Source organism: Micromonospora sp. M61, from assembly GCF_018070245.1.
Classification (GTDB): domain Bacteria; phylum Actinomycetota; class Actinomycetes; order Mycobacteriales; family Micromonosporaceae; genus Micromonospora; species Micromonospora zamorensis.
This window is the reverse complement of sequence record NZ_JAGPYA010000030.1, coordinates 1-56,477: the sequence shown is the minus strand read 5'-3', so window position 1 is coordinate 56,477 and position 56,477 is coordinate 1. Positions and strand designations below refer to the sequence as shown.

At 72.4% G+C, this 56,477-nt stretch carries 55 protein-coding genes and 3 pseudogenes (1 of these 58 running past the window's edge); 13 read left to right on the top strand and 45 right to left on the bottom strand.

From position 1 onward, the window contains the following. The 3 genes and pseudogenes from KBX34_RS18750 to KBX34_RS34290 form a co-directional block, all read right to left on the bottom strand. On the bottom strand, positions 1–482 hold the 5' end (the start) of the coding sequence (locus KBX34_RS18750) for an anthranilate synthase component I (protein ID WP_088949338.1). The gene continues 1,072 nt to the left of window position 1, outside the view; the window shows 482 of its 1,554 coding nt (coding positions 1–482); its start codon is at positions 480–482; its stop codon lies beyond the left edge, outside the window. A 49-nt stretch (positions 483–531) separates the two neighbouring features. Beyond that, the gene (gene hisI, locus KBX34_RS33695) at positions 532–963 is read right to left on the bottom strand and encodes a phosphoribosyl-AMP cyclohydrolase (protein ID WP_307871430.1); all 432 of its coding nucleotides are present in this window, start codon (positions 961–963) and stop codon (positions 532–534) included. A 180-nt stretch (positions 964–1,143) separates the two neighbouring features. Next, positions 1,144–1,467, bottom strand: a pseudogene (locus KBX34_RS34290) (phosphoribosyl-AMP cyclohydrolase); the annotation flags it as partial. A gap of 558 nt (positions 1,468–2,025) precedes the next feature. On the opposite strand from KBX34_RS34290, the gene KBX34_RS18740 reads away from it, so the two are divergent. The 4 genes from KBX34_RS18740 (at position 2,026) to KBX34_RS18725 (ending at position 4,703) form a co-directional block, all read left to right on the top strand. Continuing rightward, positions 2,026–2,781 carry an ABC transporter ATP-binding protein gene (locus tag KBX34_RS18740; protein ID WP_210793897.1) on the top strand — a complete coding sequence of 252 codons (756 nt, stop codon included), beginning with the start codon at positions 2,026–2,028 and terminating at the stop codon, positions 2,779–2,781. Then, positions 2,778–3,533 (top strand): ABC transporter permease, encoded by a 756-nt coding sequence (locus KBX34_RS18735; RefSeq protein WP_088949340.1) that lies wholly within the window; start codon positions 2,778–2,780, stop codon positions 3,531–3,533. The genes KBX34_RS18740 and KBX34_RS18735 overlap by 4 nt, the downstream gene beginning before the upstream one ends. A 62-nt stretch (positions 3,534–3,595) precedes the next feature. Further along, positions 3,596–4,192 carry a TetR family transcriptional regulator gene (locus KBX34_RS18730; protein ID WP_210793896.1) on the top strand — a complete coding sequence of 199 codons (597 nt, stop codon included), beginning with the start codon at positions 3,596–3,598 and terminating at the stop codon, positions 4,190–4,192. A gap of 103 nt (positions 4,193–4,295) precedes the next feature. Further along, positions 4,296–4,703, top strand: a complete 408-nt coding sequence (locus KBX34_RS18725) for a hypothetical protein (RefSeq protein WP_088949342.1) — start codon at positions 4,296–4,298, stop codon at positions 4,701–4,703. 45 nt (positions 4,704–4,748) lie between these two features. On the opposite strand, the gene KBX34_RS18720 is transcribed toward KBX34_RS18725, so the two are convergent. From KBX34_RS18720 to KBX34_RS18710, 3 genes are all read right to left on the bottom strand, one after another. Then, on the bottom strand, positions 4,749–5,498 hold the full coding sequence (locus KBX34_RS18720; protein WP_088949343.1) for a DUF2470 domain-containing protein: 750 nt from the start codon (positions 5,496–5,498) through the stop codon (positions 4,749–4,751). A gap of 87 nt (positions 5,499–5,585) precedes the next feature. Beyond that, the gene (locus tag KBX34_RS18715) at positions 5,586–7,355 is read right to left on the bottom strand and encodes an ABC transporter ATP-binding protein (RefSeq protein ID WP_210793950.1); all 1,770 of its coding nucleotides are present in this window, start codon (positions 7,353–7,355) and stop codon (positions 5,586–5,588) included. Between the two features lie 5 nt (positions 7,356–7,360). Continuing rightward, a complete protein-coding gene (locus KBX34_RS18710; RefSeq protein WP_210793895.1) occupies positions 7,361–9,244 on the bottom strand; it encodes an ABC transporter ATP-binding protein in 1,884 nt (627 codons plus the stop codon). A gap of 173 nt (positions 9,245–9,417) precedes the next feature. Between KBX34_RS18710 and KBX34_RS18705 the strand changes: the two genes are divergently transcribed. From KBX34_RS18705 to KBX34_RS18695, 3 genes are all read left to right on the top strand, one after another. After that, entirely contained in the window at positions 9,418–10,047 is a 630-nt protein-coding gene (locus KBX34_RS18705; RefSeq protein WP_210926049.1) for a TIGR03085 family metal-binding protein, read from the top strand. Positions 10,048–10,174: 127 nt separating this feature from the next. After that, a complete protein-coding gene (locus KBX34_RS18700; RefSeq protein WP_210926047.1) occupies positions 10,175–11,125 on the top strand; it encodes a terpene synthase in 951 nt (316 codons plus the stop codon). 138 nt (positions 11,126–11,263) lie between these two features. Next, positions 11,264–13,090: a long-chain fatty acid--CoA ligase gene (locus KBX34_RS18695; RefSeq protein WP_210926045.1), complete on the top strand. Its 1,827-nt coding sequence runs from the start codon at positions 11,264–11,266 to the stop codon at positions 13,088–13,090. A 45-nt stretch (positions 13,091–13,135) separates the two neighbouring features. Here the strand turns inward: KBX34_RS18695 and KBX34_RS18690 are convergent, their stop codons facing one another. Beyond that, on the bottom strand, positions 13,136–14,440 hold the full coding sequence (locus KBX34_RS18690; protein ID WP_210926043.1) for a low temperature requirement protein A: 1,305 nt from the start codon (positions 14,438–14,440) through the stop codon (positions 13,136–13,138). 107 nt (positions 14,441–14,547) lie between these two features. Then, complete coding sequence (locus KBX34_RS18685; RefSeq protein WP_099855988.1) at positions 14,548–15,999, bottom strand: PLP-dependent aminotransferase family protein; 1,452 nt, start codon at positions 15,997–15,999, stop codon at positions 14,548–14,550. A gap of 59 nt (positions 16,000–16,058) precedes the next feature. Between KBX34_RS18685 and KBX34_RS18680 the strand changes: the two are divergent. Continuing rightward, positions 16,059–16,707, top strand: a pseudogene (locus KBX34_RS18680) (YitT family protein); the annotation flags it as partial. 193 nt (positions 16,708–16,900) lie between these two features. Continuing rightward, positions 16,901–17,362, top strand: a complete 462-nt coding sequence (locus tag KBX34_RS18675; RefSeq protein WP_210926041.1) for a hypothetical protein — start codon at positions 16,901–16,903, stop codon at positions 17,360–17,362. A gap of 5 nt (positions 17,363–17,367) precedes the next feature. Here KBX34_RS18675 and hisF read toward each other — a convergent pair whose 3' ends face one another. From hisF to hisD, 12 genes are all read right to left on the bottom strand, one after another. Beyond that, positions 17,368–18,135 carry an imidazole glycerol phosphate synthase subunit HisF gene (gene hisF, locus KBX34_RS18670; RefSeq protein WP_210793890.1) on the bottom strand — a complete coding sequence of 256 codons (768 nt, stop codon included), beginning with the start codon at positions 18,133–18,135 and terminating at the stop codon, positions 17,368–17,370. 73 nt (positions 18,136–18,208) lie between these two features. Continuing rightward, positions 18,209–19,207, bottom strand: a complete 999-nt coding sequence (locus tag KBX34_RS18665; RefSeq protein ID WP_210926039.1) for an NADP-dependent oxidoreductase — start codon at positions 19,205–19,207, stop codon at positions 18,209–18,211. 46 nt (positions 19,208–19,253) lie between these two features. Then, positions 19,254–19,685, bottom strand: a complete 432-nt coding sequence (locus tag KBX34_RS18660; protein WP_088949353.1) for an organic hydroperoxide resistance protein — start codon at positions 19,683–19,685, stop codon at positions 19,254–19,256. 5 nt (positions 19,686–19,690) lie between these two features. Beyond that, complete coding sequence (locus tag KBX34_RS18655) at positions 19,691–20,137, bottom strand: MarR family winged helix-turn-helix transcriptional regulator (protein ID WP_088951911.1); 447 nt, start codon at positions 20,135–20,137, stop codon at positions 19,691–19,693. A gap of 79 nt (positions 20,138–20,216) precedes the next feature. Continuing rightward, positions 20,217–20,606 (bottom strand): RidA family protein, encoded by a 390-nt coding sequence (locus KBX34_RS18650; protein ID WP_088949354.1) that lies wholly within the window; start codon positions 20,604–20,606, stop codon positions 20,217–20,219. Then, positions 20,603–21,328, bottom strand: coding sequence for a bifunctional 1-(5-phosphoribosyl)-5-((5-phosphoribosylamino)methylideneamino)imidazole-4-carboxamide isomerase/phosphoribosylanthranilate isomerase PriA (gene priA, locus KBX34_RS18645; RefSeq protein WP_088949355.1), 726 nt, complete (start codon positions 21,326–21,328; stop codon positions 20,603–20,605). The genes KBX34_RS18650 and priA overlap by 4 nt, the downstream gene beginning before the upstream one ends. Before the next feature lie 14 nt (positions 21,329–21,342). Continuing rightward, entirely contained in the window at positions 21,343–21,666 is a 324-nt protein-coding gene (locus KBX34_RS18640) for a hypothetical protein (protein ID WP_088949356.1), read from the bottom strand. 36 nt (positions 21,667–21,702) lie between these two features. Next, on the bottom strand, positions 21,703–22,335 hold the full coding sequence (hisH, locus tag KBX34_RS18635) for an imidazole glycerol phosphate synthase subunit HisH (RefSeq protein WP_210926037.1): 633 nt from the start codon (positions 22,333–22,335) through the stop codon (positions 21,703–21,705). A gap of 13 nt (positions 22,336–22,348) precedes the next feature. After that, positions 22,349–22,519, bottom strand: coding sequence for a hypothetical protein (locus KBX34_RS18630; RefSeq protein WP_210926035.1), 171 nt, complete (start codon positions 22,517–22,519; stop codon positions 22,349–22,351). Positions 22,520–22,577: 58 nt separating this feature from the next. After that, a complete protein-coding gene (hisB, locus tag KBX34_RS18625; protein WP_088949358.1) occupies positions 22,578–23,189 on the bottom strand; it encodes an imidazoleglycerol-phosphate dehydratase HisB in 612 nt (203 codons plus the stop codon). Continuing rightward, a complete protein-coding gene (locus KBX34_RS18620) occupies positions 23,189–24,259 on the bottom strand; it encodes a histidinol-phosphate transaminase (RefSeq protein WP_088949359.1) in 1,071 nt (356 codons plus the stop codon). Before KBX34_RS18620 ends, hisB begins: the two co-directional genes overlap by 1 nt. Positions 24,260–24,335: 76 nt before the next feature. Continuing rightward, positions 24,336–25,658 carry a histidinol dehydrogenase gene (gene hisD, locus KBX34_RS18615; protein ID WP_210926034.1) on the bottom strand — a complete coding sequence of 441 codons (1,323 nt, stop codon included), beginning with the start codon at positions 25,656–25,658 and terminating at the stop codon, positions 24,336–24,338. Positions 25,659–25,764: 106 nt separating this feature from the next. Between hisD and KBX34_RS18610 the strand changes: the two genes are divergently transcribed. After that, positions 25,765–26,472: an LON peptidase substrate-binding domain-containing protein gene (locus KBX34_RS18610; protein ID WP_088949361.1), complete on the top strand. Its 708-nt coding sequence runs from the start codon at positions 25,765–25,767 to the stop codon at positions 26,470–26,472. Here the strand turns inward: KBX34_RS18610 and KBX34_RS18605 are convergent. From KBX34_RS18605 to mraZ, 25 genes and pseudogenes are all read right to left on the bottom strand, one after another. Continuing rightward, positions 26,384–27,214, bottom strand: coding sequence for a DUF2567 domain-containing protein (locus KBX34_RS18605; RefSeq protein WP_210926032.1), 831 nt, complete (start codon positions 27,212–27,214; stop codon positions 26,384–26,386). The genes KBX34_RS18610 and KBX34_RS18605 overlap by 89 nt on opposite strands. Before the next feature lie 56 nt (positions 27,215–27,270). Next, positions 27,271–28,998, bottom strand: a complete 1,728-nt coding sequence (locus KBX34_RS18600; RefSeq protein WP_247671966.1) for an AAA family ATPase — start codon at positions 28,996–28,998, stop codon at positions 27,271–27,273. Between the two features lie 74 nt (positions 28,999–29,072). Continuing rightward, positions 29,073–30,101 (bottom strand): hypothetical protein, encoded by a 1,029-nt coding sequence (locus KBX34_RS18595; protein WP_210926030.1) that lies wholly within the window; start codon positions 30,099–30,101, stop codon positions 29,073–29,075. Between the two features lie 42 nt (positions 30,102–30,143). Next, entirely contained in the window at positions 30,144–31,088 is a 945-nt protein-coding gene (locus tag KBX34_RS18590) for an RluA family pseudouridine synthase (RefSeq protein ID WP_088949365.1), read from the bottom strand. Then, on the bottom strand, positions 31,085–31,699 hold the full coding sequence (gene lspA / locus KBX34_RS18585) for a signal peptidase II (protein WP_088949366.1): 615 nt from the start codon (positions 31,697–31,699) through the stop codon (positions 31,085–31,087). The genes KBX34_RS18590 and lspA overlap by 4 nt, the downstream gene beginning before the upstream one ends. Positions 31,700–31,763: 64 nt before the next feature. Next, positions 31,764–32,183, bottom strand: a complete 420-nt coding sequence (locus KBX34_RS18580) for a TraR/DksA C4-type zinc finger protein (protein ID WP_088949367.1) — start codon at positions 32,181–32,183, stop codon at positions 31,764–31,766. A gap of 228 nt (positions 32,184–32,411) precedes the next feature. Further along, on the bottom strand, positions 32,412–33,911 hold the full coding sequence (locus KBX34_RS18575; protein ID WP_088949368.1) for a potassium/proton antiporter: 1,500 nt from the start codon (positions 33,909–33,911) through the stop codon (positions 32,412–32,414). Positions 33,912–33,933: 22 nt separating this feature from the next. Next, on the bottom strand, positions 33,934–34,239 hold the full coding sequence (locus KBX34_RS18570) for a DUF167 domain-containing protein (protein ID WP_088949369.1): 306 nt from the start codon (positions 34,237–34,239) through the stop codon (positions 33,934–33,936). A 10-nt stretch (positions 34,240–34,249) separates the two neighbouring features. Next, positions 34,250–34,933, bottom strand: coding sequence for a hypothetical protein (locus tag KBX34_RS18565; protein ID WP_247671970.1), 684 nt, complete (start codon positions 34,931–34,933; stop codon positions 34,250–34,252). 158 nt (positions 34,934–35,091) lie between these two features. Continuing rightward, positions 35,092–35,904: a DivIVA domain-containing protein gene (locus tag KBX34_RS18560; RefSeq protein WP_088949371.1), complete on the bottom strand. Its 813-nt coding sequence runs from the start codon at positions 35,902–35,904 to the stop codon at positions 35,092–35,094. A gap of 44 nt (positions 35,905–35,948) precedes the next feature. Beyond that, entirely contained in the window at positions 35,949–36,254 is a 306-nt protein-coding gene (locus KBX34_RS18555) for a YggT family protein (protein ID WP_088949372.1), read from the bottom strand. A 30-nt stretch (positions 36,255–36,284) separates the two neighbouring features. Beyond that, positions 36,285–36,977 (bottom strand): cell division protein SepF, encoded by a 693-nt coding sequence (locus KBX34_RS18550; protein ID WP_141910526.1) that lies wholly within the window; start codon positions 36,975–36,977, stop codon positions 36,285–36,287. Between the two features lie 190 nt (positions 36,978–37,167). Then, entirely contained in the window at positions 37,168–37,911 is a 744-nt protein-coding gene (locus KBX34_RS18545) for a YggS family pyridoxal phosphate-dependent enzyme (RefSeq protein WP_210926027.1), read from the bottom strand. Positions 37,912–37,920: 9 nt separating this feature from the next. After that, complete coding sequence (gene ftsZ / locus KBX34_RS18540) at positions 37,921–39,036, bottom strand: cell division protein FtsZ (RefSeq protein ID WP_088949375.1); 1,116 nt, start codon at positions 39,034–39,036, stop codon at positions 37,921–37,923. A gap of 246 nt (positions 39,037–39,282) precedes the next feature. Further along, positions 39,283–40,101: a cell division protein FtsQ/DivIB gene (locus KBX34_RS18535; protein ID WP_210926025.1), complete on the bottom strand. Its 819-nt coding sequence runs from the start codon at positions 40,099–40,101 to the stop codon at positions 39,283–39,285. Next, positions 40,098–41,663 (bottom strand): UDP-N-acetylmuramate--L-alanine ligase, encoded by a 1,566-nt coding sequence (gene murC / locus KBX34_RS18530; protein ID WP_210926022.1) that lies wholly within the window; start codon positions 41,661–41,663, stop codon positions 40,098–40,100. Before murC ends, KBX34_RS18535 begins: the two co-directional genes overlap by 4 nt. Further along, positions 41,660–42,766, bottom strand: coding sequence for an undecaprenyldiphospho-muramoylpentapeptide beta-N-acetylglucosaminyltransferase (gene murG, locus KBX34_RS18525; RefSeq protein ID WP_099856017.1), 1,107 nt, complete (start codon positions 42,764–42,766; stop codon positions 41,660–41,662). Before murG ends, murC begins: the two co-directional genes overlap by 4 nt. Further along, positions 42,766–44,196 carry an FtsW/RodA/SpoVE family cell cycle protein gene (locus tag KBX34_RS18520; protein WP_374223699.1) on the bottom strand — a complete coding sequence of 477 codons (1,431 nt, stop codon included), beginning with the start codon at positions 44,194–44,196 and terminating at the stop codon, positions 42,766–42,768. The genes murG and KBX34_RS18520 overlap by 1 nt, the downstream gene beginning before the upstream one ends. A gap of 327 nt (positions 44,197–44,523) precedes the next feature. Continuing rightward, on the bottom strand, positions 44,524–45,648 hold the full coding sequence (gene mraY / locus KBX34_RS18515; RefSeq protein ID WP_088949380.1) for a phospho-N-acetylmuramoyl-pentapeptide-transferase: 1,125 nt from the start codon (positions 45,646–45,648) through the stop codon (positions 44,524–44,526). Beyond that, positions 45,645–47,042: a UDP-N-acetylmuramoyl-tripeptide--D-alanyl-D-alanine ligase gene (murF, locus tag KBX34_RS18510; RefSeq protein WP_210793877.1), complete on the bottom strand. Its 1,398-nt coding sequence runs from the start codon at positions 47,040–47,042 to the stop codon at positions 45,645–45,647. Before murF ends, mraY begins: the two co-directional genes overlap by 4 nt. Then, on the bottom strand, positions 47,039–48,601 hold the full coding sequence (locus tag KBX34_RS18505; protein ID WP_210926020.1) for a UDP-N-acetylmuramoyl-L-alanyl-D-glutamate--2,6-diaminopimelate ligase: 1,563 nt from the start codon (positions 48,599–48,601) through the stop codon (positions 47,039–47,041). Before KBX34_RS18505 ends, murF begins: the two co-directional genes overlap by 4 nt. Before the next feature lie 52 nt (positions 48,602–48,653). Next, complete coding sequence (locus tag KBX34_RS18500; protein ID WP_210926018.1) at positions 48,654–50,861, bottom strand: penicillin-binding protein 2; 2,208 nt, start codon at positions 50,859–50,861, stop codon at positions 48,654–48,656. 3 nt (positions 50,862–50,864) lie between these two features. Beyond that, a complete protein-coding gene (locus KBX34_RS18495) occupies positions 50,865–51,470 on the bottom strand; it encodes a hypothetical protein (RefSeq protein WP_141910533.1) in 606 nt (201 codons plus the stop codon). Next, positions 51,460–52,569 (bottom strand): annotated as a pseudogene (gene rsmH / locus KBX34_RS18490) (16S rRNA (cytosine(1402)-N(4))-methyltransferase RsmH). The gene KBX34_RS18495 and the pseudogene rsmH overlap by 11 nt, the downstream one beginning before the upstream one ends. A 205-nt stretch (positions 52,570–52,774) precedes the next feature. Next, positions 52,775–53,206 (bottom strand): division/cell wall cluster transcriptional repressor MraZ, encoded by a 432-nt coding sequence (gene mraZ / locus KBX34_RS18485; RefSeq protein ID WP_088949385.1) that lies wholly within the window; start codon positions 53,204–53,206, stop codon positions 52,775–52,777. 355 nt (positions 53,207–53,561) lie between these two features. On the opposite strand from mraZ, the gene KBX34_RS18480 reads away from it, so the two are divergent. The 3 genes from KBX34_RS18480 to KBX34_RS18470 are packed head-to-tail and all read left to right on the top strand — an operon-like array spanning position 53,562 to position 56,201. Further along, positions 53,562–54,809: a MurT ligase domain-containing protein gene (locus KBX34_RS18480; protein ID WP_088949386.1), complete on the top strand. Its 1,248-nt coding sequence runs from the start codon at positions 53,562–53,564 to the stop codon at positions 54,807–54,809. Beyond that, complete coding sequence (locus KBX34_RS18475; protein ID WP_088949387.1) at positions 54,799–55,518, top strand: type 1 glutamine amidotransferase; 720 nt, start codon at positions 54,799–54,801, stop codon at positions 55,516–55,518. The genes KBX34_RS18480 and KBX34_RS18475 overlap by 11 nt, the downstream gene beginning before the upstream one ends. Continuing rightward, complete coding sequence (locus KBX34_RS18470) at positions 55,515–56,201, top strand: TVP38/TMEM64 family protein (RefSeq protein WP_210926016.1); 687 nt, start codon at positions 55,515–55,517, stop codon at positions 56,199–56,201. The genes KBX34_RS18475 and KBX34_RS18470 overlap by 4 nt, the downstream gene beginning before the upstream one ends. Positions 56,202–56,477: the final 276 nt, after the last annotated feature.

Here is a 56,477-nt window from a genome sequence, read left to right as displayed (position 1 = left end):
CCCAGCTCCGGCACGCCCAGGTCGTTCTCGGTCAGCTCCGGCAACCGCTCGAAACGGCGGACCAGGTCGTAACCCAGGTAGCCGACCATGCCCCCGGTCAACGGCGGCAGGCCGTCGGACGGGTCCCCCACCGGGCCGGCCAGCGCCGCCACCGTCTCCCGCAGCACCCGCATCGGGTCACCCTCGGTGGGCAGTCCGGCCGGTGGCTGGCCGAGCCAGGTCGCGACGCCGTCCCGCTCGACGAGGGTGGCGCTGCTGCGTACGCCGATGAACGAATACCGCGACCAGGCCATGCCGGCGGACCCGACGCCCTGCTCGGCTGATTCCAACAGGAACGTGCCCGGCCCGCCGGCCAGCTTCCGGTAGACCCCGACCGGGGTCTCCGCGTCGGCCAGCAACCGCCGGGTGACCGGCACCACCCGCCAGCCGGTGGCCAGCTCGGTGAAGGCGGCCAGGTCGGGGCTGACGATGCCGTCGGTCATGGCTGGGTCTGCCTTTCGTTCACGGCCGTGGGGCTCGGCCACGCCGCGCTCACCGTGCCTCCGGCGTGGTGACGGGCAGCTCGGTGAAGAAGCAGGTCCGGTGGCCGGTGTGGCAGGCCGCTCCGACCTGGTCCACGCTCACCAGCAGCGCGTCCCCGTCGCAGTCCAGCGCGACCGAGCGGACGTACTGGTGGTGCCCGGAGGTGGCGCCCTTGACCCAGTATTCGCGTCGGCTGCGTGACCAGTAGGTGGCACGGCCGGTGGTGAGGGTGCGGTGCAGCGCCTCGTCGTCCATCCAGGCGACCATCAGCACCTCGCCGGAGTCGTGCGCGCGGACCACGGCGGCCACCAGGCCGTCGGCGGAGCGGCGCAGCTGGGCCGCGATGGCCGGGTCGAGCCGGGACGGGCGAACCGGCTCGGACACCACCGGGTCGCTCGGATCGCTGGGAACGCCGGTCACCGGCGGGTCAGGTACGGGCACAGTGATGAATTGTCCCGCACGCGGTGCGGGTACCGGCGACCGCTCCCGCTCGGGCTGCGGCGCAGACCCGGCGGGCCGGGCCAGCTGGGCCACGTAGCGGTCCAGCCGACCGTCGACCAGGGCGGCGGCCAGGTCCGCGCCGGCCGTGTCGGCGATCTCCTCGGCGTACGGCCGGATGAGCGGCAGGGTGCCGGCGACCAGCCGTACAGCGGCGGCCCACAGCTGGCTGGTGGCGCCCGGACGCAGCCCGAGGCAGAGCAGCATGTCCGACCGGTAGCCGGGTGGGGCGACCGGCAGTTCCAGGGCCGCCGCGAAGGCCGCCCGACGGGAGTGGACCCGCACCGACGGGTTGGCCGGGCGCAGCACCGACGGGCAGAGTCGGGCGAGGTCGGCGACGGCGAGCCGGACCCCCACGCGGTCGTTGGCGACGCGGGCGGCGGCGGCCTTACCGAGCGTGGCGATCAGCTCCTCCAGCCGGGGTGGCTCGGCGGGCTGACAGAGCACCGGCAGATCGATCCGGGGCCGCCAGTGCGGGTCGGCCCAGAGCAGTCGCGCCGGTGTGGTGACCGGCAGCCCGAACGCCCAGTCGGCCGGTTCGCCGAGTCGGTGCACCCAGGAGCGGACGTCACGGGCGGCCACCGAGACGTGGGTGACCCGGCCTGCGGATTCGGCCAGGTACGCCTGTCGAGCGGCGTACGGGGCACCGCCGACCAGCACGTCGAGGTCGACGTCGCTGTGTGCGGTGGCGGCGCGGCGGGCGTGACTGCCGCGCAGCAGGATGCCGACGACCGGCCGCTCGGCGCCCTGTCGCAACCGCGCGGCCCAGTCCTCAAGAAAACCGCTGTCCGGTAACGGAGCGTGACCCACCGCGCCATCGTGCCGTACGTCCGATCAGCGCGCAATGCCCGTTGGCGGACTCGGTGTCCGGTCCGGAGCCTACTGCCCGTTCTCACGCTGTACGCGACGGCGGGCAGTCGGACACCGGCCTCGACCGTTGCGCCCGGATCGGTATTTCATCTAGCGTTGAGTTCAACAGATGATGAGTTTCTTTGGAGGTGCGCGATGGACGACGCCATAGCCGTCCGCGACCTGGTCGTCGACCGAGGCGGGCGGCGGGTGCTGGACGGCATCAGTTGCCGCGTCCCGCGCGGGGCGGTCACCGGCCTGCTCGGCCCCAGCGGCAGCGGCAAGACCACGTTCATGCGGGCGGTGGTCGGCGTGCAGGTGGTCGGCGGCGGGGAGATCACCGTCCTGGGCCAACCTGCGGGCACCCCGGCACTGCGCCACCGGGTGGGCTACCTGACCCAGGCGCCGAGCGTCTACGCCGACCTGACCGTTCGGGAGAACGCCCGCTACTTCGCCGCCCTGTATGGACGGGGGCGGGTCGAGGCCGACCGCGCGGTCAGCGATGTCGGGCTGGCCGATGCGGCGGGCCAACTGGTCGCCACCCTCTCCGGCGGCCAACGCAGCCGGGCCTCCCTGGCCTGTGCGCTGGTCGGCGAGCCGGAACTGGTCATCCTCGACGAGCCGACCGTCGGCCAGGACCCGGTGCTGCGGGCCGACCTCTGGGCCCGGTTCCACGCGATGGCCGCCGCCGGCACCACCCTGCTGGTGTCCAGTCACGTCATGGACGAGGCGGCCCGCTGCGACCGGCTCCTGCTGATCCGCCAGGGGCGGCTGATCGCCGACGACAGCCCCGCCGCCATCCGCACCGCCGCCGGTGTCGACGACCTCGACGAGGCGTTCCTGCGCCTGATCCGGGCCGGCGAGGCGGGCCCGACCACCACCGCCACGACAGCCGGACAGGAGCAGTCATGAACCCGCGGATCCTGGCGGCCACCACCGGCCGCATCCTGCGCCAGCTCCGGCACGACCGGCGGACCATCGCGCTGCTCGTGGTGGTGCCGGCCGTCCTGCTCACCCTGGTCTACTTCATGTACGCCGACCAGCCCACCCCGCCCGGCCAGCCGACGACGTTCGACCGGGTCGCGTTGGTGATGCTCGGCATCTTCCCCTTCGTGATCATGTTCCTGGTGACCAGCATCGCCATGCTGCGCGAACGCACCTCCGGCACCCTGGAGCGGCTGCTCACCACACCGCTGGGCAAGCTCGACCTGCTCTTCGGGTACGGCATCGCGTTCGGGCTGGCCGCCGCCGTGCAGGCCGCGGTCGCCGCCGGTGTGGCGTACTGGATCTTCGGCCTGGAGACCGCCGGCAGCATCGGTCTGGTGATCGGGATCGCCGTCGTCGACGCCGTGCTCGGTGTCGCCCTCGGGCTGCTGTGCAGCGCCTTCGCGCGCACCGAGTTCCAAGCAGTACAGTTCCTGCCAGTCGTGGTGATCCCCCAGCTGCTGCTCTGCGGGCTGTTCGTGGCCCGCGACCAGATGGCCGGCTGGCTCCAGGCGCTCAGTGACGCCTTCCCCCTGTCGTACGCCATCGAGGCGTTGCAGGAGGTCGGTGCCCACGCCGAGCCGACCGGCAGAATGTGGCGGGACGTGGCGGTGGTGCTCGGGGCGGTGGTGCTCGCGCTCGTGCTCGCGGCGGCCACCCTGCGTCGACGCAGCGGGTGAGGCTGCGGCAGCCGTGGGCGGACCGGCCCACGGCTGCCCAGGTGGACGAACGAAGGGCGGCGATGACGCGGCGGACCGGCCGGCGACCCGGCAACCCGGACACCCGGGAGGCGATCCTCGACGCGGCGCGCACGGCGTTCGCCGAGCGTGGCTTCGACTCCGCCTCGATCCGCGCCATCGCCGGCACGGCAGGCGTCGACCCGGCGTTGGTGCACCACTACTTCGGCAGCAAGGACCAGCTCTTCCTCACCGCGATGAACTTCCCGGTCGACCCTGGTGAGCTGGTGCCGAAGGTGATCGCCGGCGACCCGGACGGCGCCGGTGAGCGACTGGTGCGCACCTTCCTCGGCGTCTGGGACTCACCGGCCGGCAGCGCCGCCCAGGCACTGCTGCGCTCCGCTGTGAGCAACGAGTGGACCGCTCGACTGCTGCGGGAGTTCGTCACCACCCAGGTCCTGCGGCGGGTGCTCGAACAGCTCGACGTCGATCCGGCCCAACTGCCGCTGCGCGGTTCCCTGGTGGCCACCCAGATGATCGGCCTGGCCATGATGCGGCACGTGGTGCGTCTGGAGCCGGTCGCCTCGGCGGACCCGGAAACCCTGGTCGCCGCGATCGGCCCGACGATCCAGCGCTACCTCACCGGCCCCCTGCCGACCTAGGGGCGGTCGCGGCGGGCCGGCTCTCGAGTTCGCAGGGTTGAACGGTGCGGAATCGGAGATGGTAGGGGAAGTCCGTCTTCGACAGAGCCCCAGGAACAGGATCATGAGCCAACCGACGAAACCCGTTCTGCAGGCCATCGGTCAGGCCTCCCTCGGCGCTGTCCTGCTGAGCACCGGCGTTGGTCACCTGACGACGAAGCGGCAGGAGTTCCGGGCACAGGTGCCGTCCTGGCTGCCGGTCGACGTCGACAAAGTCGTGGTCGTGTCCGGTCTCGCTGAGGTCGCGCTGGGATCGGCGTTGCTCGCGACGTGGCGCCAGCCCGCCCGCCGGTTGCTCGGCCGGGCCGTCGCCGGCTTCTTCGTCGGGGTCTTCCCCGGCAACATCGCCCAGTTCGTCGAACGCCGGAACGGCTTCGGGCTGGACACCGACCGCAAGCGGGCGCTACGCCTGCTCGGTCAGCCTGCGCTGGTGGCGTGGGCGCTGGCCGCGACCCGCGATCGGTCCCGCTGACGGCGTGCAGCCGGGCAGGTGGTGCCAGCGGCGTGCCTACCGGGCTCAGTACGGCGGATGGGCCTCGGCCGGGCGGCGCAACGTCGGGAGCAACCAGCCCAGTTCGTCGGCGTCGGCCAGCGGATCCGGGAAGGCCAGCCGGATCCGACGCCGCGCGCCCGGTCGACCGAGGGCGACCACCAGCCCGTAACGATCGATGCGCACCACCCGGGGTGGCCCGTCCGGGGTCTGCTCGGTCAACCCGAGCTGCCGGCGCAGATACTCGGTGACCTGCGCGCCGTCGCACTCCGCGAGGTCGGCCAGCAGACGCGCCTCGACCGGGTGCACCGGGTCCGGCTCGGCCTCGGCGTACTCCACCGGGTCGACCCGGTGCACGGCGCCGGCCCGCTCCCAGCGGACCTCGACCACCTCGAAGCGGAACAGTCGGAACCGCGTGCCCAGGTCGAGCAGGTCGCCGGTCGGCTCCACCGCGGCGAAGTCGACAGCCGCGTGGCGGGCCTCGTCGCCGTGCAGCTCGGCAGCCCACCCGGAGACCCAGGCGCGACCCAGACCGGGCGCACCGGCGGCGGGCGGCAGGTCGAGCACGTCGAGCACCACCGCCACGTCGCTGCCCCCGGCCACCGGTTGCAGCGCGGCGGCCAGGTGGCTGGCCACCGGCACCAGCAGCAGCACCCGCCCGTCCGGGTCGGTCACGTGCCGGGCGTGGTGCGGGCCGGGCCGGTGGGCCAGGTGGACGAGACCGGGCAGGCGCCCGGCGACGAGGGTACGAACGATCTCGGCGGGGTTGGGCCGCATGGGCGCGACCTCCTTCGAAGGTTAGGCTTACCTAAGCCGGAGCCTAGAGCACCTGACCTTCGACGTCCACCACACCGGCGCATCGCGTCACCGGGTCTGCTCCAGCCAGGACGCGTAGAGCAGGCCGTAGACCGAGTCCGCGTCGCGGACCAGCTCGTCGTGCGGCCCCCGCTGCACCACCCGACCCCGGTCCACCACGATCACCTCGTCGGCCGCCTGCGCCGTGGAGAGCCGGTGGGCGATCGCGAGGGTCGTCCGGCCCCTGGTGACCGCGTCCAGGGTGCGTTGCAACCGCACCTCGGTCGCCGGGTCCACCGCGCTGGTCGCTTCGTCCAGCACCAGCAGGTCCGGATCCGCCACGTACGCGCGGGCCAACGCGACCAACTGCCGCTCACCGACGCTGAGCGCCTCGCCGCGCTCGCCGACCGGAGTGTCCAGCCCCGCCGGCAGGCCATCCAACCAGTCCGACAGACCCAGCTCGGTGAAGGCGGCGCTCAACTGCTCGTCGGTCAGCTCCGGCCGGGCGAACCGGACGTTGTCCCCCACCGTCGCGTCGAAGAGGAACCCGTCCTGCGGCACCATCACCACCCGGGAGCGCAGCGAGTCGAACCGGACGTCCGCCAACGGCACCCCGGACAGCAGCACCGCGCCCGCCGACGGGTCCATCAGACGGGTCAGCAGCTTCGCGAAGGTCGTCTTGCCACTGCCGGTCTCGCCGACCACCGCCACCCGGCTCTTCGCCGGAATCTCCAGGTCGATGTCGTGCAACACCGGCGGACCGCCCGGGTACGCGAACCGCACCCCCGCGAACCGGATGTCCAACGGCCCGCTCGGCAGGTCCCGTCCCTGCTCCCCCGGGTCAGCCACGTCCGGGGCGACGTCCAGCACGTCCAGCACCCGACGCCAGCCCGCGATCGCGTTCTGCGCCTCGTTGAGCACCTCGGTGGCGATCTGCACCGGCTGGATGAAGAGCGTCACCAGGAACAGGAACGCGGTCAGCTGGCCGATCGACAGCGTGCCGTCCACACCCAGCGTCACCCCCAGCACCACCACGCCGGCCAGCGCCAGCCCCGCGGCCAACTCACCGACCGAGCTGCCCACGATGCTGATCCGGATCGCCCGCTGCTGCGCCAGCCGCTGCCCGTCGATGGCCTCGTCCAGCCGCCGCTCGGTGCGCCCCGCGATGCCGTACGCCCGGATCACCGGCGCGCCCACCACGCTCTCGCCGATCGCGCCGAGCAGCGTGCCGGTGCGCTGCCGCACCGTCGCGTACGCCGAACCCAGGCGCTGCTGCAACTGCCGGATGACGAACACGGCCGGCAGGAACGCGGCCAGCACCACCAGGGTCAACTGCCAGGAGTACGCCAGCATGACGGCGGTGGTGACCACCAGCTGACCGAGGTTGACCAGCAGGATCACCCCGCCCCACTGGAGGAACTGGGTGATCTGGTCGACGTCGCTGGTCACCCGCGAGACCAGCGAGCCGCGCCGCTCCGACTGCTGGTGCAACATCGACAGGTCGTGCACGTGCCGGAACGCCCGCGTCCGCACGTTGGCCAACGCCGTCTCGCTGACCGTGAACAGCCGGCGCATCATCAGATAACCGCAGGCCGTCGTGATCACCAGGATCGCCGTGGTGATCGCCACCACCGTCCAGACCACGTCGAGGTTCAGACCACCGACGAGGCCGCGGTCGATGCCCTGCTGCACGGCGACCGGCACGGCCACCCGACCGACCATGTAGACCAACGCCAGGGCCAGCGTGCCGGCCAGACCGGTCCGCAGCTCCGGCGACAGCGCCAGACCCCGGCGCAGGGTCTGCCAGGTCGTCTCCTCCCGCTTGTCACCCATGCCCATCGTGCTCACCGGTCCACCTCGATTTCCAGGCCCGAGGGCAGCGGCGCGACATCGTCGCCGTACGAACTTTCCTGCGCGCGGTCGACCTCGGCCTGCTCGTAGGCGGTGACGAGGTCGACGTAGCCGGGCACGGTGGCCAGCAGCTCGGTGTGGGTGCCCCGGGCAATCACCCGCCCCTGCTCCACGTAGATGACCTCGTCGGCGAGCGCGATGGTGGCCCGCCGGTATGCCACCACCAGGATCGACGCGACCGGCACCCCCGGCTCGGCCGTCGACGACCGCAGCCCGGCCAGGATGGCCGCCTCCACGCGGGGGTCCACGGCGCTGGTCGCGTCGTCGAGCACCAGCAGGCGCGGCCGGCCGGCCAACGCGCGGGCCAGGGTGAGCCGCTGCCGCTGCCCGCCGGAGAGCGAGGTGCCCCGCTCACCGACCATGGTGTCCAGGCCGTCGGGGAGCGCGGCGACGAACCCGTCCGCCTCGGCGAGTCGAAGCGCCGCCCAGACGGCCTCGTCGTCGATGCCCTGCCGGTCGAGGGCGATGTTGGCGCGAACCGTGTCGTCGAAGACGAACGGCACCTGCGCGACCAGCGCCACAGTGCCGGCCAGTGACGCGGCGGTCAGCTCGCGCACGTCCACCCCGTCCAGGCTGACGGTGCCGGAGTCCGGGTCGACGAGGCGCACCGCCAGCGAGGCGATGGTGGACTTACCGGCGCCGGTCGGCCCGACCAGGGCCACCGTCCGACCGGCCGGCACGGTGAAGCCGACCTCACCGAGGACCTGCGCCCCGGTCTGGTGCGCCTCGGCCGGTGGGTAGGAGAAGTGCACGTCACTGAAGGTGAGAGTGGCCGGGCCGGCGCCGGCCGCGTCGAGCACGCGCTGCCCGTACGGCATCTCGCCGGTGGCGTCGAGCACCCGGCGGACCCGGTCCCAGCCGGCGACGCTGCGCGGCAGCTCGGCCAGGACCCAACCGATGGCCCGCACCGGGAAGGCCAGCACGGTGAAGAGGAAGGCCACGCTGACCAGCTCGGTCACGCTGATCGCGCCCTGGCGCAGCCGGAACGCCCCGACCACCAGCACGGCCAGGGTGCCGAGGCTCGGCAGGGTCTCCAACAGCGGGTCGAAGATGCCGCGCAGCCGGCCGACCGCGATCAAGGAATCGCGCAGCTCACCGGCGCGGCCCGCGAACCGGGCGGTCTCCTGGGCCTCGCGACCCATCGTCTTGACCACCAGGGCGCCGTCGAAGCTCTCGTGGGCGATGCCGCTGACCTCGGCGCGCAGACGCTGCGCCCGGGCCTGCCGGGGCGCCATCCGGCGGGAGTAGACGACGTTGAGCGCGAACAGCGCGGGGAAGACCGCCAGGCCGACCAGGGCGAGCGCCCAGTCGGTGGCGAAGAGCGACACGATCGCGCCGACCAGCATCACCAGCGTGCCGACGGCGAAGGGCAGCGGCGCGATCGGGTACCAGGCCGCCTCCACGTCGGAGTTGGCGTTGGACAGCAGGGTGCCGGTGGAGTTGCGGTGGTGCCAGGACAGCGGCAGCTCCAGGTACCGGCGGGTGACCCGGCGGCGGTAGGAGGCCTGGAGGCGGTACTGCATGTAGCCGGCACCGAGCCGACGGCCGAAGATGCCCGCCACCCGCAGCACGCTGATCCCGAACAACGCGGCCGCCGCCAGCGCCAGGGTGCCCGCGCCCACCTCGCCGCGTTCGATCGCCGGAAGCGCCACCTCGCCGATGACCGACCCGACGACCCGCGCGCTGACGATGATCATCCCGCCGAAGAGCACGCTGCCCACGACCGCGACGGTGAAGATCCGTGGCTGCTCGCGGATCGCCTGCCGCAGGACCCCCAGCCCTCGGCTGAGCACGTCCCGACTTGTCCTGCTCGCCACACTCTCCCCCGCCGTAAGCCGCAATTATCTCCCTCATCCTTACCGGTCCAGGCCAGCACCGCCGACCCCGACGGGATATGTCGACCATCACGTACCGGACGGGGCGAACCGCGGACATCGAACCGACGGACGGTAGCCGCGCGCCAACGGGCCGCCGGGCCTACGATCAGGCCATGCCGCGGTACGCCCGAGCCGAGCGCGATGCGCTGGCCGATCTCTTCCTGGCCCTCGGGCCGGACGCCCCGACGATCAACGAGGGGTGGGCGACCCGTGACCTCGCCGCGCACCTGGTGCTGCGGGAACGCCGCCCGGACGCGGCCGGGGGCATCATGCTGCCGCCGCTGCGCGGCTACGCCGAGCGGGTCCGTCTCCGACTCGCCGCGCGGCCCTACCCGGACCTGGTCGACCAGGTGCGCAACCCGCCGTTCTGGAGCCCGGTCAGCAACCGGGTGACCGACGAGCTGGCCAACATGATGGAGTTCTTCATCCATCACGAGGACGTGCGGCGGGCCGGCTCCGGGTGGCAGCCGCGGGACCTGCCGGTCGGCTTCCAGGCTGCGCTCTGGAAGCGCGCCTCCCCGATGGCCCGGTTGACGCTTCGCCGATTTCCGGCGGACCTCTACGTGCAGGCGCCCGGCCACGGCGAACTCTCCGTCGGCCGGGGCGGCGAGCCGCTCCGGGTGGTCGGCGCCCCAGCCGAACTGGTCTTGTTCCTTTCCGGTCGGCAACGGGTGGCCCGGGTCCAACTGGACGGTCCACCGGAGGCCATCCGACGCCTTCGGACCGCCAGCCTGGGAATGTGACGCTATGTCTGGAAACGGTCACAGGTCCACTGTGGAATGCCCCACACCCAGCGACGAAGGCTGATACCTCCTCCCGTACGCTTTACCGCGTCACTCTTCGCCGAGCGGCAACGAGTGGGGGCGGACTGTGCGAAGTTTCGCGATTTCGGCGCTGCGGGAGCCCCCGTTTCCCGTAGGTCGCCACGAGGCCACCGAACGGGTGGCGGACGAGAGCATCGAGTGGGCGCAGACCTTCGGGCTGATCGATTCCAGCCAGCGGGTTCGTCGGCTGCAACGGGCCGACGCCGCCGGCCTGGCCGGCCGCGCCTGCCCGGCGGGTTCGGTGGACGGGTTGCGACTGCTCACCGACCTGATCAGCTGGCTCTTCGTGATGGACGACGCCTGCGACGAGGACGGCCTCGGCGCCGACCCGGTCCGGCTGGGACCGGCCATCAGCACCTTGCTCGACGTGCTGGACCGGTACGGCGACCCGGACGTCCCGCCGCCCGCCGTCGGGCCCCTGGGTGACGCGTTGCACGACCTGTGCCGCCGGACCCGGCTGCACGACGCCCATGCGGCGCTGCTGCTGCGGTTCGTCAGCCAGATGCGGGAGTACCTGCTGGCACTGCTCTGGGAGGCGACCAACCGGGAGCGTCGGCGCGTGCCGAAGGTGGCGGAGTACGTCCAACTGCGCCGGCACATCGGCGGCGTGCACCCCTGCCTCACCCTGACCGACCTGGCATCGGCGCGGCCCCTCGGGGCGATCCAGCGCGCCAACCCGGCGCTGCTCGCACTGGATCTGCTGGCGGTGGACCTGGTCTGCTGGTGCAACGATCTCTTTTCCTACGGCAAGGAGAGCCAGGCTGATCCGGAGGCGCACAACCTGGTCACGGTGATCGCCCAGGGCGCCGCCGGGGACGAGGCGACCGCGCTGCGGGCCGTGGCGAACCGGTTCAACCAGAGCCTGGCGGCGTACCTGGAAGCGGAGGAGGCGCTGCTGTCCAGTGGGAACGACGAGATGACCCACGCGGCGGCCACCCGGCGCAACTGGGTTCGAGCCACCTACGACTGGTCAGTCGTGGCTGCCCGATACGCCTGATTCCGCCGGACCGGTCGGTGGGTTGGGCCGGCCGGACGATCACCAGGGCTAGCCGATGCACGGTGCCACGCAATACTCTTCGGTAACCATCATGACGTGACGACGGTCACGCCACCACCCCCGAAGGCGGCTCCAGCGATGGCTCTCGATGTACCGTACCGTTCCATCCCGGACATGTTCCTCAAGCGCGTGGCGGCCACCCCCGACCGGAACGCGTTCGCCTCCCCCGCCCCCGACGACTCGGGGCCCGTCTGGCTGACCTGGGAGCAGGTCGGCCAGCGTGCCAAGGCGGTCGCCGCCGGCCTGCACGGCCTGGGCGTCGGCCAGGAGGACCCGGTCGCGATCCTCGCCAACACCCGACTGGACTGGGTGATCGCCGATCTCGGCATCATGTGCGCCGGCGGGGCGACCACCACCGTCTACCCGACCACCGAGCCGGCGGACGCGACCTTCATCATCGCCGACTCCGGCTCGAAGGTGCTCTTCGCGGAAAATCCGGCCCAGGCGGCGAAGATTGCTGGCGCCAACCTGCCCGCGCTGACCCACGTGGTGCTCCTCGACGGCGACACCGACCAGGCTGCGGCGATCCCCCAGTTGACCCTCGCCGAGCTGGAGGAGCGGGGCACCCGCGCGCTGGCCGCCGAGCCGGATCTGATCGACATGCTGGTGGCCGGCATCGGCCCGGACCACCTGGCCACGCTGATCTACACCTCCGGCACCACCGGTCGACCCAAGGGCGTCGAGCTGCTGCACGGCGGCTGGTGCTGGGAGGCCGTGGCGCAGGCGGAGGTCGGGCTGCTGCGCGACGACGACCTGCAGTACCTGTGGCTGCCGCTGGCCCACTCGTTCGGCAAGACGCTGCTCTGCGGTGCCATCCACGTCGGCCTGCCCACCTATGTCGACGGGCGGGTGGAGAAGCTGGTCGACCTGCTGTCGGTGATCCGCCCGACGCTGATGTGCGGCGCTCCCCGGGTGTTCGAGAAGGTCTACAACCGGGCGGTGACCACCGCGCAGGACGGCGGCGGCGCGAAGGCGAAGATCTTCGCCTGGGCCGTCGGCGTCGGCAAGCAGAAGGTGACACTGGAGCAGGCCGGCAAGCCGGTGCCGGCCGGATTGAAGCTGCGCTACGGCCTGGCCGAGAAGCTGGTGTTCAGCAAGCTCCAGGCCCGCCTCGGCGGCCGGATGCGGGTGCTGGTGTCCGGTGCGGCTCCACTCAGCCCGGAGATCGCCACCTTCTTCGCCGCGGCGAACCTGCCGATCTCGGAGGGCTACGGCCTGACCGAGACCAGCGCCGGCAACTTCGTCAACCCGCCGTCCGGGCTCCAGATCGGCACTGTGGGCCGGGCGATGGGTGACCTGGAGTGCCGGATCGACACCGACGGAGAGATCCTGGTGCGTGGCCGGCCGGTGATGCGCGGCTACCACAACCTGCCGGAGGAGACCGCCGCCGCGTTCACCGAGGACGGCTTCTTCCGCACCGGTGACATCGGCACCCTGGACGAGCAGGGCTACCTGCGGATCACGGACCGCAAGAAGGACCTGGTCAAGACCTCGGGCGGCAAGTACATCGCGCCGTCGCACATCGAGGGGATGTTCAAGGCGATCTGCCCGTACACCTCGCAGGCGGTCGTCGTCGGTCAGGCCCGCAACTTCTGCACGATGCTCGTCACGCTGGACCCGGACGCGATCCGGGGCTGGGTCGCCGGTGGTCCACTGGAGGGGCGCAGCTACACCGAGATCGTCGCCTCGCCGGAGGCCCAGACGATGGTCGAGGAGTACGTCGCCCAGCTCAACGCCAAGCTCAACCGCTGGGAGACGATCAAGAAGGTGACCATCCTGCCGCGCGACCTGACGATCGAGGACGGCGAGATCACCCCGTCGTTGAAGATCAAGCGGCGTGGTGTGGAGAGCAACTTCGCGGCCCAGATCGACAAGATGTACGCGGGCACGCTCGCCGAGCTGTGAGCCGACCGAGGGTCCCGTGTCGGCGAGAGAGCCGGCACGGGGCTCTCACAGGTGGTGGCCCCGCCACCTCGTGTGTTCCTCCTCCGCGGCGAGCTGCTCCTCGAACGCCTTCTGCCGGACCCCGGCCCGGCGCCGCGAGTCGACGACCGTCTGCGCGGCCACGGCCAGCGCTGCGGCCAGGGCCAACATGCCCAACGCGATCAGCTCGGGCAGCGACCCGGCAACCGGCACCAGCGCGACCAGCAGCAGGATCCCGCCGATCGTGGGCCAGCGGGGGGCGCCGAGCATCAGCCGGCCGAGCACGATGAGCGCGAGCAGGTAGAGCGCGACCCCACCGTAGAGCGCCAGCAGGTCGAAGCTCGGCAGCGGGATGCCCCAGCTCGGTGTGTTGGGGTCGGCGCCCTCGTGGATCAGCCCCTTGAGCCCGAGCGCGAACAGGATGATGCCGGCGATGACCGGCAGGTGCAGGTAGCTGTAGGCGTTCCGGGCCAGGATGGCACGGGCGTCCGGGTCGCGGGTGCGGTGCAGGGTCTGTTCCATGCCGAGCGCCAGGGTGTCGAAGTACGCCCACCACATCGCGGCGACCACCGCGACGCCGAGGAGCGCGGCGAACAACACCGGCCAGGTCAGCGGCAGACCGGCGATCCCGCTGGGGCTGAGTCCGAGCGCGATGATGGTCTCCCCGAGGGCGACCAGGACGATCTGACCGTGCCGCTCCGCCCAGTGCCCGGCCGAGAGCACCGTCCACCCGCTGCCCCGCAGCGTGAGGCCGGCTCCGTACTCCACGCCGAGGGCCGCGAGCCAGCACAGCAGGCGGGCCACCGACTCGGCTGTTCCGTCGAAGAGCCGCTGCGGCAGCAGCCCGGCGACCACGATGAGGGCCGTGGCCAGCAGCAGCGGCAGAACGAGCAGCCGCCAGCGTCGACGCACGTCGCGGTTCCGACGGCCGATCCACAGGAAGATCACCGTCTCGCTCACCCGCACCAGGAAGTAGCAGGTCGCGAAGACCAACGGACCGAACAGCCCACCGGGCCGGTCGACGAACGCCTTCGGCAGACTCAGCGCCAGCACGAAGGCGGCGGCGATGGTGACGAAGCCGATCGCCGGGACGATGCCCTGGTCGGTGCGGATCAGGTTGCCCAGCACGGCGAACCCGGACCAGCACCACCAGAGCAGGGCCAGCAGCACCAGGCACTGCACCAGGCCCCGGGCGGTCGGATTGCCGGCGGTGGCCGTGGTGACGTGCAGGAACGCGAAGACGAAGACCAGGTCGTAGAAGAGTTCGAGCGGGGTCGCCCGTGAGCCCGGCGCGCTCCGGCGGACCCCGCGCATCCCCCCGCCCTCGCCCATCAGGAGATTGTGGCAGCCAGGATGGGGCGAAAGGTACATTCCCGCACACCGTGGAGAGATCTGGCGCTGGCCGACGATCGTGGGCCGGTGGTCAGTTCGGCGATGGCTCAGGCGATGACGGCGGGCTCCCGCCATCGCTGCCGGCCGGTGCGGTCCAGGTCGTAACGCACCGCCGCGATCCGCCCTACGGCCTCCACCAGGTCCGCGGCCGGCAGGGTGAACGGCAGCCGCAGGAACCGCTCCATGGTGCCGTCCAGGCCGAACCGGGGGCCGGGAGCCAGCCGTACGCCGACCTCCTCGGCGGCCCGGGCCAGCGCGCTGGAGACCGGGCCGTCCAACTCGGCCCACAGCGTCACGCCACCCCGGGGAACTGTGACCCGCCAGTCCGGCAACCGCTGCGCCAGCGCGCCGAGCAGAGCGTCGCGCTGGACGGCCAACTGGACCCGGCGCTCGGCCACGATGGCGTCGGCGTCGGCGAGCAGGTGCACAGCGACCAGCTGGTCCAGCACCGGGCTGGCCATGTCCACCCCGACCCGGACGGCGGCCAGCCGCTGCACCTGCGGCGCGGAGGCGCGCACCCAGCCGATCCGCAGGCCGCCCCAGTAGGGCTTGCTCATCCCGCCGATGCTGATGACCCGGCTGTGCCGGTCGTAGACGCCGACCGGGGGTGGCAGCTCGGTGCCGTCCAGCGGAAGGTCCACGAAGGACTCGTCGATGACCAGATCGGTGCCGACCGCGTGAGCGGCGGCCACCACCCGCTCGCGCAGCGAGGCGGGCATCAGGTGCCCGGTCGGGTTCTGGAACTCCGGAATCAGGTAGGCCAGCTTGGGCCGGGTCTGCCGGAGGCTGCCCAGCAGCAGGTCCGGCTCCCACCCGTCGGCAGCCAGGCCGTGGGTGGTGATCCGGGCCCGTCGCCCGGCCAGCGCGGCGAGCGCGTTGGGGTAGGTCGGTGACTCGACCAGCACACTGCCGCCAGGGGCCAGGGCGAGTCGCAACACGAGGTCCAGTGCGTGCTGGGTGCCGCTGGTGACCATGATCTGGTCGGCCGAGGTGGGCAGGCCCCGGGCGGCGTACGCGTCGGCCACCGCCTCGCGCAGCTCGATGATGCCGGTCGGGTGGTAGCCGGCGCCGCCCAGATAGCGGGGCAGGTCCTCGGTGGCGGCACGGGCGGCCGTCAGGAGCTGCGGTGGGGCCGCCAGCGCGGCGACACCGAGGTCGAGCATCTCCCGGTCGTCCAGCGGGGTCCACAGGCCGGTGCTGGCCACCCGGTGGTTGCCGGGCAGCATCGTCCAACTGCCGGCGCCGCGGCGGCTGGCCAGGTGCCCGGTCTCGCGCAGTTGCCGGTACGCGGCGGTGACAGTGGTCCGGCTGATCCGCAACGCCTCGGCCAGCTCCCGTTCGGCGGGAAGGCGGACGCCCAGCGGCAGCCGGCCGTCGGCGAGCAGACCGCGCACCGTGCCGGCCAGCGCGGCGTAGTCGGGGCTGCGTCGGCGGCCCGGCAGGGCGTGCCACTGACCGAGCAGACGCGCCAATTGGACGCCGCGCACCTGACCCGTCATGGCCACTCCCCGGATATTGGCTTCTTCCTCGACGTGGATTGGCACCTAGGGTGGCATGCATGGCATTGCTTGGCAATCTGCGGCACCGGCCGGTTCGACGGTTGGTCCAGCTCTACCTCGGGCTCGTCCTCTACGGCGTCAGCATGGCCCTGATGGTCCGCTCCGACCTGGGCCTCGACCCATGGGACGTGTTCCACCAGGGCCTCTCCGAGTTGACCGGGCTCTCGTTCGGCACCGTCACCATCGGCGTCGGCGCGCTGGTGCTGCTGCTCTGGATCCCGCTGCGACAGCGGCCGGGTCTCGGCACGATCAGCAACGTCGTGGTGATCGGTCTGGTCGTGGACGCCACACTGGCCCTAATGCCCGCCGGTGGCCCCCTCGGCGTCCGGATCGCGCTGCTCGTCACCGGGATCGTCGCCAACGGCGCCGCCACCGGCATGTATCTCGGTGCCCGGCTGGGCCCGGGCCCACGTGACGGGCTGATGACCGGTTTCGTGGCCCGCCGGCCGGGCTGGTCGGTCCGGCTGGTGCGCACCGTCATCGAGGTCACCGTCCTGGCGCTGGGCTGGCTGCTCGGCGGCACTGTCGGCCTGGGCACTGTCGCGTACGCGCTGGCCATCGGTCCGTTGGCCCAGCTCTTCATCCCGCCGTTCGCCGTACCCGAGGAAAGTGTGTCCGACGCCACCACGCGCGGTGCCACCGTCCCCGACGGCGCCGTGTCCGACGGCGCCGACACTCCCCCGGCGGAGGCCGACGTGCCGCGACCAGGCAGCACCGCCCCGGCCGCTCCCACCGGCTGAGACCTCACCGACCGTTCGCGAACCGGTACACGGTGGTGGTCCGGTGTGCCGGATGGAGGGTGGGTGTTCCCTTCCGCGACGCGCGCCGTCATCATCTCTGCATGGGGGAGAACGGTTGGCGCTGGACGGACGCCTGGATCTTCGTGTCGCTGGTCATCGCGAGCGGAGCCGGACGGCACCACCGGTCGGCCACGAGTCGACGGCCGGAGGGCGTCCGCCTGACCGACGTGCTCTCCACCGCCGACCACCTCAACCACACGATCCCGCAAAGGCACGAGGTGGAGGCCGCGATCCGGCGGCTGGTCGGCGCCGGGCTGGTGAGCGTCGCCGACGGCTGGTTCCGGATAACCGCCGAGGGTGAGCAGCTCTGGCGCACCCGCCCTCGGGCGGGGGTGGCGACCATGGTGGACACCGTGCAGGGGGTGCTGACCCGCCGGCACGCACCCGGCAGCGCGGACTGGATCCTGGAAGAGGCCGACCACGCGGCGGCCGTCCAGGAATACGCAGTCCGTTCGATCCCGACGCCCCGGCGGTCACCGGAGGGGCACTCCGGCGTGCACTGACCGGCTCAGCGCACCGGGTGGCCGCTGCGGCGCAGCGCGTCCTTCACCTCGGCCACGGTCAGCTCACCGAAGTGGAAGACGCTGGCGGCGAGCACCGCGTCCGCTCCGGCACCGATCGCGGGCGGGAAGTGAGCCACCTCACCGGCGCCGCCACTGGCGACCACCGGCACGTCCACGACCGCCCGCACCGCGGCGATCAGCTCCAGATCGAAGCCGGCCTTGGTGCCGTCGGCGTCCATCGAGTTGAGCAGGATCTCCCCCGCGCCCAGCTCGGCGCTCCGCTGCGCCCACCGCACCGCGTCCATTCCGGTGCCGCGCCGACCGCCGTGGGTGGTGACCTCGAAGCCGCTGGGCGTGCCGCCGTCGGGCGACCGACGCACGTCGAGGGAGAGCACGAGCACCTGCCGGCCGAACCGGTCGGCGATCTCGGCGATCAGCTCGGGGCGGGCGATGGCGGCGGTGTTCACGCCGACCTTGTCCGCCCCGGCGCGCAACAGTGTGTCGACGTCGGCGACCTGCCGGACCCCGCCACCGACGGTGAGGGGGATGAACACCGACTCCGCGGTGCGGCGCACCACGTCGAGCATGGTGCCCCGGTCACTCGAGGACGCCGTGACGTCGAGGAAGGTCAGCTCGTCCGCGCCCGCCCGGTCGTACGCGGCGGCCAACTCCACCGGGTCGCCGGCGTCGCGAAGGTCGAGGAAGTTGACCCCTTTGACCACCCGCCCGGCGTCCACGTCCAGGCAGGGGATCACGCGCACCGCCACCGTCATGCCGCGAGCCTATCCTCCGTCAACGACACGGCGGTCGACCCGGTCGGGTCGACCGCCGTGAACGAGGCCTGGGTCACACCTTGACGAGCATCTTGCCGAGGTTGTCGCCACGCAGCAGGCCGATGAACGCGTCCGGAGCGTTCTCGATGCCGTCCACGATCGTCTCGTCGTAGGACAGCGTGCCGTCGCGCAGCCAGCCGGCGACGTCGCGGACGAACGCCGCCCGCATGTCGTTGTGGTCGTTGACCAGGAAGCCGCGCAGGGTGAGCCGCTTGCCGATGACCAACGCCAGGTTGCGCGGCGCGGCCGACGGCTCGGTCTCGTTGTACTGCGAGATCATGCCGCAGATCGCGGCCCGGCCGTGCAGGTTCATGGCCGAGATGGCGGCCTCCAGGTGATCGCCGCCGACGTTGTCGAAGTAGACGTCGACGCCGTCCGGCGCGGCCGCCCGCAGCGACTCGCGGACCGGCCCGTCGTGGTAATCGAACGCGGCGTCGAAGCCCAGCGCCCGCAGCCGCTCGACCTTGGCCGGCGAGCCGGCGCTGCCGACCACCCGGCCGGCACCCTTGAGCTTGGCGATCTGGCCGACCAGGCTGCCGACCGCGCCGGCCGCGGCGGAGACGAAGACCGTCTCGCCGGGCTTCATCGCGGCGACCTCCAGCAGCCCGGCGTACGCGGTCAGCCCGGTCATGCCCAGCACGCTGAGGTACGCGCTGACCGGCGCGACGCTCGGGTCGACCGGCCGGGCTGCGGTGGCGTCGAGCAGCGCGTACTCCCGCCAGCCCAGCCCGTGCAGGACGGTGGTCCCGACGGCGACGTCCGGTGCCTCGCTGGCCACCACCTCGCCGATCGAGGCACCGTCGAGCGGCGCGTCGAGGGCGAACGGTGGCACGTACGACTTGACGTCGTTCATCCGTCCGCGCATGTACGGGTCGACCGACATGTACTGGTTGCGGACCACGATCTGGCCCGGACCCGGCGTCGGGACGTCGGTCTCGACGAGTCGGAAGGTGTCCTCGGTGGGCCAGCCCTGAGGGCGGCTGGCCAGGTGGATCTCGCGGTTTCTGGTCACGGGGTGGTCGTCCTCTCGTCCGCGGTGGGGGTCTCGGTCCGCGAGGTCACGCGGCCAAGGTCTCCCGGACGGTCAGCGTGACGTCGATGTTGCCGCGGGTCGCGTTCGAGTACGGGCAGACCTGGTGGGCCTGCTCGACGATCTGCTCGGCGGTCTCGCGGGAGACGGCGGGCAGGTCGACGACGAGCTCGACGGTGAGCCCGAAACCGCCGCTGCCGTTCGGGCCGATGCCCACCTCGGCCGCGACGACGGAGTCGCTCACGTCGGCCTTGGCCCGGCGGCCCACCAGCCGCAGCGCGCTGTGGAAGCAGGCCGCGTAGCCGGCGGCGAAGAGCTGCTCGGGGTTGGCGGCGCCGCCGGCGCCACCCATCTCCTTCGGCACGGCCAGGTCGAGCGCGAGGGTGCCGTCGGAGGTCTCGACGTGGCCGTCACGGCCATCACCCTTGGCGGTCGCGGATGCGGTGTAGATGACCTGCATGAGAGTCACTGCTCCTTCTGTCGATGGATGGTGTCGGTGACCCGGGTGAGCGTGTCGCGCAATGCGACAAGCTCATCGATGCCCAGCCCGGTGGCCAGGGCGATCCGCAGCGGGACGTCGCAGAGTTGCTCCCGCAGCGCCCGCCCCTGCTCGGTGAGGCCCACCTCGACCCGCCGCTCGTCGCGCGCCGACCGCCGCCGAACCACCAGGCCCGCTCCTTCCAGCCGCTTGAGCAGCGGGGAGAGCGTGCCGGAGTCCAGTCGCAGCTCGGCGCCGAGCTCGGACACCGTGGGGGCGTCGTCGGGGCGTTCCCAGAGCACCAGCAGCACCAGGTACTGCGGGTAGGTCAGCCCGAACTCGTCGAGGATCGGCCGGTAGACGTCGGTGAGGGCGCGCGACGCGGCGTAGAGCGCGAAGCACACCTGTCGGCGCAACAGCAGATCATCGGTCACCGCTGAACCGTAGCCCACAATTAAGTTGTGCACAACTTATCTGGCCGGGAGGCGGCCGGCACCGCGCCGACCGCCGACCTCAGCGACCGCCGAGGTACGCCTCCAACTCCACCTCGACCAGGTGCTCCGGATCCAACAGACCGGCCACCACCACCAGGGTCGCCGCCGGCCGGACCGCGCCGAAGACCGCGTTGTGCGCCCGGCCCACCTCGTCGGCGTGCAGCCGGTCGATCACGTACATCCTGGTCCGGACCACATCGCCGGGCTCCGCACCCACCTCGGCCAGCGCGTCCAGCCCGATCCGCAACGCCTGCGCGGTCTGGGCGGCGGCGTCACCCACGTGCACCACCCGACCGTCCACCGTCGCCGTGCAACCGGCCGTGAACGCCAGGTCACCGGCCCGGACCACCCGGGAATAGCCGTACCGCTGCTCCCACGGGCCACCCGAGGAGAGCCGGGTGACCGTCACGCCTCGGCCAGAGTCCGCAGCGCCTCGGCCACCGTGAAGGCACCCGCGTAGAGCGCCTTACCGGCGATCACACCCTCCACCCCGAGCGGCTCCAGGGTCGCCAACGCCCGCAGGTCGTCCAACGTGGACACCCCACCGGAGGCGATCACCGGCCGGTCGGTGCGGGCGCACACCTCGCGCAGCAGGTCCAGGTTCGGCCCGCGCATCGTGCCGTCCTTGGTGATGTCGGTGACCACGTACCGGCTCGCGCCCGCCTTGTCCAGCCGCTCCAGCACCTCGTACAGGTCACCACCGTCGCGGGTCCAACCACGCGCCGAGAGGGTGTGGCCGCGCACGTCCAGCCCGATGGCCACCCGGTCGCCGTACTCCCCCACCACCCGGTCACACCAGACCGGGTCCTCCAGGGCGGCGGTGCCGATGTTCACCCGGGTCGCCCCGGTGCCCAGCGCCGCCCGCAGCGACTCGTCGTCCCGGATGCCGCCGGAGAGCTCCACCTTCACGTCCAACTGACGCACCACCTCGGCGAGCAGGTGCGCGTTGGTGCCCCGACCGAACGCCGCGTCCAGGTCGACCAGGTGGATCCACTCGGCGCCGTCCTGCTGCCAGGCCAGCGCCGCGTCCAACGGCTCGCCATAGATGCTCTCGCTTCCGACGGCGCCCTGCACGAGCCGGACGGCCCGGCCGTCAGCGACATCCACAGCAGGTAACAGGGTGAGGCTCAACGTCTTCTCCTCGATCAGGTACGACGGTCCAGGGCGATCACGACGATCGCCGGCAGTACGAGCAGCAAGAGCACCATCAGCGCGACACGCAGCGCCAGGTTGTCGACGAACGTCCAGATCAGAATCAGCGCGGCACCGGTCAGCAGCACAATCGCGGCCCGCTCACCCCGGCTGTGCCGGGGCAACCGTCCGGAGCGGCCCCGCCGCACCTGCGGCGTCAACCGGCGGACCACCGCGCGACGGCGCTGACGGCGCGCCACCTGCCGCTGCCGGACCGCCCGCTCCCGGGCCTGCTCGGCCTCACGCACCGCCCGACGACGGGCCCGTTCCCGGCTCACCGCGACACCCTCGCGCCGGGCACCGGGCGACGACGGTCAGTCACTGCTGGGCAGCGTGACGAGCCAGTTGCGCAGCAGCGCGGCACCGGTGTCGGCGGACTTCTCCGGGTGGAACTGGGCCGCCGACAGCGGACCACGCTCCACCGCGGCGACGAAATCAGTGTCGTGATGGGCGGTGGTCACCGTGGCACCGGCAGCAGTCAGCGCCGCCGGGTCCCCCATCGCGTACGAGTGGACGAAGTAGAACCGGCTCTGCTCCGACAAGCCGGCGAAGAGCACCGACCCCTCGGGCGCCCGGACCGTGTTCCAACCCATGTGCGGCAACCGGGTGGCGGCCAACCGGGTCACCCCGCCGGGCAGCAACCCGAGCCCCTTGGTCACCACACCGTGCTCCTCGCCGTACTCGAAGAGCACCTGCATGCCCACACAGATGCCGAGCACCGGCCGACCCGCCGCCACCCGCTCGGCGATCACCGGGCCGGCACCGAGCGCCTCGATCCCGGCCATGCACGCCGCGTACGCGCCCACCCCCGGGACCACCAGGCCGTCGGCGGCGGCCGCGGCGGCCAGGTCGTCGGTCACCCGCACGTCAGCGCCGGCGGCGGCCAGCGCCCGCTCCGCCGAGCGCAGGTTGCCCGAGCCGTAGTCGAGCACCACCACATCACTCATGTCGTCACCCCGATCACCCGTTCTCCGGCAGCAGCCGCAGAACCCCGGCGACAGTGGCGAGCACCGCGAGCGCCGCGGTGACCATGACAGCCGCCTTCGGCGCACCCTGCCGGTAGAGCGACCAGGTGCCACCCACCAGCACCCCGGCCAGGATCAGCAACAACGTCGGCAACGCAGCACCCATCAGAGCCACCCTCGAATCGCGACTGCGGGGCTCCGCTGCGCTGCACTCCTCGCGCTCATCAGAGAGCACCCTTCGTGCTGGGAATCGCGCCCGCCGAGCGTGGGTCGATCGCTGTCGCCTCCCGCAGCGCCCGGGAGACCGCCTTGAACTGCGCCTCCACCACGTGGTGCGCGTCCGGGTGACCGCCCGGCCGGGCCGCCCGCAGCACGTCGACGTGCAGCGTGACCCGGGCCGCCTGACCGAAGGACTCCCAGATGTGCCGGGTCATGCTCGTCGCGTACACCGGCCCGATGTACGGGGCCAGCGCCGGCTCGTCGTGCACCACGTACGGCCGACCCGAGAGGTCCACCGCGGCCCGGACCAGCACCTCGTCCATCGGCACGGTCGCCGAGCCGTACCGCCGGATGCCGGCCTTGTCGCCCAGCGCCTGGTCGAACGCGGCACCCAGGGCGAGCGCCGTGTCCTCGATCGTGTGGTGCGCGTCGATCTCCAGGTCACCCACGGTGCGCACGGTCAGGTCGAAGCCGCCGTGCCGGGCGATCTGGTGCAGCATGTGGTCGTAGAAGCCGACGCCGGTGCTGATCTCGGCGGCGCCGGTGCCGTCGAGGTCGATCTCGACGAGGACCTTGGTCTCCTTGGTGATCCGCTCCACCCGGGCGGTCCGGCTCATCACACAGTCTCCATTGCAGAAAGGAAGGCGTCGGTCTCGGTCGGGGTGCCCGCGGTCACCCGCAGCCAGCCGGGCAGGCCGACGTCACGGACCAGCACCCCCTGTGCCAGCAGCGCCTTCCAGACGGTGGTCTGGTCCCCGCCCACCTCGAAGAGCACGAAGTTGGCGTCGCTGTCGGCGACCCGCAACCCACGCTCGCGCAGCGTCGCCACGATCCGGTCCCGCTGCGCCATGATCGCGCTGACCGTGCCGAGGAGTGCGTCGCGGTGGGTCACCGCCGCCCGTGCGGCGGCCTGGGTCAGTGCGGAGAGATGGTACGGCAAACGGACGAGCTGCACCGCCTGCACCACCGCCGGGTCGGCGGCCAGGTAGCCCAACCGCCCGCCGGCGAAGCCGAACGCCTTGCTCATCGTGCGGCTCACCACCAGCCGCGGGTGGCCGGGCAGCACCGCGAGGGCGCTGACCGTGCCCGGTCGGGCGAACTCGGCGTACGCCTCGTCCACGACCACCATGCCCGGCGCGACGTCGAGCACCGCGGCGATCACCGCCGGGTCCAGTGCCGTGCCGGTGGGGTTGTTCGGCGAGCAGAGGAAGACCACGTCGGGCCGGTGCTCACGGACCTGGGCGACCGCCTCCTCGGCGGTCAACCCGAAGTCGACGCCGCGCTCGGCGGGCACCCACCGGGTGCCGGTGCCGAGGGCCAGCAGCGGATGCATCGAGTACGCCGGAACGAAGCCGAGCGCGCTGCGCCCCGGCCCACCGAACGCCTGCAAAAGCTGCTGCTGGATCTCGTTGGAGCCGTTGGCGGCCCACACCTGCTCGACGGTGAGCCCGTGCCCGAGATATTCGGCCAGGTCGGCGCGGAGCGCCAGCGCGTCCCGGTCCGGGTAGCGGTTCAACTCGCGCAGCTCGGCAGCGAGCGCCTTGCCGATCGCCTCGACCACCGGCTCCGGCACCGCGTACGAGTTCTCGTTGGTGTTGAGCCGCACCGGCACGTCGAGCTGCGGCGCCCCGTACGGCGAGAGCCCGCGCAGGTCGTCGCGGATCGGCAGCTCATCCAGGCTGCTCATGCCGCCACGCCGCTTCGCGAGGAGGCGACCTGAGGCACCGGGCGACTGAGCCAGCTGGTTCGCTCGCTGCGCTCGCTCATGACGCTCCACCCGGGAAACGGGCCTGGACCGCCTGGCCGTGCGCCGGCAGGTCCTCCACGTTGGCCAGGGTCACCACGTGCGGGGCCACCTCACGCAGGGCGGTCTCGGTGTATTCGATCAGGTGCACGCCGCGCAGGAACGACTGCACCGACAGGCCCGAGGAGTGCCGGGCGCAGCCGCCGGTGGGCAGCACGTGGTTGGACCCGGCGCAGTAGTCGCCGAGCGACACCGGCGACCAGGCGCCCACGAAGATCGCCCCGGCGTTGCGGACCCGCAGCGCCCACTGCCGGGCGTCGGCCGTCTGGATCTCCAGGTGCTCGGCCGCGTACGCGTCGACCACGCGCAACCCCGCCTCAAGATCGTCGACCAGGACGACGCCGCTCTGCTCACCCGTCAGCGCCGTGGTCACCCGCTCGGTGTGCTTGGTCGCCGGCACCTGCCGGGCCAACTCCCGCTCGACCGACTCGACCAGCACCAGCGACGGCGTGACCAGCACGCTCGCGGCGAGCGGGTCGTGCTCGGCCTGACTGATCAGGTCGGCGGCCACGTGCGCCGGATCGGCCGTGTCGTCGGCGAGGATGGCGATCTCGGTCGGCCCGGCCTCGGCGTCGATGCCGACCACGCCGCGCAGCAGCCGCTTGGCGGCGGTCACCCAGATGTTGCCGGGGCCGGTGATCAGGTCGACAGGGTCGCACCGCAGCTCACCCAACGGGTCGACCGCCGCGCCGTACGCCAGCATCGCCACCGCCTGGGCGCCGCCCACGGCGTACACCTCGTCGACGCCGAGCAGCGCGCACGCGGCGAGCACCCGGGGGTCGGGCAGACCGCCGTTGTCCTTCTGCGGCGGGCTGACCACCACCAGCGACCGCACGCCGGCCGCCTGCGCGGGCACGACGTTCATCACCACTGTCGACGGGTACATCGCCAGGCCACCGGGCACGTAGAGGCCGACCCGGTCGACCGGCAGCCAGCGCTCGGTGACCGTGCCGCCGGGCACCACCTGCGTGGCGTGGTCGGTGCGCCGCTGGTCGTCGTGGACCCGACGGGCCCGGCTGATCGACTCCAGCAGCGCGGCGCGCACAGCCGGGTCGAGCACCCCCTCGGCCTCGGTGATCGCCTCGACCGGCACCCGCAGCACCTCCGGGGAGATGCCGTCGAATCGCTCGCTGGCTTCCCGGATCGCCGGGTAGCCATGCTCGCGAACCGCCTCCACCAGCGGGCGGATCCGCTCGACGGCAACCGACACGTCGAGCTGGGCACGGGGCAGCAGGCGGCGCGGGTCTCCGAGACCCTTGCGCAGGTCGATCCGATTCAGCACCCTTGCGAGTCTAGGCGGCCGGCCCGGCGTACACCCGAGCCGCCCGTCCGCCGGGACGGTGAGCCGGGCCACGCCCACGCGGGCGGGATTGGTTAGGCTCGACCATGTGACCGCACGGCTGCCGGTGTTTCCGCTCGCAACGGTGCTCTTTCCCGGGTTGGTGCTGCCGCTGCACATCTTCGAGGAGCGCTACCGGGCGCTGGTCCGACACCTCGTCGACCTGCCCGAGGGCGCTCCCCGCGAGTTCGGTGTGGTGGCCATCCAGGCTGGCTGGGAGGTCGCGCCCGCCGGTCCCGGCGCCCGCGCGACGCCCGGCGTCGGCGACGTCACCCTGCACGAGGTGGGCTGCACCGCCGAGCTGCGTCAGGTGACCGAGCTGACCGATGGCGGCTTCGACATCGTCACTGTCGGCCGACGCCGTTTCCGGATCGCCGAGGTCGACGACAGCGCGGCCCCCTATCTGACCGCCGACGTCGAGTGGCTGCCCGACCCGGCCGGGTCGGACGAGGTGGCCGATCTGCTGGCCGCCCGGGTGATCGCGGTGTTCCGGCAGTACCTCGGCCTGATCCGCTCCGACCCGGAGGAGATCTCCGAGCAACTGCCGGAGGATCCGACGGTGCTCTCCCACCTGGTGGCGGCGACCGCTGCGCTCACCGTCGACGACCGGCAGCGCCTGCTGGCGATCGACGACACCGCCGCGCGGCTGCGCGCCGAACTGCGGCTGCTCAACCGCGAGGCGGCTCTGCTGCGCCAGGTGCGGGCGGTTCCGGTGCCGCTGGCGGAGCTGGCGTCGTCCCCACCGACACCCAACTGAGGTCGGCCGGCTCGGGTTCCGGGCGCAGGCCCGGCCATCGCGACCAGCCGGCCAGCAGGGTGTACGTGATCGCGGCCCCGAAGGCCGGCAGCAGCAGGTTGCCGTGCGGCACCGGCAGGACGCCGAGCAGCCAGTCGACCCCGCCGGCCCGCAGGTCCGGGGGCTTGGTGAAGGACTGCCCCGCCGGGGCGGTGTCCAGCAGCCGGTCGAAGGTGGCCAGACCGACCCGCCGCCCCACCTGCCAGGCCACCGGCGCGGCGGCCAACGCGCCGAGAACCGCGGCGAGCAACCCGACCGGGCCGCGCCGCCGGCGCAGCACGAACCACAGGACGAGCGCCACCAGCAGCCCGAAGCCGAGCCCGAGCAGACTGAACCACCCGTCCGCCGCTATCGGCTGCTCCGGTTGCGGGTCGGCGTAGATCGCCCCCTCGGCGGTCTTGAGCACCGGCGTGGCCGGCGCGAGCACGGCCCACAGCAGCCCGAACGGCACACCCAGCACGGCCAGCGCGAGCACGGCGCCCAGCACCGTCGCCGCGGTGCGCAGCGGACGACGCGGCTCGTCGGAGGTCAACTCGAACCAGCTCCGGGACGCGGTCGAGGGTGCGGCGCCCGGCGGTTCGGCGTACGCCGGCGGTTGGGCAGCGGGCTGCGTCTGCGACGTGGTCGCCCCCGACGGGTCGGGCGAAGCGGCCCGGTCGGGATCGTCGACGGGCCGCTCGGGTTCGGGGTTGTCCGGGCTCACCCGATGATCCTCTCAGGCCCGGTGCAGGGCCGGGGCTCCGGTGGCGGCAGACCAGCTCACCGGGCGAACGGCTCCACCATCATCGCCGCCGCCTGCAACCAGGCCTGCCGGGTCTCCGGTTGGAGTTGGTGGTACTCGATCGACGACCCGGTCTCCAGCGCCGGGTCGTAGGGCACCACGGCCACCCCACGCGTACGGGTGGCGAAGTGCCGCTCCAGGTCGTCCTGCAACGACGAGCGGCCCGGGGTCGGGCAGGAGATGAGGGTGATGGCGTTGTCCGCCAACTCGCCCATGCCCTCCTCGTGCAGCAGGTCGAGCATCCAGTCGGCGCTGAACGCCGCGTCCTCCCGGGGCACGGTGGTCACCACGAGCTGGTCGGCGGCCTGCATCACGGTGCGCCAGTTGGGGCTCTCCACGTTGTTGCCGGTGTCGACGCAGACCACGTCGTGGGTGCGCCGCAGCAGCTCCAGCACACGTCGGACGGTGAACTGGTCCAGTCGTTGGGCGAAGCGCGGGCTCTCCTCGCCGGCCAGCACGTCGTACGAGCCGTCGGATGCGTGCCGCAGGTAGTCGTCCAGCCGACCCAGCAGGGTCTCGCCCTCGAGGATCTCGATCTGCGCCAGGTCGGTGATCAGGTGACGGATCGTCCGGGCGTGCCGGGCACTGCCGGCGCGCAGCCCGAGGGTGCCGCGCAGCTCGTTGTCGTCCCAGGCCAGCACGCCCTGCCCGCGCACACTGCCGACAGTGGCCGCGGCGAGCACGGTGGCGGTGGTCTTGTGCACCCCGCCCTTGGGGTTGGCGAAGGCGAACACCCGGGGCGTGCCCAGGTCACGCCGGAGCACCCCGTTGGCGCGTTCCTGCTCCTGGTCGACGCCCTGCGGGCGCCACTCGATCCGGGGCGGGTAGGCGCGCTCGGCGACCGCCGAGCCGACCGCCGGGGCGGGTGGCGGTGCCACCGGCGCGACGGGTGGCGGGGCCACCGGCGGTGCGACCGGTGCGGCGAGTGGCGGTGCGACCGACGGGGTCGCGGGCGCCGGGTAACCGGTCTCCGGTTGGTAGCCGGTCTCCAGCAGGGCGTACCGGGACTGCACCGGCGGGTCGCCCGGCCGGTAGCCGTTGTCCAGCAACGCGTACCGCGACTGGGCCGGGTCGGGGACGGCCGGCGGTGGCTCGGGCTCGGCCCGGTACGTCGGTTCGGCCCGATAGCCCGGCTCGGCCCGGTATTCCGGCTCGACGCGATAGCCAGGCTCGGCCCGGTACGTCGGCTCGGCCCGATAGCCCGGCTCGGCCCGGTATTCCGGCTCAACGCGATAGCCAGGCTCGGCCCGGTACGTCGGCTCGGCCCGGTAATCCGGCTCGGCGCGGTACGCCGGCTCGGACCGGTATGCCGGCTCCGACCGGTAGTCCGGCTCAGAGCGGTACACCGACTCGGCCCGATAGTCCGGCTCGGCGCGGTAACCCGGCTCCGCCCGGTAACCCGGGTCGGCCCGGTAGGCGGGGTCGACACGGTAGGTCGCCTCGGCCCGGTAGTCGGGCTCCGCGCCGTACGACAGCTCGGCCGGATGCCCGATGGCGGACGCCCGCCCGGCGTTGCCGTTCGGTGCCGCGCGCCGTGGCAGCGGATCCGGTGACGGGTCGTCGGCATGCCGGTCCGGCTCGGTCTGCTCCGCGCCGCGACCGCCCAGCCGGGCACGGTCCAACAACGCGCGCCACCGCGGCGCTGGTTCGGCCGGCCGGCCCCAGCCGGTCTCACTGCCCTCCACGGCCCGCCCTCCCAGCACCATCGATCTCCGTCTGACAGGCTACGAACCAAACCCTATTCGGACCACACCTCAGAGCGCACACCAGCCGACGCAGATCACGACGACGCGGGCGTCGGCAGCTCGGCACCGATGCCGTCCGGGGAGGTGGTGACGGTCGGCGGGGGTGGCTCGGTCGATGTGGCCGGCGACGGCGCGGGTGACGGAGTCGTGACGACCGGTGCGGGTTCCGACGATTCGCCCATCGACGCCATCGGTGCGGGCGCGGGTGGTGTCGACGGCGCGTCCCCGTCGGGTGTGGGCGCCGGACTCGCCCCTATGTCGACGGGCGGACGCACCACGTCGCGCTGCTCGGGCAGCGGAGGTGTGAAGACCGTGCGGTCCAGGCGGTACACCTCGGGAGCGGGGTCGACCGCGCGTACGTCCGGCCGGGCCGCCACACCGCGCAGCGCCCCCGGCGTCGCTCGCACCACAGCGGCGTAGACGCAGGCGCAGCCGGTCCGGTACGCGGTCGCCTCGGCGGCGGCCACCTCGGCGCCGCTGGCGTAGCGCTCCCGCAACTCCCGCTCGTCCGGCCCGTCACCGTCGACCGTGGCGGCCAGCGCCCGGTAGTCGGCGGCTTCGACGTCCTTGCGGGCCGCCACCTGGTCCATCCCGGCCACGACGTCGTCCGGCACCCGCAGTGCGGGAATCTTGACGATCTCGGTCTGCCGCCCGGGTAGCGGCACCCGCCCGAAGACGGTGGAGACCCCCACGTCGCCGAGGACCGTCGCCAGACGCTGCGGCGGCAGGTACGCGGCAAGCGTGACCAGCGCGTAGGTCCCGTCCCCCGCGGACTGCGCCGACGCGGGCAGCGCGGCCAGGTCGGCGGCGGCGGACCGCAGGTAGCCGGGGACGGAATCGCCCTCGGTCACACCGACGCGGGTCACCTCACCCACCGTCTGGTCGCCGACCGGGGTGTCGTCGACGGCCCAGACCGCGGTGCCCAGGACCGCCGCCGCAGAGAGCACGGCGGCCCAGGTGAGCACCCCGGACCGCGCCGACCGCTCGCCGAGCCGGGTCACGGCCCGGGTCAGCGGCGGCAGCAGCCGTTGGTCCAGCTGCCGCAGCAGGTTGCCGGCGCGCACGGGCGGGATCCCCTCGTCGGAGCGGTGTCGGGCGGTCGCCGCTCAGTCACGCAGGATCTGAAGCGCACGGTCCAGGTCGTCAGGGTAGTCGCTGACGAACCGGACCTCGTCCCCCGTTCGGGGGTGCAGGAAGCTCAGTTCGCGGGCGTGCAGCCACTGTCGGGCCAGGCCGAGACGGGCCGAGAGGGTCGGGTCGGCACCATAGGTGAGGTCACCCACGCAGGGGTGCCGCAGGGTGGAGAAGTGCACCCGGATCTGGTGGGTCCGGCCGGTCTCCAGTCGAACGTCGACCAGGCTGGCCGCCGGGAACGCCTCAATGGTGTCGTAGTGGGTGATGCTCGGCTTGCCGCCGGACACCACCGCCCAGCGGTAGTCGTGGGTGGGGTGACGGTCGATCGGCGCGTCCACGGTCCCGCGCAGCGGGTCCAGGTGACCCTGCACCACCGCGTGGTAGCCCTTGTCCACCTCGCGGTACTTGAAGGCCCGCTTCAACGCCGTGTACGCCTGCTCGCTCTTGGCGACCGCCATGATCCCGGTGGTGCCCACGTCGAGCCGGTGCACCACGCCCTGTCGCTCGGCGGCGCCGCTGGTGGAGATGCGGTGCCCGATCGCGGCGAGGGCGCCGATCACGGTCGGGCCGGTCCACCCGGGGCTGGGGTGCGCGGCCACGCCCACCGGCTTGTCGACCACCACGATGTCGTCGTCGGCGTAGACCACCCGCAGGCCGGGCACCGCCTGCGGCACCACTGTCGGCGGTGCGACCGGGGCCGGCAGCGTGACGTCCAGCCAGGAGCCGGCCTTGACCTTGTGCGAGTTGGGTCGGGCGGCGCCGTCGACGAGCGCGTCCCCGGCATCCACCAGGGCCGCGGCGGCGGTGCGGGAGAGCCCGAACAGGCGGGACACCGCCTGGTCAAGTCGCATGCCGTCGAGGCCGTCCGGCACCGGGAGGGAACGGTGGTCGCCGCCAGCGGCGAAGGCGGAGGTCATGCCCGCTCCTTCTGGTCGGCGCCCTGGGTGGCGTCCGTTTCGGCCGGGGCGTCGTCGCGTCCGGCCCGCCGGCCGTCCCGCTGACGGCCGGTCAGTTCCAACAGGACCGCCAGCAGCACACCGCAGACCAGCGAGCTGTCCGCCAGGTTGAACACCGGCCAGACCTGGCCGTACGGGTCGAAGAGGCTGATCATGTCGACCACGTGCCCGTGGAAGGGCGAGGGCGCCCGGAAGATCCGGTCGACGAGGTTGCCCAGCGCACCACCCAGCACCAGGCCCAGGGAGATCGCCCAGGGCAGCGAGCGGAGTCGCAGCGCCATCCAGACGATCCAGCCGACCACACCGATCGTGATCAGCGGGAAGATCCAGGTGTGGTCAGCGCCGATGCTCCAGGCCGCACCGCTGTTGCGGGTCAGGCTCAGGTAGACGAACCCGCCGAGCAGCCGGACCGGCTCCCGGTCGGTCAGCGCGGCCAGCGCGAGGTGCTTCGTGACCAGGTCGGCCAGCAGGGCCACGAGGGCGACTCCGGCAAGGATCGCGACGGCCCGGGGCCGGCGTGTGCCGCCTCCTGGGTCGGTGCGGCCGGGCTCGGCGGACGGTACTGCGGTCATGCGCTCCCCATCGACAGTCTCGGCGGTGATCGCTCACCGTCTCATCGCCGCCGGGGAACGGACCTCAGCGCCGCTCCTCCAGCTGCTTGCACGTCACACACTGGGTGGCCGACGGGAAGGCGGCGAGGCGCTCGACCGGGATCGGGTTGCCGCACCGCTCGCACCAGCCGTAACCACCCTCGTCGAGGCGCTCCAGAGCGCGCTCGACCTGCGTGATCCGTTCCAGAATGCTGTTGGCGAGAGAGATCTCCTGCTCCCGCTCGAGCGTCTTGGTGCCCGTGTCGGCCTGGTCGTCCCCGGCCGAGTCGGTCAGCCGGTCGCGCTGCAGCTCGGTGATCTCACTCAGCGTCTGATCGTACTCGGCGCGAAGCTCGTCCCGCCGCGCCGCCAGCGCCGCCCGGATCTTCTCGGTCTCCGCCGTGCTCCGGGTGGGCTTCGTCACCGGCTTGCGCCCGGCGGTCCTGGTGTCGGCTGGCTTCGCCATGGGTCGCTCCCTCGGCCGGGGAGCCGCGTGGTCCGCGGCATCCTGGTTCGGGGGGCGCCGACCAAGGCGTCCCCTAATGTACGAAAAGGGGCGCACGGCAATGATGGCCGCGCACTCCGGAGGTTGGCAAGAATACGGAACGTACAGGCGTCCGACAACGTGCCGCACCGTCGCTCCGCTAAACAGCCCCTAGCCCTGCCTAACTGGGGCAAAGGGAACGCTAGCAGATCAATCGACTGCCTCATCCCCGTACTCACCAAACCACCGGGCCAGGCGACCCCGCCGGCTGACCGCCCGCAGCCGGCGCTCCGCGGCGTCCCGCACCCCCGCGGTCGCCACGATCAACAAGCTGTCGCCGGTCTTCAGGCGGGTGTCCGGTGCGGGCACGAAACCCACCCCGTCGCGCAGCACCAGCGTGACCGATGCGCCCAACGGGAGCCGCAGCTCGTCGACGTGCACACCGGCCAGCCGCGAGCCCGGCGGCACCTCCAACTGGAGCAGGTCCGCCCGCATCCGCTCCAGCGGCGCCGTCTCCACATGGATCTCGGCCGCCTCGGCCGGCGCTGTCACCCGCAACCACCGCGCGAACGGCCCGAGCGCCCCGGCCTGCACCAGCGTGAAGATCACCACCAGCACGAAGACCACGTCGAAGAGACGCTCCGCACCGGGCACCCGCTCGGAGAGCGGAATGGTGGCCAGCACGATCGGCACCGCCCCGCGCAGCCCCGCCCAGGACAGGAACGCCTGTTCGCGGAGGCTGACACGGAACGGCAGCGCCGAGACGGCCACCGACAACGGCCGGGCCAGCAGCACCAGGGCCAGTCCCGCGACCACCGCGGGCAGCACCGCCGCGTCCAGCCGACCCGGCGAGGCCAGCAACCCGAGCAGCACGAACAGCCCGATCTGGGCGAGCCACGCGAGCCCGTCCGCGAAACCGAGGATCGCCTGCCGGTGTGACAACCGGGCGTTGCCCAGCAGCACCCCGGCCACGTAGACGGCGAGGAACCCCGAGGCGTGCAGCACCGCCCCGGCGGCGTACGCCAGCACGGTGATGCCCACCGCGGCGATCGGGTAGAGCCCGGCCGAGGGCAACGCGGCCCGGCGCAGCGCCCAGGTGCCGGCGACGCCGGCGCCCACACCCACCGCCGCACCCACACCCAGCTCGTAACAGACCAGCCCGACCTCGTACCACCACGGGTGCGCCCAGCCCTCGTGGGACAGCAGCACCACCAGCAGCACCACCGGGGCGTCGTTCATGCCCGACTCGGCCTCCAGCGTCGCCACCAGCCGGGGCGGCAGCCGCAGCCGACGCAGGGTGGCGAAGACAGCCGCCGCGTCGGTGGACGAGAGCACCGCGCCATAGAGCAGCGCCAACCGCCAGTCCAACCCCAACAGCAGGTGTACGGCGACACCGACCACCACGATGCTGACGATCACGCCGACAGTGGAGAGCGCGGAGGCCAGCCCGAGCACCGGACGCAGGGTGGTCCACCGGGCGGTGAGGCCGCCCTCCGCGATGATCACGATGAGGGCGCAGAAGCCGAGGGCCCGGGTCAGCTCGACGTCCTCGAAGCCGATGCCCAGCCCGCCCTCGCCGATCGCCACGCCCAGCGCCAGGTAGACGAGGAGGCTGGGCACGCCGAGCCGGGTGGAGAGCCGCACCGCGCCGACGGCGACCAGCAGCACGGCCGCACCGAGCAGCAGCGCGATGTCCAATCCGGGCGTCACAGCAGCCTGGCCTGGGCGTTCCTCACTCGGCGGATCCGTCGCGCAGTCGGCGCAGCAGCTCGGACAGCTCCGGGCCGGGCCGATCGACGAGGAAGAGTTTGTCGCGGCTGGCCGCGCCGACCCGCAGTGACACCGCGCCCGGCCGGAGGCCCAGGGCGGCGGCCAACGCCTTGCGGGCCGCCTCGGTCGCCCGACCGTCGACGGCCGGGTCGTGCACCGCGATCACGAGGGCGGGCCCGTGTGGACCATCGAAGCGGCCACCCACCCGTGTACGGGAGGCGCCCGGCTTCACCCGTACCGCCACGGTGAGCGTCTCCTGCGCGGGCACCGGCGCCGCTTCAGATCGGCCGGGCGTCGGCGAGCAGGGCGGTGGCTGGCGCACAGTGCGCGCAGGGCGTGAAACCGAGCTCGACGGCCTCGGCGACCGGCAGCACCTCGGGCGCCCGGCCAACGAGGTGCGGGCAGCTGGCGAGGTGGTAGCGGGGGTGACCGTCGACCACCTGGACGGCATCGGGAAGTCGCGCCACCCGGGCCGCCTCGGCGGGAGTGACCGGCTGCTCGGCCGGCTCGTCGGCCGTCGGGGCACCGTCGAGGAAGGCGTCGTCGGTCGACGCCGCGAACGGCGACGCCGGGCTGACGGGTCGGGCGGGAGCGGACACGTCGTCGGCCGGGGTCACGAACGGCGAGCCCGGATCGAACGGCGGCGCATCATCGAACGGCGGCACATCGTCGACGCGCGGATCGAACGGCGGCGCATGGTCGGCCGGCGGCTCGGGTGGTTGCCGCCACCCGGTGCCGCCGGTACCAACCGTCGTGGGCACGTGCTGGACCGGCACCTCCGGCTCGACCAGCGGCGGCCCGTACGCGACACCCGTGGCCTGGCGGGCCGTGCGGGGTGCGTCGGGGGGTCGCCGGCCGGGCCGACCGGGATCCGCCATAGCGCGGTTGGCGGCTGCCTGGCGGGCGCCCACCACCAACGCCACGGCGGCCAGCAGACTGGCCGCGATGGAGATGATCAACATGAAGCTGGAGCCACTGGCCAGACCGAGCACCAGCAGGACCACCGCGACGAGGATGAGCAGAAGACTTGCGACTATCACGGCTCACCCCCGCCGCGTCGTACCGTCCTGGCTGGGCCGGCGATCGTCACCATTGGCGGAGAACGATCGCCGGCCGGTGCTCAGCGTCCGGCTTCGAGGGCGCCGGAGCGCCCGCCGCCGCCGTACGAACCGGCGAGGCCCGCAGCGGCCAGCCCGTTGCCGCCGGCAACCCGGCCTGCCTCGGAGCGGGTCATCTCGGCTTCGAGGCCCTGGCCGCGACCGTCGAGGTCACGCAGCTGGCTCTCCAGGTAGGCCTTGAGCCGGGTGCGGTACTCGCGCTCGAACTGCTTGAGCTCCTCGATGTGCTTCTGCAGCGCCGTGCGCTTGGCGTCCAGGCCGCCCATGGCCTCCTGGTGCCGCTGGCGGGCGTCCCGCTCAAGGGCGTCAGCCTTCGCGCGCGCCTCCCGGGTCACCTCCTCGGCCTTGCCACGGGCCTCGGACAGCAGCTGGTCGGCCTCGCGACGAGCGTCGGACACGTGGTCGTCGGCGGTGCGCTGGGCCATCATCAGCACGCGCAGGGCCTGCTGCTCACCGTCACCGGTGACGCCGCCGCCGGCCGGGCCGCCGGTCGCGCGGACCTGCTCGAGCTCGGCCTGCATCGCGCGGGCGGCCTGCTCGGCCGCCGACTTGTCGCGCTGCACCCGGTCCAGTTGGGCCTTGACGTCGTTGAGCTCCGCCGCCAGTCGGGCGTCGCCGCCGGGGCCGGCGGGGGCACCGCCACGGCCGCCGCGCTCCACCTGGGCGCGCAGCTCGTTGTTTTCCTCGATGAGACGGGCGAGCTCGCGCTCGACCTCGTCAAGGAAGGCGTCGACCTCCTCCTCGTCATACCCCCGTTTGCCGATCGGCGGCTTTTTGAAGGCGACGTTGTGGACGTCGGCCGGGGTCAGCGGCATCGAAACTCCTCGGGTCAGTTGCGGCCGCGAAAGCGCGTCGGTCATCAGGCAGATGCCCTGATCGACGGCCCTAACACGAACTCCATCAGCACGAACAGGATAACCAGGAGCACAAGGGAGGCCAGGTCGATGCTCACGGTACCAATTCGCAGCGGAGGGATCACACGCCTCAACGCGTTGAGAGGGGGATCAGTGACGCTCCACACGGATTCCAATCCTGCCGATGCTCCACGCCCCGGTTGCCAGCGACGGCCGTACTGCAGGACGGCGCTCAACACGAACCGGGACAAGAGGAGGAGCAGGAAGACATAAAGGACCAGGTACAACACTTGCAGTAAGATCGACAACACGGTCAGCGACGTCCCTCGGGTCGGGCGGGGTCAACTCAGACTGAAAAAACCGCCCTCAGCGATCTTGGCCTTGTCCTCAGCGGTGACCTGGACATTAGCCGGTGAGAGCAGGAACACCCGATTGGTCACGCGCTCGATCGTACCGCGCAGGCCGAACGCCAGACCGGCGGCGAAGTCCACCAGACGGCGGGCATCGGCCTCATCCATCTCGGTGAGATTGATGATCACCGGAACCCCGTCGCGGAAGTGCTCCCCGATCGTGCGCGCCTCGCGGTAGGTGGTCGGGTGCAGCGTGGTGATCTGGTAGCGCTGCTCCTCCTCGGGCAACGCCCGCTCACGTGACGCGACCTGCGGCGCGAGCGCCAGATTGTCGCGGGTGTGGTAGGTCAGCGCGCCGGAGGTCTCACCAGCCGACGACCGGGTGATCGACCGTACGCTGGCCCGCTCGACCCGCTCCGGACGCTCGTTGTCACCACGCTCGGACTCGCTCAACCGCCCGCTCGCCCGCTCGGAGAGTCGACCCCGCTCACTGACCCGCGGCCGGGGAGCCGGTGGCTCCTCGGTGTCGTCCTCGTCCTCGTCGGCGAACTCCTCGGCGTACCGGCTCTGCCGGTAACGCGAGTCGCGGTAGCCACCCTTGTCGTAGCCACCGTCGTCGTAGGCCCGCTCGTCGTCTTCTTCGACCAGACCGAGCCAGACCCCCGCCTTGCGCAGTGCACCCATCCCGCGCCCTTCCGTCCGCCGTGCGGCACGCGCCCCCGTGCCATGTCGCCCGTCGCGAATGGACAACAATGCCCATCGGACCGGGGCGGCAATCCCCTGGCGCGCGATTCGCGTCGCGCGCCACGACCCCCGACTAGGGGACGCCACCCCTGAAACAACACTGATGTAATTTGCATGTCTCGCGGTCAGGCTACCGCAGCGTGGGACGCATTCCGAGCAACGCGCTGCCGACGCGGACATGTGTCGCGCCGTATCGGATCGCGATGTCGAAATCTCCGCTCATTCCCGCGGACAGCTCGGTCGCTCCCGGATGGACCGTCCGAAACACGCCGGCAACCTCCGCGAGTTGAGCGAAGGCCCGGTCCGGCTCCCAACCCAGCGGAGCCACCGCCATGAGACCGACCAGACGCAGCCCGGGCGCGTCGGCCACCGCCTCGGCCACTGGTTCCAGCCCGGCGCCCGGGTCGGCCGAACCAGGCAGTGCGCCACCCCGGGCCGCGTCGCCGTCGATGCTCACCTGGACCATGACGTCCAGCGGCACCTCCCGGTCGGCGGCGGCGTTGGCCAACGCCCGGGCCAGCCGGACACTGTCGACGGACTGCACCACGTCGGCGTACCGGACCACCGAGCGGGCCTTGTTGCGCTGGAGTTGGCCGATGAAGTGCCAGCGGGGGCGCACCCCGGCCGCGGCCACCTCGGCGGCCTTACCGGCTGCCTCCTGGTCGCGGTTCTCCCCCAGGTCGGTGACCCCGAGCCCGGCCAGCGCCAACACGTCGCTGGCCGGGTAGGTCTTCGTCACCGCGATCATCGTGACGTCGGCGCGGTCCCGGCCGGCCTGCACGCAGGCGTCGGCGATCCGGGACCTGACCTGAGCCAGACCGGCCGCGATCTCGGCGTGCCGGTCCGGCCCTACCGTGGCTGAGCTGTCGGTCATCGGCGGTGCTCAGGACCCGTTCTTGAGGAAATCGGGAACGTCCACGTCGTCGAAGAGCACTCGGCGCGGCGACTGGGCCGGAGCCGGGTTGGTCGCCGGTGCCGGCACCGGGGTGCTCTGCGCCGCCGGCTGGTTGGTGTTGGTCTTACGGGTCGGCTCGGCCGCCTTGTACGCGGGTGTGCCGCCGTCGAAGCCCGCCGCGATGACCGTCACCCGCACCTCGTCACCGAGCGCGTCGTCGATGACCGCGCCGAAGATGATGTTGGCGTCCGGGTGGGCGGCGTCGGTGACCAGCTGGGCCGCGTCGTTGATCTCGAACAGGCCCAGGTCGGAACCGCCAGCGATGGAGAGCAGCACGCCGCGCGCGCCGTCCATGCTCTGCTCCAGCAGCGGGCTGGAGATGGCCGCCTCGGCCGCCTCGACGGCGCGGTTCTCACCGCGGGCGCTGCCGATGCCCATCAACGCGCTGCCGGCGCCGCTCATCACGCTCTTGACGTCGGCGAAGTCCAGGTTGATCAGACCCGGGGTCGTGATTAGGTCGGTGATGCCCTGCACACCGGAGAGCAGCACCTGGTCGGCCGTGCGGAAGGCGTCCATCATGCTGATGTTGCGGTCACCCAGGGCCAGCAGCCGGTCGTTCGGGATCACGATCAGCGTGTCGCACTGGTTGCGGAGTTCGTCTATTCCGGTTTCGGCCTGCACCTGACGGCGCTTGCCCTCGAAGGAGAACGGCCGCGTCACCACGCCGATGGTCAGCGCACCGAGCTTGCGGGCGATGTTGGCCACCACGGGCGCGCCACCGGTGCCGGTGCCGCCGCCCTCACCGCAGGTCACGAAGACCATGTCGGCGCCCTTGAGCACCTCCTCGATCTCGTCGCGGTGGTCCTCGGCGGCGTTCTTGCCGACGTCCGGGTTGGCGCCGGCCCCCAGTCCACGGGTCAGCTCCCGGCCGACGTCGAGCTTGACGTCGGCGTCACTCATCAGCAGCGCCTGGGCATCGGTGTTGATCGCGATGAACTCGACGCCCTTGAGCCCAACCTCGATCATCCGGTTGACGGCGTTGACGCCGCCTCCCCCGATGCCGACGACCTTGATGACCGCCAGGTAGTTGTGCGGAGGTGTCATCTCCGGTCCTTTCCTTCGAGATTGGCTTCGGCCGACCGGGTACGGCGTGGCCAGACCAGCGGCCGACGACAGCTGTCACCAGCGAGAGTCAGGAGTGAACCCTCACCCTCTACTAGAGGCTTACAGTTATGTCAACCACTGAACCTCTTCGGGGCAACGTAAGCGCCACCACGCGATGAGCCAAGGACCCGCCCGGCGTGTCGCCGGCCGGAGCGCGACAGGTCACGCCTTGACGCGCTCGCCGGGTCAGCGGAAGGTCACCACGTCCGGGGCACTCACGTCGATCCGATCGGTGTCCTCGTCGAGCAGCGCGGTGGCCACCCGGGCCTTGTCCGCGCCCCGGGTCGCGTCGCCCCAGACCACCGTCCGGTCTCCGCGCAGCCGCAGGGTGATCCGGGCCAACCCCTCCACGCTCACGTCCACCACCTCGGCGCGCAACTCCGGGGTCAGGGCGACGAGCACCTCCAGCCCGGCCCGCGTGCCCGGGTCGTCGGCGGCCGGTCGGGCCACCGTCACCTGCGGCATCCCGGCGGGGCGTTGGTCCACCGTCCGGAACGCCACCCCACTGCGGTCGATCAGGGCGTACGCCTCCCCCTGCGGCACCGCTGCCACCGGAGTCCGCTCGGTCACCCGCACCACCAGCGTGCCGGGCCAGTCGCGGGACACGGTGGCCCGCTCCACCGGCGCCAGCGCGCCGACCCGGCGGGCGGCGGCCGCCAGGTCCACCCGGGCCAGCGGCACCCCGTCCGGTACGGCGACCGCGTCGTGCACCTGCACCGGGGTGACCAGGTCGGCCCCCTCCACGCGCACCTCCCGCACACCGAACAGCCCGGTGCCCAGCACCGTCCAGGCGACCAGCCCGGCCAGCGCGAGCACCCCGGCGGCCACCGCCCAGGGCAGCGCCGCGCGCATGCGACGCTGCCGGGCACGGGCCATGAACCGGCGGGTCGAGGGCGGTACCGCGTCGCGGCTCGCCCGGACCAGCTGCCAACGCCGCGCCGGACCGCGACGCGGGGCGCCGCCGTCGGCGGCGCGGGTCCGCCCTCGGGCCGGGCCGGGACTCATCCGGCCGTGGGCGCCGTGCCGCCGGGCGCGACGGCGCCACCGAGGGCCGCTCCGTCGCCCCCGGCCGTGGCGCCACCCGGCACCGGATCACCGATCACCGGGGCGGTGGCCACCGGGTCGACGGTCGCGGTCGGCGCGGAGCCGTTCGCACGCGCCCCCAGGGCGGCGAGCAGCTCGTCACCCATCAGCGAGATCGGCGGGGCGCCCATGGTCACCACGACGTCCCCCGGGCGGGCCCTGCGGGCCACCTCGACCGGCGCCGCCTCCCACGAGTCGACAAAGACCTTGCGGTCGGCGGGCAGCCCCACCGCCGCGATCAGCGCCGCCGAGCCCTCGCCGGGCTGGCGCAGCTCGCCCGGCCCGAAGACCTCCAACAGCACCACCTCGTCGGCGATGGCCAGCGCCTCGGCGATCTCCGCCTGGTTGTCGCGGGTGCGGTACAGCCGGTACGGCTGGAAGACGACGATCAACCGCCCGTCGCCGGCCACCTCGCGCAGCGTCTGCATGGCGAGGGTCATCGAGGTCGGGTGGTAGGCGTACTCGTCGTAGACCAGCACGCCGTCCGCGACGCCCTTGCGCTCGAAGCGCCGCCGCACTCCGGGGAAGACCGCCAGCGCGGCCTCGGCCGCCTCCAGCGGCAGTTTCAGCAGGTACGCGGCCAGCACCGCGGAGGCGCTGTTCAGCCCCATGTGCCGCCCCGGCACCGGCAACCGGAACTCGCCGAGTGACCGGCCGTCGATCGCGGCCAGATAGCGCACACCACGCGCCGAGGAGACGATCTCGGTCAGCCGCAGGTCGGCGTCGGCCGCCTCGCCGTAGGTGAACACCTGCCGGCCCTCGGCGCGCAGGCTCTCGGCCAGCCGCCGACCGCCCGGGTCGTCGGCGCAGGTGATGATGAACCCGTCCGGGTCGGTGAGGCGGGCGAACTCCACGAACGCCGCCTCCAGCGTCGCGTAGTCGCCGTAGGTGTTGAGGTGGTCCGCCTCGACGTTCGTGATGATCGAGACGTACGGGCGGTAGATGAGGAACGAGCGGTCGCTCTCGTCCGCCTCGACCACGAAGTGCTCGCCGGTGCCGTGGTGGGCGCCCGAGCCGACCTCGGAGATCTCGCCGCCGATCACGAAGGACGGGTCCACACCGGCCTGCTGGAGCACCATCGTCACCATCGAGGTGGTGGTGGTCTTGCCGTGCGTGCCGGCGACCGCCACCGCCCGGCGGCCGGTCATCGCCGCGGCGAGGGCCTCCGACCGGTGCAGCACCCGCAGCCCGCGCCGACGCGCCTCGACCAGCTCCAGGTGGTCGGAGGGAATGGCCGACGAGTAGACGACGGTGTCCACGCCGTCAAGGTTGGTCGCCTCGTGGCTGAGGTAGATGGTGCCGCCGAGCGCCCGCAGGCCCGCCAGCGACGGCCACTCACGCAGGTCGCTGCCGGAGACCCGGATGCCCCGGGTGAGCAGCAGCCGGGCCACGCCGAGCATGCCCACCCCGCCCACCCCGATCAGGTGGACGGCGCCCAGGTCCTCCGCGGTGAGCGTGCCGGCCGGGGTGAACTGCGCGGTCATCGGGCCACCGCCTGGATGACGAAGGAGCGCAGGGCCTCGTCGCCGTCGCGTCGGCCGTACGCCCCTGCCGCCGCGCCCATCGCGTACAACCGCTGCGGGTCGCGGATCAGGGGGATGACGGTGCGCTCCAGCCAGGCCGGGGTGAGTTCCGCGTCGTCGACCAGGAGCCCGCCGCCGGCCTCCACCACGGGCAGCGCGTTGCGCCGCTGCTCCTGGTTGCTGTGCGGGTACGGCACGTAGATCGTCGGCAGCCCGATCGCGGCAACCTCGGCGACGGTCATCGCCCCGCCCCGGGCCAGCATCAGGTCGGCGGCGGCGTAGCCCAGCTCCATCTCGGACAGGTACGGAAGCGTCACGTATGGCACCGGCAGGTCGGTGGGGATCGGCACCGGCTCGTTGCGGGCGCCCATCACGTGCAGCACCTGCACGCCGTTGCGGGCCAGCTCCTTGGCCGCCCCGGAGACCGCCAGGTTGATCGACCGGGCGCCGGACGAGCCGCCGGAGACGAAAAGCACCGGCAGGTCCGGGCGGAGCCCGAAGTGGGCGCGGGCGGCGTCGCGAAGCGCGTACCGGTCCAGTGCGGCGATGGTGCGGCGCAGCGGCACCCCGACCACTGTGGCGTCGCGCAGCGACTCGGCCTGGCTCGGCTGGTGCGGGAAGCCGACGGCGACGTTCTTGGTGAACTTCATGCCCAGCTTGTTGGCCACACCCGGTGGCACGTTCACCTCGTGGATCACCATGGGCATCTCGCGACGCCAGGCGGCCAGGTAGGCCGGCACCGAGACGTACCCGCCGAAGCCGACGACCACGTCGGCCTGTACCTCGTCGATCACCTTGCCCGCGGCGCGCGCCGCGGTCCACATCCGGCCCGGGGTACGGACCAGGTTCATGTTGACCGACCGGGGCAGTTGGTACGCCGGGATCTGCCGCAGGTCGTAGCCCTGCGGCGGGATCAGGTCGTTCTCCATGCCGCGTGGTGTGCCGAGGCAGGTGATCCGGACGCCCGGGTCGTGTCGGCGCAGGCAGTCGGCGAAGGCGAGCAGCGGGTAGACGTGCCCCCCGGTGCCACCTCCCGCGAGCACCACCGAACGCAGCGGACCCATCAGCGTCTCCTTTCGCTCGCCGTACCCCCGCGGTTGCGGTCCTGGCGGACCCCGCGCGGCGCGGCCTGGTCGTCATGGCGCCGCTCGCGGGACCGGGGTATGGACCCTCGGCCAGCGGGCGGCGTCGCCGGTCGGCGACGCCGGCCGGGAAGCGGCGGCAACGGGGCCCAGAGTAGTCGGACCCACCGGGCCGGCGGACGGGCATGCAGTGCTCGGGCCGCATCGGGTTCGGCGCGGGCGAAGGACGCCAGCATGCCGATGCCCGCCAACGTCACCACCAGGGCACTTCCGCCGTCGGAGATGAACGGCAGCGGCAGACCGGTGATCGGCAGCAGCCCGACCACCCCACCGATGTTGATCACGGCCTGGCTGACCAGCCAGGTGGTCACGGCGGTGGCGGCGAGCCGGCGGAACGGGTCGTCGACCCGGCGGGCGATTCGGAACCCGGTGTACGCGAGGACCGCGAACAGGCTCAGCACCACGACGCACCCGATCACGCCCAACTCCTCGGCGATGATCGCGAAGATGAAGTCGTTGTGCGCCTCGGGCAGCCAGTCCCACTTCAGGCTGCCCTTACCCAGCCCGACACCGAACCAGCCGCCGTGCTCGATGGCCAGCCGACCCTGGTAGAACTGGAGACAGCCGTCGAGCTTGCAGGTCTCCGGGTCCGGCGGGTTGAAGAACATGGCCAGCCGGGCGAAGCGGTAATTGTCCTCGCCCCGCTCGCCGGAGCCGGCGCCCAGCGATGCCACCGCGACGAGCAGGCCCACGCCGAGCAGGCCGACCACGGTCAGCGCGCCGAAGACCCGCATGCGGACGCCGGCGGCCCAGAGCAGACCCACCACCAGGGCCAGCAGGCAGAGCATCGTGCCCGTGTCGTTGTAGCCGACCAGGACGAAGAGCAGGCCCATCACCGGGAAGAGCGGGGTGGCCAGCTCGCGCCACCAGCCCAGCGCGGCGCCCTTGCGGGCGATCAGGTGCGCACCCCACAACACCAGCGCGAACTTGGCCAGCTCGGAGGGCTGCACCTGGATCCCGCCGACGAAGAGCCAGTTCAGTCGCGCCTCGATCGGCCCGAACCCGGCCGACTTCTGCTTGGTGAGCCGGGCGTAGGCGACCAGCAGGTTGAGCACCAGCAGCAGCCCGATCGAGGTGAACAGCAGCGGTCGGCCCAGCGAGCGGTACGTGCTGGCGGGCAGCCGCTGGCAGACCCAGAACGCCCCGATGCCGATCACCGCGAAGATCGCTTGCTTGGTCACCGAGGCCGAGGCGTTGCCGTCCTCGGCGTAGTCCTTCACGCTGGTCGCCGAGAAGACCATGGTCAGCCCGATCAGCAGCAGCAGGCCGGCGCTGGACAGCAGCAGGTAGTAGGAGGCCAGCGGTCGCGCCAGCAGACCGCGCAGCGCGGCGAGCCCACCGGCCCCGTCCAACCCGCGCAGTGGCACGGGTGGTGGCGGGTCCGCTGCCCGCGGTGCCGCACCCGGTTCCGGGCCGCGCGCGTCGTCGGGCGGCGCGCCCGCCGCAGCGGTACGCGTCGCGCCCGGTGACCGTCGCGGCCGACCGGCTGTCCTGTCGTCGGTGCCTGAGTCCTCCCCCACCCCGACATCATCACCGCTGGACGCGCCGGGCACGCCCACAACGACGCACCGGGCGTGTCGAACTCCCGCGCCGGCCTTGAAAGCACCAACCGCCCGGACGGAACCCGCGCGGGGCGGGCCGTCCGGGCGGCCTGGGAGTGCGGGGATCGCGAGGGCCGATCAGGTCATGTTGGCGAGGAACTCGCTGTAGAACAGGCCCAGGGCGATGGCCACGCCGATGCCCGCGATGATCCAGAAGCGCACCACGATGTTGACCTCACTCCAGCCGGCCAACTCGAAGTGGTGCTGCAGGGGCGACATCCGGAACACCCGTTTACCGGTGGTCTTGAAGGAGATGATCTGGATCACCACGGACATCGTGATGATCACGAAGAGCCCACCGATGATCGGCAGCAGCAGAATGGTGCGGGTGGACATCGCCATGCCGGCGATCAGACCGCCCAGCCCCAGCGCCCCGGTGTCGCCCATGAAGATCCGTGCCGGGGACGTGTTCCACCAGAGGAAGCCCACACAGGCCCCGGCTGCCGCCCCGGCTATCAGCGCGATCTCCAACGGGTCGCGGACCTCGTAGCAGTACGGCTGGGTGTAGTTCGGGTCCGCGCACCAGTGCCGGTACTGCCAGAACGCGATCAACGCGTACGCGGCGAGCACCATCACCGAGGCGCCGGTGGCCAGACCGTCGAGGCCGTCGGTGAGGTTGACGCCGTTCGTCGCGCCCATCACCACGAAGATGAAGATGATCACCGCGCCGACCTTGCTGACCTCCAGGGCATCGATGTCCCGGATGAAGCTCAGCGTGGTGCTGCCCACCGTCTCGGTGTTGGTCGCCAGGCCCGATCCGTCGGTCATCGTGCTCGGGAACCACAGCGCGATCACCCCGAAGACCGCGCCGACCAGGATCTGGCCGAGCAGCTTGCCGCGCTTGTTCAGCCCGGCGCTGTTGCGCTTGCGCACCTTGAGGAAGTCGTCGAGGAAACCCACAGCACCGGAGAAGACCATCAGCCCCAGCAGCACCAACGCCGTGATGGTCGGCTCCACCTGGGCGATCTGCTGGTCCGGCAGGCTGGTCAGGGCCAGGTGCCCGGCCACGTACGCGATCACCGTGGCCAGGATGAAGACCACGCCGCCCATCGTGGGCGTGCCCTTCTTGCCCTGGTGCATGGCCGGGCCGTCGGACCGGATCGGCTGACCGGCCTTGAGCCGGGTGAACAACTTGATCGCGATCGGGGTGCCGAACAGCGAGACGAGGAAGGCGACCCCGACGGCGACGATGACGGCCCTCATCGGGTCGGCTCCCCACCGGCGTCGGCGCGCAGGGCGTCGGCCACCTCCCAGGTCCGGTACCGGGAACCCTTGACCAGGACGACATCACCCGGTCGTAGCTCGCTCCGCAGCACCTCGACGGCCGCCGCCTGATCGGTGAGCAGCACCGACTCTCCTCCCCAGTTCGCTACCGCTGTCGCGCCTTCGTGGATCGGCGCTGCCGGCTCGCCCACCACGAGCAGCCGGTCGACGCCCAGCTCGGCCACGAGTTGGCCGACCTCGGCGTGGCCGTCGCGCTCGAACGGGCCCAGCTCGGCCATGTAACCGAGCACCGCGACGGTACGCCGCCCCTGGCCGATACTGGCCAGCGCCCGTACCGCCACCGCCATCGAGGCCGGGTTGGCGTTGTACGAGTCGTCGATGACGGTCACCCCGTCGGGGCGGTCGAAGACGTCCATCCGACGGGTCGAGACCAGCCCCAGCTCGCCGAGGGCCGTGGCCAGCTCGGCCAGCGGCATGCCCAGCTCCCGGGCGACCGCCGCCGCGGCGAGCGTGTTGCCGACCTGGTGACGGCCGGTCAGCCCGAGCCGCACCGACGCGCGGCCCTCCGGGGTGACCAACGTGTACGACGGGTGCCCCCGCTCGTCCAGCGTGACGTCCTCGGCGCGCACGTCGGCGTCCGGCGCCTCGCCGTAGCGGACCACCCGGGCGCCGGTGCGACCCGCCATCGCGTCCACCCGCGGGTCGTCGGCGTTCAGCACCGCCAGCCCGTCCGCCGGCAGAGCCTCGACCAGCTCTCCCTTGGCCTGGGCGATGGCGTCCTGCGAGCCGAACTCGCCGATGTGCGACGTGCCGACGTTGAGCACCACGGAGATCCGGGGCGGCACCAGCTCACACAGGTACCGCACGTGCCCGATCCCCCGCGCGCCCTTCTCCATCACCAGGTAGCGGGTGTCCGGCCCGGCCTGCAACGCGGTGTACGGGTGACCCAGCTCGTTGTTGAACGAACCGGGCGGCGCCACGGTGGCCCCGAGCCGGGCGGTGAGCTGACCGATCAGGTCCTTCGTGGTGGTCTTGCCGGACGAGCCGGTCACCCCGATCACGGTCAGCTCCGGCAGCCGGTCCACCGCGGCACGGGCCAGCCGGCCCATCGCGGTCAGGGCGTCGTCCACCAGCACCATCGGCACCCCGGGCACCGCACGGCTGCCGAGCACCGCCACCGCGCCGGCCTGGATCGCCGTCGCCGCGTAGTCGTGCCCGTCGACCTTCTCACCGGGGAAGGCCACGAAGAGCGAACCGGGCCCCACCTTGCGGGAGTCGAACTCCACCGAACCGGTCACTGTGGCAGCGGGATCGGCGGCCTCCAGCCGGCCGTCGACCGCCGCGGCCACCTCGGCCAGGCTCAGCGCGATCACCGCTGGACCGCCAGGTCCCCGAAGCGGGCCCGCAGCGCGTCGGCCAGCTCGATGCTGTCGTCGAACGGAAACACCTCGCCCGCCACCTCCTGGCCGCGCTCGTGCCCCTTGCCGAGCAGCGCGATCACGTCGCCCGGCTCGGACAGCCGAACCGCCTCGTCGATCGCGGCGCGGCGGCCGGCCACCTCGATGATCCGGGCGGCCGTTCCGGCCCGGTACGCGCCCGCGAGCACCTCGGCGCGGATCTCCGCCGGGTCCTCGGTACGCGGGTTGTCGTCGGTCACCAGCACCAGGTCGGCTCCCTCCGCCGCAGCCGCGCCCATCACCGGCCGCTTGCCCCGGTCCCGGTCACCACCGGCGCCGATCACACAGATCAGCCGTCCGGCGCTCAACTCGCGCAGCGCGGCCAGCGCCGCCACGATCGCGTCCGACTTGTGCGCGTAGTCGACAACGCCGCGCACCGGCGCGGCGACGTCGACCAGCTCCAGCCGGCCCGGCACACCACCGCAGGCGGCCACCCCGGCCGCAGCGGTCGTCGGGTCCACCCCGGCACCGACCAGCGCGGCGATGGCCAGCAGCGCGTTCGCCACGTTGTGCCGGCCAGGCAGTGCCACCCCGGCGTCCAGGACCACGCCGTCCGGGCCGTGCGCGGTAAACCGCTGCGCGTACCCCTCGCCGCCCACGCCGTCGGCCCACCAGCTCGCGCCCTGGTCGCCGGCCGCCGAGTAGGTGACGGTGGCCGGCTTGTACAGCGGCTTCAGGGCCGGGTCGTCGTGGTTGAGCACCTCGACCGCGCACCGCCCGTCGAAGAGCTGGGCCTTGGCGGCGAAATAGTCGTCGCTGTCGGCGTGGAAGTCCAGGTGGTCGGAGCCGAAGTTGGTGTAGCCGCCGACGGCGAACCGGACGCCGCCCACCCGGCCCATGGCCAGTGCGTGGCTGGAGACCTCCATGACCACCGAGGTGACCCCCCGCTCGCGGGCGGTGGCCAGCATGGCGTGCAGGTCGGTCGCCTCCGGAGTGGTGCGCACACTGTCGATCACCAGGTCACCGAGCCGCGTCTCGACCGTGCCGATCAACCCGGTGGTGTGGCCGGCCGCCCGCAGCCCCGACTCGATCAGGTACGCGGTGGAGGTCTTCCCGGCGGTGCCGGTCACCCCGATCACTGTGAGACCGGCGGTCGGGTCGCCGTACACGGCCGAGGCCAGCTCGCCGAGCACGGCGCGCGGGTCGGGCACCACCAGGACGGGCAGCCCGCTGCCCGCGGCCAGCTCCGCACCCGCCGGGTCGGTCAGCAGTGCCACGGCACCCGCCTCGGCGGCGCCGGCGGCGAACTCCGCGCCGTGCCGGCGAGCGCCGGGCAACGCCGCGTACAGGTCGCCGGGATGGACCTCCTGGCTGGCGTGGGTGGCCCCGGTGACGACCACCTCGGCGGCGTCCGCCGGAAGGTCGACGGCGAGTCGGACGGCGAGATCGCCGAGCCGGACTCCGGTCACGGTACGTGGACGTGGATTGCCGGGCACGGCGTCAGACCCTACCCCGTCGTCCGGTTCCGGCCGCACAGCCGCCCCGGTGGTTCGTCGGCACTCACCGATGATGTCCCGCCATTGCTGCTCAGCGCGGATAGACCACGAACTTGGGTGCGGAACCACCGGTTGACGGTGGTACACGGTAGTGACGCAGCGTGAACTGCATCATGTCGCGGAACGCCGGGCCGGCGATCGCCGCGCCCCCACCACCGGGCGCGTACGCGAAGACCGCGATCACGTACCGGGGGTTCTCGGCGGGGGCCATGCCGATGAAGGAGGACACCTCGCCGGGCTGCTTCTTGCCGTCCACCAGTCGCCACCCGGTGCCGGTCTTGCCGGCGACCCGGTAACCGGGGACGGCGGCGGCCAGGCCGGTGGCGCGGTCGACGGTGGTGACCGCCTCCAGCATGGTGCGCAGGGCCGCCGCGTTCTGCGGGCTGAGCACCGACCGGGTCACCGGTGCCGGCGCGGGGGTGCGCTTGCCGTCCGGGCCGATCACCTCCTTGACCAGGTGCGGCTGCACGTACGTGCCGTTGTTGGCGATGGCGGCGTACGCGGCGGCCATCTGCAACGGCGTGGCGTCGACGCTGTGCCCGATCGGCACCGACCCCTCCGACGAGTCGCTCCACTCGTCGGCCGGCAGCAGACGTCCGCTGGCCTCCCCCGGCATTCCCTCGCCGGTGGGCTTACCCAGCCCGAACCGCTTCTGGTAGTCGATCAACCGGTCCTTGCCGAGCTGGTCGGCGATCGTGATGGTGCCGACGTTCGACGAGTAGGCGAGCATCCCCGGCACGCTCATCTTCTTGCCGTCGGCGGGATGGGTGTCGGAGAACCAGGTGTCGCCCTTCTTGATGCTGTTCGCGATAGGCAGCGCCGTGTCCGGCGTGATCACACCCTCCTGCAACGCCGCGCCGAAGGTGATCGCCTTGTGGATCGAGCCGGGGTCGACGACGAAGCTGGTCGCCGCGTCCTCCCGGGCGACCGGGTCGCTCGGGAACGGCTTCGCCGCGCTGTAGGTGGGATTGCTGGCCTGGGCCAGCACCGCGCCGGAGGGGATCTCGATGATCACGGCCACGCCGGTGCCGCCGCGCTGCTGGGCCATGCCCGCGCTGAGGATCTGCTGCGTGCGGAACTGCAGGTCACGGTCGATGGTGAGGGTCAGTGAGCTGCCCGGCTTGGCGGGAGTGGTCTGGCTGTAGCCGCCCGGGATCGGCGCCGCGAGGTCACCGAGGCCGGCCTCGTACACCCGCTTGCCGTCCTGCCCGGCGAGCACGTCGTCGTAGCGGGCCTCCAACCCCTCCAGGCCGGCCATGTCCTGACTGGTGAAGCCGATCAGGTTGGCCGCCAGGTCACCGCCGGGCACGTCACGGCTCTCGTCGCGGTGCACACCGATGCCGGGAAGCTCCAGCGCCTGCACCCGCTTGGCGGTCGGGATCTCCACACCCCGGGCCAGGTAGGCGAACGTGGACAACTTGCCGTTCTCCAGCCTGCGGGGCTTCATAAGCTCGACCAGCTTCGACGCCGGGATGCCGAGCAGCGGGGAGAGCGCCTTCGCGGTGGCGGGCGGGTCCTTCACCTCGGTCGGGTCGGCGAAGACATAGCGGGCCTCGACACTGCGGGCCAGGGGCGCGCCGGTGCTGTCGTAGATCGCGCCCCGCGGCGCCGGCAGCTCGACAGTGCGCAGGCGGTCGGCGATGCCGCCCCCGGCGTACGCCGGAGCGTCGACCGCCTGAAGGAAGATCAGCCGGATCCCGATGACGGCGAACAGCGTCAGGGCGAGCACGGTGCCCAGCCGCAGGCGCAGTCGCGACTCGGCCAGCTTCGGCGGGCGCGGTGGCTTGCGGGACGGTCGGCGGGCCGCCGGTCGGTCGGTGCGCCGCGGCGCGCGTGGCGTGGTCCGGCGCCGTGGCGGCGGCTCGTCGACGCCCGGGGCACGCGGGGTGCGCGGCGAGACGGTGCGCACGACGCCGCCGCGCCCAGCGGCCGGAGCGTCGCGCCGGCCGGCCCGGGCGGCGGCCCGGCCGCCGTCGAGCACCTGCAACGCCGGCCGGAACGGGTCGCCGGACCGGGTGCTGCGCGGCGTACGCCTCTGCTCGGCGCCCTGACCGCGCACCGGCGTGCCGCGCTCCTCGCGCACGGTTCGACCCCTCGGGGTGTACGCGCGAGCCCCGGAGATGCCCCCGATGCCTGATTCGCCTGTGCGGGACTCCCCGTCGACGGGACCGGCGTCACGCGAAGAACCGCGCCGGGCCCCCGTGGGGTCCCGGCGCGGCTCGTCCGACCTTGGTGGCACTGGTCAGCCTCCCGCACCCTGGCTGGTCACCGACGGCTTGCCGGTCGCCGGCTGCGGCACGCCGATGGTCTTGCCGTCCGGCAGCCGGATGTAACCCGGCTCGCCGGCGTCCACCAGACCCAGCCGCCGCGCCTCGGCGGTCAGGTTGCCCGGCGCCTCGGCCTCGGCGATCTGCTTGTCCAGTTGCTGCTTCTCCAGGTCCAGTCGAGCCTGCTGCTGCTGCAACCGCTCCAACCGGAACGCGTTCTCATTGATCTTGGTGTTGACCGCCAGGATGCCCAGCACCCCGCCGACCACCAGCAGCACGATCAGCGCCGCGAACGGAGCGCGCGGCACCGACACCGGCGGTGGCGGCGCCACCCGCAGCCGAGGCGGGCGGGCGACGGTGGCGCTGGCGGCCTTCTCGACCGGTCGCAGCGCGGCGGTGCCCTGAGTCGGGAACTCGCGCGCCCCCCGGGCGCGAGTCTCCCCCTGCCGATTCGTTCGATCGATGCGTGGCGTACCGTTTCCGAGGCGCGGAGCCCGCTCCGCCGCGGTCCGGCCCCCCGACCGCGGTGCGCGCTGCTCGCCGCCGGTGACGTCCCGGCGGCCGCGCTTGTCAATGTTCATGTCCCTCCCCCTCAACGTCCGTCCCTCTGCCGTCCCGGTGCCCCTGACCCCCCACGGATCAGGCGGACCCCGTGCCCGGTTGGTGCATTCCCTTCACCCGTCGGCGAGACCGTTCGCGGTCGGTCCGCCCAAGCTCTGTCGCGTTCGGGTCGAGTCGCTCCGCGGCCCGCAGCCGCACCGAGGCGGCGCGCGGGTTGGCGGCGACCTCCGCCTCCCCGGGCAGTTCGGCGCCCCGGCTGAGCAGCCGGAACGTCGGACCGGACCCGGGAAGTTCGACCGGGAGGTCGACCGGGCCCGTGTTGCGGACCCGGTCCGCGAGCGCCGCCTTGGTGAGCCTGTCCTCCAGCGAGTGGTAGGACAGGACCACCATGCGACCGCCCACGGTCAGTGCGTCGAGCGCGGATGGCAACGCTGTCTCCAGCGCTGCCAACTCTTTGTTTACCTCGATCCGTAAAGCCTGAAACGTTCTCTTTGCCGGGTGTCCGCCCGTTCGTCGGGCCGCCGCCGGGATGGAGTCCCGGACCAGCTCCGCAAGCAGCGCGGACGAGGTGATCCGGGCGCGTTCCCGCTCCCGGATGATCGCCGAGGCGATCCGGCCGGCGAACTTCTCCTCGCCGTAGACCCGCAGCACCCGGGCCAGGTCCGGATGCCCGTAGGTGTTGACCACCTCCTCGGCGGTCACCCCCCGGGTCTGGTCCATCCGCATGTCCAGTGGCGCGTCCTGGGCGTACGCGAACCCGCGGTCGGGCGCGTCCAACTGCAACGACGAGACACCCAGGTCGAACAGGATCCCGTCGATGCCCGGATAGCCCAGCCGGTCGAGCACGTCCGGAAGCTCGTCGTAGACGGCGTGCTCCAGGTGCACCCGATCGGCGAACCGGGCCAGTCGGACCCGCGCGTGGGCGAGCGCCTCGGTGTCCCGGTCGAGCCCGATCAGGACCGTCTCCGGGTGCGCCTCCAGCACCGCCTCCGCGTGCCCGGCCAGGCCGAGCGTCGCGTCGACGTAGATCGTCCGGCCGCCTCGACCCAGCGCGGGGGCCAGCAGCTCGAGACACCGCTCGAGCAGCACCGGCACGTGCGTGCCGCGCAACTCCCCCATGATGACCCCCACTGGTTGAAACGTCCGTTCTCTTCGTGCGCCTGTCGTCGGACGGCGCTGCCGTCGTACCGCCAGATCCCCATCCGCTCCCGCCGGACACCGGACCGTCGCCCGATGACTGGATCGTGCGCCTGGCACCGGGGAAGGGGTGCCAGGAACTCGAAAGCGGCTGGAGATCTCGCAGTACGTCGGGCGCCGTTCCGCCCTACAGACCGCCTGGCAGCACCCCCTCCTCGATGTCGGCGAAGTCGTCTTCGCTCTCGGCGAGGTAGGTCTCCCAGGCGACCTTGTCCCAGATCTCCACCCGCGTGCTCGCGCCGATGACCACCAACTCGCGGTCGAGCGCGGCATACTCCCGCAGATGGGCTGGAATGGTCACCCGACCCTGCTTGTCGGGAACCTCGTCGTGCGCGCTCGCGAAGAAGACCCGGCTGTAGGCCCGGGCCGCCTTGTGCGTCATCGGCTGCGCGCGCAACTGCTCCGCGATCCGCTGGAACTCAGGAGTCGGGAAGACGTAGAGGCAACGATCCTGCCCTTTGGTGACCACGACACCCCCCGCCAGCTCATCCCGGAACTTGGCCGGAAGGATCAACCGGCCCTTTTCGTCCAGGCGCGGAGTGTGGGTGCCGAGGAACATCGGCCCAACCCCCTCGCCCTTGAGCGGCGTTCGCGGCGCCGCTGACCCCCCGGGCCGGTGAGCCCTCCCGGCCTCACCATTGGTCCCCACTCTACTCCACTTCCCTCCACCCGCAACCAGATTCGCCCGCGTGGCGCGCCCGATCCCCGCCTAAAACAGCACGTCACAAGGGGTGGAGCGGAGTGGAGGGCCGGGACCGCCCTCCGGCGTGGTCCGCTTTCCGACATAGATCGACTCCGTCCGGCGGAGGTCCACCCGGCCGCCCGCGCAGCCACCACGGCCGAACGGTTCACCGTCGGCGGCGATCTGGCGGGGCGGGCGGTCCGGTAACCTCGCTCGCGTGACCGACGCGAAAATGCCCCTACGGGCCAAGGTGGCCAGCTCCGTGTCACGGACCGCCGCAGCGCTCTCCCGGGCGGCCGGCCGCGGCGACGGTTCGGTGATCGGCGGTTGGATCGGCCTGAAGATCGACCCGGACCTGCTGGCCCACCTGTCGGCCGGGCGTGCGATCGCGCTCGTCTCCGGCACCAACGGCAAGACCACCACCACCCGGCTGACCTCGGCCGCGGTCGGCGTGCTCGGCCGGGTCGCCACCAACTCGTTCGGCGCCAACATGCCCAGTGGGCACACCTCGGCGCTGGCCAAGGCCGGCAGCACCCCGTACGCGGTGCTGGAGGTGGACGAGCACTACCTCGCCCAGGTGCTGGAGGCGACCGAGCCGCACGTGGTCGCGCTGCTCAACCTCTCCCGCGACCAGCTCGACCGCGCCAAGGAGGTCGCCATGATGGCGCAGCTCTGGCGCGCGGCCCTGGTCCGGCACACCAACGTGCGGGTCGTGGCCAACGCCGACGACCCGCTGGTGGTGTGGGCCGCCACCCCGCCGGGCGACCCCGCCCGGGGCATCAACCCGCCGCACGTGACCTGGTTCAGTGCCGGCCAGCGCTGGCACGACGACTCCTGGGTCTGCCCGGAGTGCGGCTCCACCATCCAGCGCTCCGGTGACCAGTGGTGGTGCACCGGCTGCCCGCTGCGCCGACCGGAGCCGAACTGGGTCGTCGAGGACGAGGGGGTGCTCGACCCCACCGGGGCCTGGCACAAGGTCTCGCTCCAGCTACCCGGCAAGGTCAATCTCGGCAACGCCGCGACCGCGCTGGCCGTGGCCGCCGAGTTCGGCGTCCGTCCGGTCGACGCGGTGTCCCGCCTCGGCATCGTCACCTCGGTGGCCGGCCGTTACGCGCAGGTCGACAAGGACGGGCGCAACATCCGGCTGCTGCTGGCCAAGAACCCGGCCAGTTGGCTGGAGGCCTTCGACATGGCCGACGACGCACCGACCCTGCTCTCCATCAACGCGCGCGACCCCGACGGTCTGGACACCTCCTGGCTCTACGACGTCGACTTCGCCCCGCTCCGTGGCCGGCAGGTGTTGATCACCGGCGACCGGGCATACGACCTGGCAGTCCGTCTGGACGTCAACGACGTGCCGTTCCAGCACGTCCGCACGTTCGACGACGCGATCCGGTCGGTCCCGCCCGGGCGGCTGGAGGTCATCGCGAACTACACCGCGTTCCAGGACATCCGAGCGGAGTTGGACCGTGTCATCTGAGAGCCTGCGCATCGTCTGGATCTACCCCGACCTGCTGTCCACCTACGGCGACCGGGGCAACGCCCTGATCCTCGCCCGCCGGGCCCGCCAACGCGGCATGCCCGTCGAGGTGTTGGAGGTCCGTTCCGACCAGCAGCTGCCCGCGACCGCCGACATCTACCTGGTCGGCGGCGGCGAGGACGGCCCACAGGCGCTGGGCGCGCAGCGCCTGCTCGCCGACGGCGGTCTGCACCGGGCGGTCGCCCAGGGTTCGGTGGTGTTCGGTGTCTGCGCCGGCTACCAGCTGCTCGGCACCTCGTTCTTCGCCAAGGGCGTGCAGTGCCGCGGCCTGGAGCTGCTCGACCTCCAGTCCGACCGGGGCCCGAGCCGGGCCGTGGGCGAGCTGGCCGGTGAGATCGACCCCCGGCTGGGCCTGCCACCGCTGACCGGTTTCGAGAACCACGGCGGCCGCACCCACCTCGGCCCGGAGGTCTCCCCGCTGGCCCGGGTCACCGCCGGGGTGGGCAACGACGGTGCCACCGAGGGCGCGTGGCGCGGCAAGCTGCTGGGCACCTATTCGCACGGCCCGGCGCTGGCCCGCAACCCCGCCCTGGCCGATCTGCTGCTGCGCTGGGCCACCGGGGCACACCAGCTTCCTCCGCTGGACGACACCTGGCCCGACCGGCTCCGCAACGAGCGCCGCTCCGCGGTGGCCGCCGCCCGGCAATGATCCGAGCCGTCCGTCGGCTGCTCCGGCAACCGTCGGCCGCCCGGTTCGCCCTGCTCGTGCTGCTGATCGGCGGGTGCGGGCTGCTGCTGCTCCTGGTGCCCCGTCCGGATCCGGAGCAGTTGCCGCTGCTGGCCGACCGGCTGGGCGACCTCGCCCCGGTCGCGGCGATCCTCGGCGGCGCTCTGCTGCTGGTCGCGCTGGTCCCCCGTACCTTCATCACGCTCGCCGCGGGCGCGATCTTCGGCCCCCTGGAGGGCGCCGCGTACGCCCTGGGCGCCGCGTTGGTGGCCGCGGCGATCGGGTTCTCTGTCGGCCGGCTGCTCGGCCGGGAGTTCGTGGCCGAACGGGTCCGTGGTCGCCTGGCCCGCCTCGATGGCTGGTTCGCCCGGCAGAGCGTGTTCGGTGTGGTCACCGTGCGGCTGCTGCCCATCGCCGGCTTCGGGCTGGTCAGCTACGGCTACGGCACGACCGGCGCGCGGGTGCTGCCGTTTTTGGCCGGCAGCGTGATCGCCTCCGCGCCGACCGCCGTCGGCTACGCGGCGATCGGCTCGGCGGTCAGCTCGCCCGGCCACATCAACTGGTATGCCGCCGCACCGGCCAGCCTCGGCCTGATCGCCAGCGTGGTGCTCATCCACCAGTGGTGGCGTGCCGAGCGCCGACGCCGCCGCACCATGCCGGTCTGACCCGCGGCGGAAGGGCCGAGCGGACCTTGGCCGCCTGCGGACGCCGATGACAAGATCCTGTCGGTTCGGCGGTGGTAACGGCCGGACGACGATCCCGCCGGCAGGGCATCGGGCAGCGCCAGCGCGATCTAGCGTCTGCGGCCATGAAGGGCGGGCTCAACTGGTGGTTGCAACACCTAGGAGCTGGGTCATCTTCTCACCTGGGGTGGCCCAGCCCAGGGTCATGCGGGGGCGGTCGTTGAGTTCGTCGGCGACGTGGTCGAGGCCGGCCTGGTC

What these genes read in the sequence shown, in the direction of transcription:
- KBX34_RS18740 (WP_210793897.1), top strand. Translation starts at nt 2,026, where the DNA reads ATGGACGACGCCATAGCCGTCCGCGACCTGGTCGTCGACCGAGGCGGG.
- KBX34_RS18735 (WP_088949340.1), top strand. Translation starts at nt 2,778, where the DNA reads ATGAACCCGCGGATCCTGGCGGCCACCACCGGCCGCATCCTGCGCCAG.
- KBX34_RS18730 (WP_210793896.1), top strand. Translation starts at nt 3,596, where the DNA reads ATGACGCGGCGGACCGGCCGGCGACCCGGCAACCCGGACACCCGGGAG.
- KBX34_RS18725 (WP_088949342.1), top strand. Translation starts at nt 4,296, where the DNA reads ATGAGCCAACCGACGAAACCCGTTCTGCAGGCCATCGGTCAGGCCTCC.
- KBX34_RS18720 (WP_088949343.1), bottom strand. Translation starts at nt 5,498, where the DNA reads ATGCGGCCCAACCCCGCCGAGATCGTTCGTACCCTCGTCGCCGGGCGC.
- KBX34_RS18715 (WP_210793950.1), bottom strand. Translation starts at nt 7,355, where the DNA reads ATGGGCATGGGTGACAAGCGGGAGGAGACGACCTGGCAGACCCTGCGC.
- KBX34_RS18705 (WP_210926049.1), top strand. Translation starts at nt 9,418, where the DNA reads ATGCCGCGGTACGCCCGAGCCGAGCGCGATGCGCTGGCCGATCTCTTC.
- KBX34_RS18695 (WP_210926045.1), top strand. Translation starts at nt 11,264, where the DNA reads ATGGCTCTCGATGTACCGTACCGTTCCATCCCGGACATGTTCCTCAAG.
- KBX34_RS18690 (WP_210926043.1), bottom strand. Translation starts at nt 14,440, where the DNA reads ATGGGCGAGGGCGGGGGGATGCGCGGGGTCCGCCGGAGCGCGCCGGGC.
- KBX34_RS18685 (WP_099855988.1), bottom strand. Translation starts at nt 15,999, where the DNA reads ATGACGGGTCAGGTGCGCGGCGTCCAATTGGCGCGTCTGCTCGGTCAG.
- KBX34_RS18675 (WP_210926041.1), top strand. Translation starts at nt 16,901, where the DNA reads ATGGGGGAGAACGGTTGGCGCTGGACGGACGCCTGGATCTTCGTGTCG.
- hisF (WP_210793890.1), bottom strand. Translation starts at nt 18,135, where the DNA reads ATGACGGTGGCGGTGCGCGTGATCCCCTGCCTGGACGTGGACGCCGGG.
- KBX34_RS18660 (WP_088949353.1), bottom strand. Translation starts at nt 19,685, where the DNA reads ATGCAGGTCATCTACACCGCATCCGCGACCGCCAAGGGTGATGGCCGT.
- hisH (WP_210926037.1), bottom strand. Translation starts at nt 22,335, where the DNA reads ATGAGTGATGTGGTGGTGCTCGACTACGGCTCGGGCAACCTGCGCTCG.
- KBX34_RS18630 (WP_210926035.1), bottom strand. Translation starts at nt 22,519, where the DNA reads ATGGGTGCTGCGTTGCCGACGTTGTTGCTGATCCTGGCCGGGGTGCTG.
- hisB (WP_088949358.1), bottom strand. Translation starts at nt 23,189, where the DNA reads ATGAGCCGGACCGCCCGGGTGGAGCGGATCACCAAGGAGACCAAGGTC.
- KBX34_RS18620 (WP_088949359.1), bottom strand. Translation starts at nt 24,259, where the DNA reads ATGAGCAGCCTGGATGAGCTGCCGATCCGCGACGACCTGCGCGGGCTC.
- KBX34_RS18600 (WP_247671966.1), bottom strand. Translation starts at nt 28,998, where the DNA reads ATGGTGCTGGGAGGGCGGGCCGTGGAGGGCAGTGAGACCGGCTGGGGC.
- KBX34_RS18590 (WP_088949365.1), bottom strand. Translation starts at nt 31,088, where the DNA reads ATGACCTCCGCCTTCGCCGCTGGCGGCGACCACCGTTCCCTCCCGGTG.
- lspA (WP_088949366.1), bottom strand. Translation starts at nt 31,699, where the DNA reads ATGACCGCAGTACCGTCCGCCGAGCCCGGCCGCACCGACCCAGGAGGC.
- KBX34_RS18580 (WP_088949367.1), bottom strand. Translation starts at nt 32,183, where the DNA reads ATGGCGAAGCCAGCCGACACCAGGACCGCCGGGCGCAAGCCGGTGACG.
- KBX34_RS18565 (WP_247671970.1), bottom strand. Translation starts at nt 34,933, where the DNA reads ATGTTGATCATCTCCATCGCGGCCAGTCTGCTGGCCGCCGTGGCGTTG.
- KBX34_RS18560 (WP_088949371.1), bottom strand. Translation starts at nt 35,904, where the DNA reads ATGCCGCTGACCCCGGCCGACGTCCACAACGTCGCCTTCAAAAAGCCG.
- KBX34_RS18550 (WP_141910526.1), bottom strand. Translation starts at nt 36,977, where the DNA reads ATGGGTGCACTGCGCAAGGCGGGGGTCTGGCTCGGTCTGGTCGAAGAA.
- KBX34_RS18545 (WP_210926027.1), bottom strand. Translation starts at nt 37,911, where the DNA reads ATGACCGACAGCTCAGCCACGGTAGGGCCGGACCGGCACGCCGAGATC.
- ftsZ (WP_088949375.1), bottom strand. Translation starts at nt 39,036, where the DNA reads ATGACACCTCCGCACAACTACCTGGCGGTCATCAAGGTCGTCGGCATC.
- KBX34_RS18535 (WP_210926025.1), bottom strand. Translation starts at nt 40,101, where the DNA reads ATGAGTCCCGGCCCGGCCCGAGGGCGGACCCGCGCCGCCGACGGCGGC.
- murC (WP_210926022.1), bottom strand. Translation starts at nt 41,663, where the DNA reads ATGACCGCGCAGTTCACCCCGGCCGGCACGCTCACCGCGGAGGACCTG.
- murG (WP_099856017.1), bottom strand. Translation starts at nt 42,766, where the DNA reads ATGGGTCCGCTGCGTTCGGTGGTGCTCGCGGGAGGTGGCACCGGGGGG.
- mraY (WP_088949380.1), bottom strand. Translation starts at nt 45,648, where the DNA reads ATGAGGGCCGTCATCGTCGCCGTCGGGGTCGCCTTCCTCGTCTCGCTG.
- KBX34_RS18495 (WP_141910533.1), bottom strand. Translation starts at nt 51,470, where the DNA reads ATGAACATTGACAAGCGCGGCCGCCGGGACGTCACCGGCGGCGAGCAG.
- mraZ (WP_088949385.1), bottom strand. Translation starts at nt 53,206, where the DNA reads ATGTTCCTCGGCACCCACACTCCGCGCCTGGACGAAAAGGGCCGGTTG.
- KBX34_RS18480 (WP_088949386.1), top strand. Translation starts at nt 53,562, where the DNA reads ATGCCCCTACGGGCCAAGGTGGCCAGCTCCGTGTCACGGACCGCCGCA.
- KBX34_RS18470 (WP_210926016.1), top strand. Translation starts at nt 55,515, where the DNA reads ATGATCCGAGCCGTCCGTCGGCTGCTCCGGCAACCGTCGGCCGCCCGG.